Below are 57671 nucleotides of genomic sequence, written 5' to 3' on the forward strand. Positions count from 1 at the left end.
GGCTCTGAGCGGCCGCAAACAAGCTATTAACCCCGGGGGCGAAACCTGGTTCAACGTCTTGGAGACTACCGGTCAACCGGTGCATATAGGGACCTAAAGATTTCCGCTTGGCTGCCGATACTTCCACCAAGGGTAAAAAGTACCCCCAAGGCGAAAGGAATCGCAGTGAGTGCAGGCACCACAACAGATTTAGAGAGAGCCCGCCGCAGTCTCAGATCGACTGTCATCGAGCCCTTTAAACAGATCAAATTTGGCCTTTATGTCATCGGCGTATCGGTGGCTTTCGTCGGCATCTGCGCCCTGATGTTTGTGATCGCATTCGAGGATCAGTACAACCACGTGATGGGTATATTTCACGTCGTCGATCCCAACATTCAGTGGGAACTGGTGACAAACGATGTGTTCTACACCAATGCTATCCGCATTGGGGCCATGCTAGCCTTATTCATTGCTGTCATGCTGACCATGGTGTTCAAGCTAACACACAGATATTACGGCCCTTTAGTCAGCATCGAACGTTTCGTCGCGCAAGTCACTGAGGGCGATTACACCGTTCGTTGCAAAATTCGCGAAAAAGATGAGTTGCATGATCTGGTAGTCAAACTCAACCAAATGGCTGACGTGCTGGAGAAGCGCCACGGATCACACCAGAAGACACACCAGAGCTGAAAATGTACTTGCACTTTTGCAATGTCCTGGTTAACTTCGGCAGCCCTATATCACTAGCAGTTGGAGTTCTGACTTGCACGGTTCTAGACACAGAAGAAAACATCCCAAAGGTCGCCGCAAAGTTGGTCGTAAAAAGCGTAGGATGATGCGTAAGCGTCGCCAGCTGCGGACAGTCTAAGCGTCGGTGACATCAGGACTAGACCAGGTAGGTACCCGCAATGTTGGTAATTTACCAACGTTAACTTGGTGCTCTGGTCTATCTTGAGAAAAAATATCTTGGCTATCAGGCTTAAGCCTGATTATGGCCGAGGTAGTTTTTTTTGTTAGTTTTTCGATACTTCCTGCCGAGTCCCCATGTTATCCTAACAAGACGCCGCAAAGGATAGTGGACGTCTCAACCATGGAATGGGGAAGGCCTCGATGATGCTCGACTTTATCTGTGAACTCGAGAGGGTTATTGGGAAGTGGCCCGAGGCCACAAGTTGGACTCTGGCCCAGATCGCTGACAAGACCAAGACTGGTGTACCGCAGGTGGTGGATATCTTGTCCGACACGCTGGACCGCGAACTGGAGGTCCACGAGACCCTGACCCAGATTGAGGCTGCACAGGTGTTGAGCAGTCTAAAAGAGCGCATGTCTGGGGAGCTTGCTGCCCGGCAAAAACGTCTCGATGAGCGTCGGGAAAAAGCCATCCGCGCCTACGACAACACGATGGAGAAGGTTCGCGTGCTGCTTGCCGCCAAGAACTGGCGCAACGCCTATAAGACGCTCGGCTACTACGTCGGCTGTAACGAAAAAGACCTGCCTGAGGATTTACTGCTTACATTATGCGGTGAGTGTCTTAGGCTTGGAGCGAAGAGTGAAGCTAACATGCAGGAGCTCAGCCAATGGTTGCGCAAGGGTATCAATGCCTGCATGACCACGCCGTCGGCCGCATGGATTGAGGAAGCAATAGACTTTATCGATGCTTATGGCCAAGTTTTTATGGACGACAGCACTCAACGTGGCAGAAAGTTAATCGAGAACGTACTGGAAACCATCAAAGATCAGGCAGCACATCACAATCTCATGTCACGCTACGACGAGGTCGTGCGCGAGCTGCGGGTTCTGTAACGTAAAAAGGATTACCTGTGTCTAAAAAGCAGTTGCGGCCGACCGAGCGTAAGAAGCCAGCGGCAGCAAAGGCGACGCGCTGGACACTCCCCAAACCAGTGCCAGCGCGTCTGACTTACCTCAAATGTCCAACGAGTCTCTTTAAATTCCGGGACACTTCGGACCTTGGCAAATCACACGATATCATCGCCCAGGATCGTGCCGTTGGTGCAATCAATATGGGGCTGGGGATTCGTAAACCCGGCTACAACATTTACGTCGCTGGAATTCAGGGTACTGGTAAAACCAGCGTCATCCGCTCCTTCCTGGAGCAATGGTCAAGTGACTCACCGCGCCCCTCTGATTACATCTACGTGTACGACTTTGAGGATACCGAATCGCCCAAGGCCATCAAGATGCCGGCCGGCGAAGGGCGGAAATTCAAGAAGCAGATGGATGCGCTGATCAAGCAGCTGCGCGAGCTTGTGCCGTCGGCCCTTCAGAGCGAAGATTACGAAAACGCCGTTAACGCCTACGTATCTGCGTCGAACGAGCGGAAGGCCAAGCTTTACGCCGAGCTCGAAAAATTGGCCAAGTCCATGGATTTCGTCATCAAGTCTACACGCATGGGCATCGAGACGATCCCGGTAGTCGATGGACGCGCGCTTACAGAAAAAGAATATAGCAAACTCGGCGATGTCGATCGTGAATCGATTGAAGACCGACGATCGCAGCTTGAGCCTGAGGTGCTCGACTTTGCGCGCAAGGTCCGCGCAATCGAGCAAGAGACGAGCGGCTTTGTCGAGTCCCTACGCAACGATCTTGGCCTCAATCTCGTCGGTCGCGAAATTGATCCCCTACTCGAAGAATACAAGGACCACAGCGAAATTGCGGCTCACCTGACCGCAGTCAAAAATCATATTCTTGAGAATCTGCTCGATTTCGTCGACGAAAGCCATGACCAGGAGCAAGAGCCTGCGCATTTGATGAACGAGGAGCGCGATCGCTTCGTCAAATACAAAGTCAATGTCTTCGTCGACAACACCAATGTTCAAGGCGCCCCCGTCATCATCGAGTCAAATCCGACCTACTATAATTTGTTCGGTCGTATTGAAAAAAACGTCGAACACGGTATGTACCTGACCGACTTCACCATGATCAAGGCCGGCGCTATCCACCGCGCTAGCGGTGGTTATCTGGTGCTGAACGCCATGGACATCTTCAAGACCACAAGCATCTGGGATACGCTCAAGCGGGCATTGAAAAATCGGCTGGGGTTCATCGAGGATATGGGCGAGCAGTATTCACTACTGCCCACGTCAGGCCTAAGACCGGTACCGATTCCACTCGATGTCAAAGTTATCCTGATCGGTAACAACGACATCTATCATCTCCTCCATTCGGGCGACGAGGACTTCCACAAAATATTCAAGATCAAAGCTGACTTCGATCATCGCATGACGCGCAATGCCGAGACTGTGAATGCTTACGCTAGTTTTATAGCAACGCGCACGCATGTCGAAAAACTTTTGCCCTTTAATGCCGATGGCATTGCGGCAGTCGTCGAATACGGCTCACGAATGGTCGAGGATCAGCGCTACCTCTCCACGCAATTTGCTGAGATTAAAGATCTCACCATCGAAAGTGATTATCTTGCTCGCGGTGAGAAGGCGAAGGAAGTGACACGCTCTCACGTCGAGCAAGCGCTAGACCTGAAGCACCACCGCTTGAGCTTGGTGGAAGAGCAAATGCTCGACATGGTACGCCATGAAGACATCATGCTCACAGTAGACGGCAGCCGCATAGGCCAGGTCAACGGACTTGCCGTTTATGACCTAGGCGATTTCTCATTCGGCAAGCTGGGACGCATCACCTGCAACGTCTCGATGACGCGTGAAGGCATTTTCAACATTGAGCGTGCTAGCCGCCTTTCGGGTAAGATTCATGACAAGGGTATCTTCATTCTGAGCAGTTTTCTCAATGCTATTTTGGCGAAAGAAGAAGCCTTGGGAGTCGCTGCCAGCATATGCTTCGAGCAATCCTACGGTGTCATCGATGGTGACAGCGCCACGGTGGCCGAAACAGTGGCCGTGCTTAGTTCGCTCGCCGAAATCCCCGTCCATCAGCACGTCGCGATGACGGGAAGTCTCAATCAGTTCGGTGATGTACAGCCAGTTGGGGGCATTAACGAAAAAGTTGAGGGCTTTTTTAAGACCTCGCGACTCATCGGCAAAGGCAAGAGTTACGACGTCTTGATTCCGGCACAAAATGTGCCAAATCTGATGCTTCATGCAAAGGTTCGCGCAGCGATAGACGCTCGAAAATTCAGGATATTCCCGATTCGCAGTATCAACGACGCCTTTGAACTAGCCACCGGTGTGCCTCTAGGATACACGCAGGTGCAGCACGATAAATTTCCTGATGGTACAGCACTGGCGACAATAGTTGCGAAGCTTGTCAAACTCCGGAAAGCGCGCAAAGCCAAAAAACACGAGTAAAGCTAAGCCGGCATATGAAGAACGACATCGTCTTGGGGCTCAAAGCTAGAGCCCGACTAAAGGCAGCAATTCGCGATTTTTTCGCTGAGCGCGACTACCTCGAAGCCGACACTCCGATCGCGGTAACAACGCCCGGCATCGAGGTACATCTCCGCTATTTTAAAACGGCATGGGTCGATCACAGCGGCCAAGCGCACCCGCTCTACCTGAGATCTAGCCCCGAGATTCATATGAAAAAGCTGTTGGCCGCGGGAGCTGACCGCATTTTTCAGTTGGCGCCATGTTTTCGTAATTGGGGTGAAACTTCAGATTGGCATCATCCAGAGTTCACGATGCTCGAGTGGTACGAGGTGGGTCTTTCCTTTCACGGTTTGATCGACCAGACCGAAGCTCTGATAAGAAGTTGCCGGAACGCTCTCGGGTCCCATTTAAAATTGCCTGCCAAAATCGAACGAATCAGTGTCTTTGAAGCTTTCGAGCGCTGGGTAGGCGTCTCACTCATTGATGAAGATCAAGCGTTGGCAGCTAAAGGGATTCGTGCGGGTGCCGTTTCCCTGCGGGATGACGATGACTTTGAGACTGCCTTTTTCAAATTACTCCTCGAGCGCGTCGAACCTGGTATCGAAGCTCTTGGTGCCGCGGTGCTCTACGACTACCCTGAGTCACAAGCGGCGTTAGCAACGGTGCGTGACGGTACCGCTAAACGCTTTGAGATTTACATTGGGCGCGTCGAGCTATGCAACGGGTTCGAAGAATTGCTCGATGCCGACGCCAACGCAGCGCGCATTCGCAGTAGTCTCCAACGGCGCGCTCAACTGGGCTACGAGGTCCCAGAGGAGGACCAGGCATTCTACGCGGCTCTGCGCCGTGGCATCCCTGCGTGCTCGGGAAACGCCCTTGGCTTTGACCGCCTATTAGCGCTGCTTTTGGGACAAAATAAACTCGTGTCTCTCATCCGATAGGCCGCAACAACACATTGAATTTACATATTTTTTTAGGATTCTCTAAAGTAATTTAAAGTGGCACCGACAAGAGGTGTGGGAGTACTTGAGGCAACTGATAACTCCTACTTAGGTGCGTACTATGAGCCTCGAAAAAATCAAGCTGCGATCGATAGGACTCAAACCCGATCCGGAGCGCGTTTGGATGGTGGCAGCACATGCCTCGCAAGTCTGCGGCCCGCTCTTAGCGGAAGAGGTCATAAGCCTCGGGCGCCACGGAGGTATCCGTGCCATGCGCATATGGCATGTGATGCGCCCGGAGGACGTACGTGACTTCGCTGGAATTGAGGCTGACCTTAAAGAGAGTCTTCAGGGGGACAAGCGCCAAGGTTGCCCGCGCATCCCTTGCGATGCCTCAGTACTTCTGCAACTTAGAAACCAAGTGACCGTGCACGGGCAAAGCATAGACCTAGCTTTCAATGGCATGCTGCTGCGGACTGACCGTGGGATCCTAAGGGTCGGCACGGGCCTGAATCTAACAGCAAGTAGCGATCGCTTCATTGGCCCATTCACGACTCGTGGGCGCGTTGCCCGCAAGGCAAGCGATGGTATCTACGGCATCGAATTCCTCGAGCCGGATGATGAAGCACGCGAGGTGATCGATAAATTCTTGAGTGATGCAACTAAGCGCGCAGCGGCCTAGCGGACATCTAAGGATGTCTTGGCTCATGTCACTTCCCCGTTGAGCAGGTCTGTGATTTAACGTCATCGGTGATAGGACATAACAATTCTTCCAGAGTGTCGAGATGCAGGTGATGGCAACAACCTTGCTGCTGGCGATGGCGTTTTACTTGGTTCGCGTCCAACTACTGACGTTTACTAAACTCAATCAATTGAGTAGTGAGACGGCGTCACACTGGCAAGACGAGCGAAACTTAAAACTTTGTGGTCACTTAGCTGCTGCGGCTGCCAACCTTAAGGTTTCCTCTCTCTTTCTCACTCACATCATGGGGAGCGGTCATGATGATGTACCATCTCTTGCTCTGGAGATGCGCGATCAACTTTTTAGGCATTACCCTTTGAACTCGACGCCGCGTCAGGGTGGAGGTTGTGATCATGCAAGAGCGATCGGGTTGACAACCACCTTGCACCTAGAGAGCTCCTCCACATCACCTGTCAAGGCTAACTGGGTGAGCTTACTAACACGCATGGACGCTCTAGTTGAGGAATGAATCATGCCCGCTCTTTTAATCTGCCTTACGATTAACGCTTTTAATCTAGGATTGGTTCAAGCTCTGATCACGCTGGCGCGGGCTACAAACAGAGCTTTATTTCTTCTAGACAATGAGCACGACTCACCACTTTACTGCAGGGATTCGCTTGCCTTACTTGCAACAAGCGGTCCGCAGGTTAGATTGCAGATACCTAGCACCCATCCACCCGAAACAGCACTGTGCATACCGATGCGTAGTGATATTTATGCACCTTATCGCGTCGAATCAGGCGCACAACCTGCCCTTTGCGCTCTACTGCAAAACATCGATCATGGCTCGTCAGCCCAAATCTCTGAAATAAAGGCCGAACTGTGCGCATCTCTCTAGTACTGAACGGCTGGCCCCCACTTGCCTCGCATACGGCTGCGCTGCTTCTTGGTGTGGCTATGGCAAATTTATCTTGGGGCAGTGGTGAGGCGCCCCTACCTCTTAAACCCAAAACCGTGACGCTAACTTTCGGTGCTGCGCAGCTTATGTGGTTAGATAAAGGAAGCGGACGCCAGGGGCAACTAGTGCACTTCATGCGGCGTCACGCCGGCGCCGCACCTTGTCGCCTTAACAAGGACCCTTGGACGGTTATAAATAGCGGCAAGACTTGGGTCCTCACTAAACAGCTGAGTGAGGCTGAGTCCCTTGGCCCCATGGTGAGAGCTGAGGCCCATAAAGAGCTTGGGCTGATGAACGCTAAGGATGGCAGTCTTTCAGCGCCGTGTGAACATGCCCCGCGCGTTATTTTTGGTCAGAGCGACTGAAACGCAAAACAACCATTTTGACTGGGGAATCTTCAATTATTTACACTTTGACGCACTCCCAAGGGTTCCCACGAGACTAAAGAATAGCCACGCAACGTCCGAATCCCCAGAAGAGAATTAACACGTCCCCTCCCCACTACCTAAGGTTGGGTACACATGAAACGACGGATCCTTAAAATTGTAACAGCAGCCGTCTGGGCTCTGAGCGCACAGAATGCCGTTGCGGACGAGAGTTCTCCCTTCGCCCCAACCGCGTTTGCGGACGTTATTGGGGGCTACTCAACCTATAAAAGCGCCTTACTATCGAGCAATGATACGTCGACGACATTATCCTATGGTGTCGGCATGTACGCAGGGATGGACCGTTCTCTGGGGATGAAACTCGATCGATCTTCGGCATCTTTCTCGTTCGCACTAAATAAAAGTAAGATCGTCCAATCATGGCAAGATCTGCATTTACTCTATCGTTTTGGTGTGACACGCCTGGGTGTCGTCATCACGAGTAGCGCTTATACAATTACCGCTCCGCCTGACGGCGACGCTGATGGTAAACCAGATGATACGGCTGATCCTGTAGATTACATCGACGTCGTAACTAACGGCTACGGCGTCAGTGGTGGATTCAGTTTCCCTCTAGCACGGCGTGCCTTGGTTGAAAGCGACTTCATCTATGCTCTGGCAGCTCCAGGACGCCAAAAAGCGGCTGCGGCTGGCGCTGATACGGACACGGTCACGGCATCACAGCGCGAATCGAGTATCGGACCGCGTCTAGAGGCTGGTTTCGGTGGACGCTTTTACATCACGCGTAAAGCTCTTACCGCTGTGGTTGGCTTTAAATATAGTAGCTACACCATCAAAGTGGACACCACGTCGAAAGCCGACATCATGACGTCGACCTACGCCGGACTAGCTACGGCATGGGACTTCTAAAGCTTGGCGTCAGAGATCTACCTGAAGTTCGTAGCAAACGAATTTACGCTTAAATTTGTTGTCGCTACGCGTCGAACTCTGGGTCTCATAGGACGCCTCTAGTGATTGCTTCACATCCGGCGTGAAATAAAAGTCCCAACGCATTCCGATGATGAGATCGTTATCGCTGCGACCATCAAGCGACTTGGCGAACCTACGACTATTCTGACTGAGTTGCCACTGTAATGTGGTCCGTGTGTGCGGGGCGCGAACTAAAGAGAGCACAGCACCGTTATCGCTAAAGCCTTCCGCGCGCATAGTGTCAGCCCGGTATGCCGTGACCCGATTGAGCAGCTTCATGGCGAAGCGCCAATCCCCGCGCGCCCATAGATTGCCGCTCAACGCGATCGATGATTGCACGGCAGCAAAATCGCCTGGCTGCCCGAGTTCCCACCTGATCGGCTCGATACTGCGTGGGCGCCCTGGGGACGGATCGACCAAAAAACTGCGATCCATCTCGATCCGCATACTTTGGAGCCAGGGGGAGCCCAGTTGCACACCCGCCGTCACCCGTGACAGCTGGTGTACAGCACCGATGATGTCTTGACCAAGGGCAGCAGTGATACCGGCGGTAAAAAAACGCTCCAGACGTGTGCCACCCAGGCCCATCTCTGTCGTAAATCGCAGACGCTGACTAGCGGTGGCGAGTTCGCGACTGGTTGGTTTAATGAAATCACGCCAAGTTGCTTCAAGCGCTATCTCAGTCCACCCCTCAGCACTACGGTAAGGCCAAAGACTTAAACCGGCATCCACCTTATAGCCTGAGCCATAATTACTCCTGGTGACACCGTCGCCTAGTTCTAATTTGGTATCAGCGACCCGTAGGATCGCTGAATCATAAAAAAGGCCGACACGCGCATAAGCTGCCTTAATGTTTTGATCGTTAATTTCCTCGATTTGGTTCATGGATTTGACACTACTGTCGTCGCTTGGAGGGTACCAAAGGACGCGTTTAAAGGCACGCAACGCCGCATCAGGATCACCACTATTCGCCAGAGCCTCGCCGCGTCTAAACTGCAGTTCCTTCTGATTAGGGTAATCTCGCTGATCGGCACCTTCATAGGCCCTAGCAGCTATTTTCCATTTCGCGACGCTAGCAAAGAGGCGGCCGATTTCATAATGCGGCATTGGTGAATCAGGCATCAATTTGATGGCCTCACGCATCTGCGCTAAAGCCTCCTCGTATAAATAAAGTCCAGCATATGCTCGCGCCATGAGTAGCGCACCGTCGCCGTCCTTGGCCAATTTGGTCCAAAACGGTGCCAGAGTTTCCAACGCACTCAAGTATTCCTGTTTACTGATGTACTGGCCGGCGGCAGCTTTGGCGGCGGTTGCGTCTTTACTGCGGGGTAGCAACAGACGATACGGACCGTCAATCTCCCATGCACTCAAAGCCTCAGGCAAAACGTCACGACTAGTCGCCGTCACCAGCGGCTGGATTTTAAAGGTTTCGATCGGTTGCAAGTCACCGGCGAGGTCGCCCTTTTCGGCAATCATCATCTTTTGTCCGTAACCAACGGTATAACCTGGCTCCGGTAATACCTCTCCGCTACCCGGTGGAGATATACGCCTAACTTTGATGGATCCCCGGAGGACACTCATCTGCGCCGGTGCATCCTTCGAGCATGTCACAATCACATCGGCATGAGCTTCTAGTTTGGCTGTGGCCAAGCCACAGGCGTCGACCGTAGTGGCACTGGCGGCGTCGTCAAGACGGCGCACGCGCAGGGTGCCAGTGTGCACTTTGATGTCACGACCCTCAGTGGTTTCGGCTAAAGTGAGTTCAGTATCCGCGAGCGCCTGCAGCTCCATGAAACCACTCTGTCCGCACTGGATTTGTGACTGAGCCCCCGTTGTAATCTTCGGGTGAGCCGCCCATGGGAGACGGGTCGCCAAGGACCCGATGGCGCGACTTTTTCTGTAGGTTGTAGCGTCCACCTCGAGCGTCGCCCTTCCACCAAGCAACCGCACAGCCCAATCATCTGGTCCACTGCCCTGTAGGTCCTCGCCGTTTATCATACGCGGACTAACCACCGCAGGTCGGTGATCCACCGGAGCCGTGACGATCCGCAGACTGTACTCGAGGTAAACAGTTCCAGCTGAATTGCTCGCAATCACCGTGAGCCGATGAGAACCAAAACCCAAGTTGCCAGTGTCGATGGTGCAGCCTGGCGTCCGACAGAAAATGTGCCCCTCTTTCTCCCAGCGTACTTGGACGTCTTTGCCCCCTGGCACCACCGTCAGAGTGACCTCGTCCCCCTGGAATACAGTGACCTCAGTCAGGGAGTGCCTGACGATCATTGGTGGCTGATTAGTCTCCAAGCTAGCGGCGGTAGCGGGCGCAGCTACCTCCGCGCGACCGAGAGGAGCTGCGGACAAAAGCCCTATTAAGGCTGAGATCAGGCGTATCTTCACGGCGCGAACTTGCGTTTCAGCGCCTTTGCCACTGGTGCTGGAACCAAAAGCTCGGCAGCGCCGCCGTGCCGTGCAATTTCTTTGGCCAGGGTCGAAGACACATGACTAAACTCCGACCGTGTCGGTAGAAACAGCGTCTGCAAATCCGGCTTCAACGTTTGATTCATCATCGCCATACGCATCTCGTAGTCATAGTCGATGGCCGATCTTACGCCACGGATGCTTATTGTAGCTCCGACACTTGTAGCGAAGTCCACCGTCAGGCCGCTATAGGTCTCAACGCGAATATTTTTGAGCTTGGAGCACAGCGATTTGATCAGCGCTACGCGCTCGTCGGTCGAAAATAGTGGTAATTTTCCCTCTGAGGCGCCGATACCGATCACAAGGAGATCAACTAGCTCGGTGGCCCGCGCGATCAAATCGATGTGGCCATGCGTCGGTGGGTCAAAACTACCTGCAAATATGCCCACACGGTCTGCTGCTTTACGAGATTTTCCAGACCGTTGCGCTGTCTTGAGCGTGCGTGCCAAGGTTGCCTCCTGTCAGGGACCTGTAGATATACTTGTGACTGCGCCAATCATCTTAGCAGCATGACCAGTGCAGTTTCACCATAAGCTCGCTGCTGATGGACCTGCCAGCCAGATGCGGCCGCCGCCACAATGGCCTCAGCGTCAGCAGCGGCGCTTTCGCAAAGGACGATACCCCCTTCAGCTACGAGCCCTGCGATGCCGGCGAGAAGTGGCACGGCCAGCTTGGACACAAGATTGTAAGGGGGGTCAATAAACACGACATCAAAAGGCCCTCTGAGTGCTGTCAACGATTCCGGCAGGGAGCGCGCCAGCACCGAGAGCGGCGGCTGATCGAGGCCCTGCACCCTAGCGCGACGCTCGACCTCGGCAATGTTCGCCTTAAGTGCTTTTAGGGCCGGTGCCGCATGCTCGACAAACACAGCCCGGGCCGCACCGCGGCTGACGGCCTCGAGTCCCATGGCCCCGCTACCAGCAAAAAGATCAAGGACTTGGGCTCCCGGTAGGTCGTGCGCCAGCATATTGAGCGCCGCCGCCCGCACCTTGACGGCAGTTGGCCGCGTCGCGTCTCCGGGAGGTACCTGCAGCCGCGCACCCTTGGCCCAGCCGGACGAAATCAGCATAAGACTTCCATTTTTAAAGTTAAGCCCCTAGAATCGCAGCCTCTAATATAAATCTTAGTGGCTGATGGTGGCCAGCGTACAATTCACATAATTTTCTACTTGTAAATTACATTCATTGCCGCCATTTTACGCCGTCTCGGTCACCTTTTTATTCGAGTCCATAGCCTATGAACATCCGCCAAATCCAAGAGGCACGCGAACTTTACGGTATCGACGAGTGGGGTGCTGGCTACTTCGGCATCAATGATGAGGGCCATGTCGTCAGCCACCCAACTGGTGAAGAGCACCTGAGCGTGTCTCTGCCCGAGGTGATCGCCAAGCTTAAGAGTCAGGGCATCCATACGCCGCTGATTTTGCGCTTTCCGCAGATTGTCGAGTGTCAGCTCGAGCGTATGCACTCGGCGTTCCGCCAGGCGATTGGCGAGTTCAACTTTAAGGGTAAACACATCGGGGTATTCCCGTTCAAAGTGAATCAGCGTCGGGAATTTATCGACGCCGTCGTGTCCTGCGGTCAGCGACTCGATTACGGCCTCGAGGTTGGGAGTAAGACAGAGTTTGTCGCCGCCTTGAGCTACCCTCTCTCCCCCAACTCGCTCCTCATCTGCAACGGATTCAAGGACCGCGAGTTTATCGACATGGCTTTCCTGGGCGCTGCCATGGGTAAGCGCGTCATCGTGGTGGTGGAAGGTCCCGACGAGCTAGGTACCTTTATCGATTTGGCCAAAAACCACGCGGTGGTGCCAGAAGTCGGCCTGCGTGTGCGTCTTTACAGCAAGGGTTCCGGCAAATGGGAGAAGAGCTCCGGCGACTCCTCCAAGTTTGGTCTGACGACGACGGAAGTTCTCAACTGTCTAGCCATGCTTGAGGAAGCCCAGCTTAAAGATCGGCTGGCGATGCTGCACTTCCACATCGGCTCGCAGATTACCGAGATCAAGCGCTTCAAGAACGCTATTAAAGAAGCATCGCGCGTCTACGCAAAAGTGGTGAAGATGGGCTACAGCCCCACCTTCCTCAATATCGGTGGTGGTGTCGGTGTAGACTACGACGGCAGCAAGACGTCGTTCCTATCGAGCGCCAACTATACAATGCAAGAATTCGCCAACGATGCGGTTTACGTGCTCGGTGACGTCTGTGCCAATGAGGGTGTTAAGTACCCAACAATCGTTACCGAGAGCGGTCGTGTGATTGCTGCCTACCACTCAGTGGTCGTGACCGACATCCGCGAAGTCCAGGGCGAAGAGGCGTTGCCTATCGAGGCGGACTTGCCCGAATACACTGAGGGCGAAGTTCACAAGAGCATCAAAGAACTCAAGTACATCCTCGACAACATTAACAGGAAGAATTACGTCGAGTTCTACCACGATGCCATCGAGTATCAGGAAGAGCTGTTTACGCTGTTTAATCTCGGCTACTTGAATTTGGCTGATCGCGCCTATGCGGAGGATTTGTTCCGCCGGGTCTGTCGACGCGCACTGTACTTCTCAAGCTTCCAGCGTCACCAGCTCGAGGAATTCGACGACCTGCAAAAAGTGATGGTCAGCAAGTACTTGGCCAACTTCTCCATGTTCCAGTCGATTCCTGACTCTTGGGCCATTGATCAGCTGTTCCCCGTCATGCCGCTTAGCCGCCACGACGAAAAGCCATCGCACAAGGCTACCATCGTCGATATCACGTGTGACTCCGACGGTTGTCTCGACACCTTCGTCGACCGCGCTGATGTCAAAACCGCCCTAGATTTACACGTGCCAAACAATCAGCCGTATTATATCGGCTTTTTCCTCGTCGGCGCTTACCAGGAGAGCCTGGCAAATGAGCACAACCTCTTCGGCGCTATTCACGAGGCTGAGATTTACATCAATGCCGACGGAGATTGGGAAATTACGAAGGTCACCAAAGGCGACCCCATCGACGAGCTCCTCCAGTCGCGTAACTACGATCTCAAGGAAATGTTTGGTTGCTACGAACTGCAGTTCACCAAGTCGGTGGCCGAGGGGCGACTGAGTGAGGAACAGGCCCAATCCGGACTGGAACGACTGGGCAAATTCATGCGCTCTTACCCGTACCTAATCGACTTGTAGCCTTCAATTTCAGGTAGTTACATTATTTTTTCGGACAGGACTCAAGTCCCGGGCTGAACCGCCGATGAGCACCATGGGGATACCCCAAACTCATACGAGGTCAGCCTATGGGAATCACACTTAACGTCGAGAAAAAAGGTGAATGGGACCAGCTTGTCTACGCTGGCCCGATCAACGAAGACGCTGAGGTCCATCTGAAGCCCATGCTTGCGGCTCTCGGCGCCAACGTCATCATCAATTTCCGCAAAGTTGAGTCCGTCAACAGCTGCGGCGTACGCGCTTGGATTAACTTCATGCGCGAGGTTGCCAAAGGGCGCAACCTCATTTTCGAAGAGTGCACGCCTGAGATCGTCTGCCAGATCAACATGATCCCTAACTTCCGCGGCAGTGCCAAAGTAAAATCTGTGTACGCGTCTTATTCGTGTGCCCAGTGCGACAATCAGACCTGGGTCCTCTTTGAGGAAGGGCGGAACCTACCGAGTTCCGGGACTGACGGTGTGTCCGAGCAGAAGTGCGAAAAATGCGGCTCGGCCATGGAGATGGAAGAGCTAGAAGACGAATTCTTTGCCTGGTTAGATGCTGCCTAGGTCCTGATGAGGGCTCGGTTTCAACAAACCTAAACAATCAATAGCAGACAATTAAACGTAAACAATGTTGAGAGTAAAGCTATGGGTGAAGCAGCACTAAACCTCACAGACAACGCCGGCCAGGATGTGTTGGAAGCTTTCAAACCCCATGAGCATTTTTCCAAGTGTTTGCTGGATGCATTCGCCGTGATGGACATGAGTGGCCGCGTGCTTAAGTGCAACGCACTCCTAAGTCTCGTCACCGGTCAAAAGACCAAGCAGATCATGAAGGCCGGTTCTCTCACAGAACTCCTGAACTTTGACATCAAGGGGATGCCCTTAACTGTGGCCGAAATCCTGAGTAATCCAGCACCGTACCGTTACGATGATGTCACGGGTACTGCCACCGTGAACAACCAGTCCCTCAATCTGACGATCGGTGTCTTCCCGTTTGTCGTCAACGGCGTCAACATCGGCGCCTTTGTGCTCCTGCGTGACGTCACTGCCGAAACGAACCTACAGGACCGCTATAAAGATAAGGCTACGCAGTCGATCACCGACAACCTAACCGGCCTTTTCAACCGCGCCTACTTTTCGGAGTACCTGACCAGCCAAGTTAAGGTCATGGAGGGTCTGCCAGCTGATTCCGACCAAAGAACCATGTCGGTCGTCATGTTTGACATCGACCACTTCAAAAAAATTAACGATGTCTACGGTCACCAGGCCGGTGACTTTGTGCTCAAACACGTCGGCGGTATTTTGAAAAACGGCTTCCGCAAAACGGATGTCGTCGCCCGGTACGGTGGCGAGGAGTTCTTGGCGATCCTGCCTGCCACAGGACTTTCTGGTGCGGCCAATGCCGCAGAAAAAATCCGCGAAGCAATAGCAGCGTTCAAATTCGACATGAGTGGTACCGTCATTCCCGTTACGATATCAATCGGTGTGGCACAGATGGCCTTTTCCAAGGAGACTGCTGCCGAGGCGATCGCTCGTGCCGATGCGGCGCTCTACTTCGCCAAGAAATCAGGACGGAATCGGGTCAGTATCCACAATGGAACCGACCCGGCTCCGGTAACACCAGAGATCTTGAAACCGAGCTAGCGGCCGCGCTTACGTCGATTTGTTAGTTGAGGAGCTCTGACCCGCCACCGTATCCGGCGAGTAGTTCATCGGCCATTTTCTCAAGCTCTAGGTTGAGAATTTGCCCTTTGACTTGGAACGCTACGCCATCCCATTGGTACTCGGTCCAATCGATCGGCAGGTAGCAATCCCCGTCCTCGCGGAAGTACTCAGCAAAGTACTCGGTCATGTAATCAAGCAGGAACATAGCCGCAGCGCGATCACTAAGATCTGTATCGGCGAAGGCGATGCGTGACTCTACCGGATAAAAATAGGACCCTGACTCGTTACGCAGCGTAACCTTAGCGTAGACGCCCTGTGCGTCTTTACTAAACTCAACGGCAAAATAACGCGGTCCACGGAGTCCGGCAAACTTACGATCGAGCAAGCGCGCAAGATCCTCACACTCAGCTTGGTCGAACCAAGTAGTCACGTCGGTCATAGCGATCCTCCTTTAGTGTCTTCAGCGAGCAGCAGTGCGCCGAGCTGCGATGCTACATCTTGCGCATGGGTTTCCTGATCTTTGGCATGTCTAAGAGCTGTGACAAGCTGTAGCAGGAGATCAGCCAACCCAGCCATGACACCCTGAACCGGGTCGGCTGCAGTGATTCCTGTGATTTGACTCACGGCCCACGATTTGCTGGCATCGCCGCTTAGTTCCAGACGCAGGCTGCCCTCGATGCTACGCATCACATCGGCAGCGAGGTCTTGCAGGGAGGCAACATCGCCAATCTGCAGCTTATCCAATTCAGCTTGAGAGAGTGGATCGCCCGTGAATTGGCCACCAGCGAGGACGCGCGCTAGAGCTGTTACGAGCCGCATGTCAACACTCACTGTGGCAGCTCGCAAATCATCATCTGCAAGCTTGGCAACGGCTAACAAACCACACAAAGCATCGAGTTTAGATGCCAGAGTAGCCAATTGTGCCATGCTGCCAAGCGGAGCGAAGACGATGCGGGCCCCGCGCGCGCCTTCCGCCTGCAATCGCAGCGGGACGACGGGCAATCTGTTGCATGCGCCCTTCAGTAACTCAGCCTGCTCGTAACCAACGACCGTCAATAGGTCCCGGTCGATCGCCTCGACGACCAGTCCTGGTTTGCCCATTTGAAGATTCTTAGCCATCTCGACGGCGCCTGGGAGTTTATGCTGCGCGAGCTTCGTCAAGGTCGCCTTGGCAACGTTGCTTACCAGCGTCAGACCGGCTCTAAAGAGCACTTGCGGATGCTCCGTCGCCAAGATGACCCTACCAACGTCGATGTCGCCGGCAGCAGCATATTCAAGCCCCAGACTCACAAGCCCTTGGGCATGGGTGAGTATGCGCCTTAAACCAGCAATGTCGTCGGCTTCAACTTGAAGAGCCGCGCACAGAGAGTTGGCCAGATGCAGAAGCTGCTGCTGGACGACCGCTCCTTGATCTCCTTGCTGCGTCGCGCTATTGGCCACGACATCCAAAAGAAAAAGCTTAGCCTTACCGGAGGTGGTTACCGGCAACGCACGCGCTGCGACTTTGTCCAAGTCCAAGTTCTGGGGATAACGTCGCCGCAAGGCGGCGAGATCGAGGGGCCTGAAAGCCGCAAGACTCTCGTCGTACGTCACAAAGCCATCTTCCGAAAGGCGTGCGGCACGGAACTGCGCCAACTGAGCTTCCGCCTCGTTAGGTGGATTGTAGGCCGCATGCGCCAGTAAAGCGTACGCGTAAGATACGTCGCTAGACAGCGTCGCCTCGACCAATTGGTTGACGAACTCAACGACAACGGGATCTTCGCTCTTGATGCGGTAATGCAAGGTGCCGCAGGGCAAGCGATGCAGAGCATCTTGCTCAGTGGTGCCCAGCTTCTCGTACTGATCCTCGTCAATAAGGTCGATGTAAGGACCCAGCAGCCCCAGCTGGTACTCTTCGTCGAGATCGCGAAACCGCCGATACAGCTCCTCGTCACTCACTTCTTTAAAGAGCGTCAGCCACCTCATGGCACGGCGCAGCTCCAATTGATCGTGACGCCAAACGTCGTAGTCGAGGATGCGTGTGACTTGATCCTCGGACAGTAGAGGCAGCAATTCCAGACAGTCCTCGGGGCCTCTGACCAGCATGGCATGGTAAAGCTGCTGGGGTAGCACGGCTTGCACCGCTTCGCTCGGGTCTTCACTGAGTAACAAGGCATCGATATCAACCGGCTGCGGCAGTAACGATGACGTGGTCCATGGTGTCTCGATCGGCACGGCCTGATGACCAGCGTCCAATACACCTGCCATGCCCTCGGTAAGAACTCCTTCCGACAATCGGCTTGCCATGCAGCACTCCTCTATGTATTCCTAGTAAGCACACTGTCTGCGTGAGCCTTGTCGCTCAAGACTGCCGGCACCATATAGCCGACGCCGTCAAGCGGCGCCGGAACATATCACTAATCATTGCAGGTCGCAATGAATGCCTGGTTACCATGGATTTGATTTGTCAAATTAGGGCGTTGTCTTTAGGTTGGAGGATTCCCCCCTGCACGAGGTAGATCCATCACTGGCTCTAGATGCACTGGCTAAGTCCTTGATCGAAAAGGCTTTGGCGCCGGTCCAGAAGGACTTGGCCGAGCTCAACCAGCGCCTTGTTGGGTTCATTCCGACCGAGACTGCCACGGCGCAGGCCGTGGCGGAGCACGTATTGGGCGCTGGTGGCAAACGCATCCGGCCAGCTCTATTTTTCATGGCGAGCGACATGCTCGGCTACCGCGGCGACCACCTGTACCCTATTGCCGCAGTAACCGAATTCGTCCATGCCGCTAGCCTGCTGCACGACGATGTGATCGATAACAGCACGCTGCGGCGCAACCGTCCTACAGCCAACAGCATCTACGGTGGTGCCGCCAGCGTACTGGTCGGAGATCTCATCTACTCGACCGCCAGCGAAATGATGGCTGCTACTGGTAATATGGACGTCGTTAAGACGTTTGCCCGCGCTATTCGCCTGATGAGCGATGGCGAGCTGCTGCAGTTAGAAAACCTCTACAACGCAGATGTGAGCGAACTCACATACATGAATATCCTCGAGTACAAGACAGCCGTACTCATTGCAGCATCTTGCCAAGCGGCAGGCCTGCTGGCCGGCGTGTCTCCGACTCAATGTGATGCGCTTGCATCATTCGGACATCATGTGGGATTGGCCTTTCAGCTGATTGATGATGCCCTTGATTATACCGGTTCTGCCGAGATCGTTGGCAAAGCGACACACTCAGATTTGCTCGAGGGCAAAGTAACCCTGCCCGTGATTCTATTGAAAACGGCTGCCCGTAGCGACGAGTGGGAGCGCGTTCAGCGACTGATTCATCAAGATGTCACGACGTCCGCAGTGGCAGAAATAGCCACCCTCGTTGACAAGTACGACACGGCCAACCTAACGGTGGAGAGAGCGCACGGCTTCACGATGAAGGCCATGGCGGCCCTGCATAGCTTTCCTGCGGGAGTGGCGCGGGATCATCTTGAGAATTTGGCCAACAAACTTCTCTTCCGCTTCAACTAAGCCACTAGGACGTGAGCCCCTCCCAAAGACGGTGACCAGAGGTGACCAAAGGTGACCAGACAGGCAGCTATGATTCGTAAAGAGCCGCGCGACATGCACACCAGTCGACTCGAGCAGTTTGATGCCAGTTGGCGTCGTGAGGTCTTGTCAAGTGGGCTAACCCTGATCAGCATACCGCGACCTTATGATGATCATTTCTTTCTCGGTGTGACTTTAAAGGTTGGCACCCGCCTCGAGCAGGGCAAACATAAGCCAGGTGTCTCTCACTTTCTCGAACACATGATGTTTCGCGGTTCCGGGCGCTATCCAGACTATGCTCAGCTTGCCGAGGCGTTCGAGTGGCTGGGCGGAGACTGGAATGCTGCCACCGGCCATGAGCATACGGAATATTGGTACTCCGGCATTAAACATACGGCGCGCGAGGTGATCGATTTATTCGCGAATTTTATCGCAACGCCACAGTTTACGGATATTGAGGTTGAGCGCAGTATTATCACGCGTGAGCTTGACGGCGAGACCAACGATCACGGATACAGCACAGACCTTGATTATCACGTCTCCACATTACTCTGGCCGGGTACGACCGTGGCGCAGCCTATTCTTGGCAGCCGTGAGTCTATAGCCAGTATGACGGTCGAGGATTTACGTCGTTACCGTGATGCTTTCTACGTGCCTCACAATATGGCCATTGCCGTGGTTGGCGGAGATGAGCATCTATTGCCTCTGCTACGCACGGCGTTTGGAGATTTACGGTCTGATTTTAATCACGTCGCCAAGGTAAGCTTTCCAGCCTTAAAAAGGCAGGCAGGCCCTTTAGTAAAATGGGTCGAGCATAGTGACAACGAATACGAGATTAAACTCAGTTTTGTTTGCGGTTCAGAATGGTCGAGTGAGGCCCAGACCGTAGAACTTGTGAGCCGCATATTGGCCGACGGTTTTTGCTCGCGCCTCGGGCGTAGGCTCCGCGAGCAACTAGGTCTCGTTTATGACATTCACGCGCACCCGACTCTGGGTCTGGACGTCGGGACCCTCGACATTGGTGCATCCTGCGCGCAGGATCAACTAGACGAGTTCATGGCGGAGCTTATGGCTGAACTCCGACGACTTGCCGCCACTGGCCCCACCGCTGATGAATTGGAGCGCGCCCGCGTCCGCGCGATCGTCGATCTAGAGCTCGCTCCAACGATACCAGAAGTCATCGGCACCCGTTTGCCGTGGGCCTACCTCGCGGGACGCGATTTATCTTTGGTCGCTGAGCGGGAACGCATCAAAGCAGTGACCACAGAGGGGGCAGCCGCATGGTGCCAAGGCACTCTCAAGGCCAATAACGCTGCTCTAGCGGTATTAGGCCCTGCGGCTAAAGATATCGAAAAACGCCTGAAAAAGGCCCTGACTACAGGGCTCGGCTGATACCGCTACTAAGACTATGCGGAGCTCGATCAGGGATTCGCCTGATTGGCTTCCGACACCTGCCCATTGAGGGTCCAGAAGTCATAGACGACGCCGACGAGACCGAGACCACCGGTCAGAAGATAAAGCAGTCCGGTCCATATCTTTCCCATGTAAAAGCGATGGATTCCGAGAAATCCGACATAAGTCAGCAAGATCCAGGCAAGCGAGTAATTCACACGCCCCGGAACGTAACGACGCTCGGCGCTACGCTCCATACTTGGGATCAAAAAAGCGTCTAAAATCCAGCCAACCCCAAAGAGGCCCAGGGTGCAGAACCATATGGTCCCCGTCACAGGACGACCGTAGTAGAACCTATGAGCGCCCGTAAATCCGAACAGCCAGATTATATAACCTAGTAATAAATTATGTGTATCCTCTCGCTCAAGGAACGCGGCTTGCATAGACTCTCCTAATCTTGAACCGATTTAGTGGCATTCCCACAGAAACTTGGGATACACCTATTTTGGCTAAGGTTTCAACATGATTGCTTGCACAGGGTTTTGACAGATAACTCGGGCCTTCTCTTTAAGAGGCTAATTTCATTGCCATCAAAGTTGTGCACGCTTATTGCACCTACCCATAGCGATACAACAAGCTTTAGGGGAGTGGACAAGCGATGCTCACAAGGCTGACAACAAGGCTGATGCGAACGATAGCGATTGCTAATCTTGCCGCCCTGGCTTCTGGTGGACTGCCTGCCTGTAGCCAAGCTGAATTCGGGGGTAAAGATAAAACGGCCGCCTCCGGCAAGGCAGCCAAGGGCAAGAGCAAAGGAGACGAAGGTAACCTAGGCGGTCTCGGTGGCCCTGGCGTTGACGCTAGTGCCTACGGCACGCCGGTGACGGACGATCTGGGTCGTCCGGGTTGGGTCGACGATAAGATCAAATCACTAGTAGATACTTTGTTTAGAACCGGTGCGATACCGAGTCTTGGCGACAATCCCGGCAACGGTGGCGGCAGCGGCACTAGTTCGAGTTCAGGTATTCCCAAATTAGGGGAACAGGGTAATCCGGGATCGGGTGGCAGCAGCGGATCCGGCGATGGCACAGGATCCGGCGGCTCCGAAGATGGACAAGGTAAAGGACCAAGCAGCCTCTTCAGCGACGCCAGTGGTGTCCTCTGGATGCCTTGTCGCGATAGCGCTGCAGGTAACGGTAACTTCAGCTCCGATTTCTTCGCTAAAGTTGGTGCCAAGGTGCGCGTGGCCGGTGAGTTTTGCCCGCAGGCTAAAATCGGTGGCGATGTGACCGTCCTCTACGTCATCGACCACTCAGGGTCGATGGAGGGTGCGGGTGAAGAGGGTCCCAATGACCCCACCTCCAACGGTCTCTGCGGCCGCTTCAAGGCAGCCGAGGTGATCGCGAAAAAATTTGCCTCCATGCCTGACACTAAGGTGCAGACCGGCGTGATCGGATTCTCAGGTGCGGCGCGTGTTGACTTACAACTAGGATCTTTAGACGCACTAAATGCAGTCGTGGATAAGTCAAAGCTTTTCTGTGGATCAGATCCAAGCAATGCATCGACTAACTACCACGCTGCGTTCACCGAGGCCAAAAAGCTCATCGAAAAGGTCCCAGGCAAAAAAATCGTGTACTTCATTTCTGATGGTTCCCCGACCACTGGTCCCAATAATCCCAGTACCTCTGGCTTAGCAGCAGCGCAGGCTCTGCGCCAGATTCCTGACCTGACCCTCTTCGCTCTGTTCGTGGGTTACACCAAAGGCAAAGCCAATAACCCGCAAGGATATCTCGAACAGATCACCGGCAACCCGAAGGCCGTTCGCGTTACCGCCAACGCCACCGAACTGGTGCAAGCAGCAGCGGCACTCGCCCAACCCCTCGTCACGATCGCACCGAGTGATGTGGTAGCTCAGGTGACCAGTGGTCAGAGCACGGTACCAGTTAAAATCGAGAAAATCGAAGCGCGCAAAGATGCGATCAACAGGTTTATCTGGGTTACCGAGCCATTCGAACTAAAAGGCGTCGCTGGTAAATCATCCATCAACGAACTGCAGGTAACGGCCAAAACCTCGACCGGAGACTCTGTAAAATCCGGAGCTGAAATAAACTTTAACGCCAACTAAACGGGTATCTTTTTAGGAGCGGTTTGTGCTAGCAGTTTACGGAAATCGCTCATGATCTGCACCGTAGCACTCGAGCCGATCCGATCGACTCCAGCAGCCGCAAACTCAACGGCTGCGGCCAAAGTCCTAATGCCCCCTGATGCCTTAACACCGACATCAGGATGCCTTGCGAGGCCCGCACGAATGGCTTGCACATCGCCGAGCGCAGCTCCACGCGCACCAAAACCGGTACTTGTTTTCACCATGCTCGCGCCAGCTTCAGCGCACCAAAGACTGATCTCTCTGATCTGCACTGGATTTAAAAGCGCTGTCTCAATGATGACCTTAACCGGCACTTTACCTGCAATCCGCACCACGGACGCGATGTCATGGCGGCAAGCTGCGGTCTCACCACCCAGGTAATAACCAGAGTTGATGACCATGTCTAGCTCGCGGGCACCATCCGCTATAGCCCTGAGGGCCTCATCGATCTTGACATCGGTACGATTGCAGCCGAGCGGAAATCCAACTACCGCTATAGGCATGGAAGCGCTGTCGCGGAGCTCCCGTGCAGCCAACGGTATGTAGCAGGGATTGACACAGGCGGCCTTAAAGCCGTGCTCTCGAGCCTCCTGACAGAGTTGCCGCACCTGGGCCGGAGTGGCGTCAGGTCTGAGCAGCGTATGATCAAACAAAGCAGCGAATGCAGCCAAGTTACGCATAGATTCAGGCAGTGTATTGAGCATTTGCATCCCTCTCCTTCGCTCTGGGGGGCAAGGCACCTTAGCGGGCACCATGTTCGGCTAAGACTACTCCCAGTCCAGCCAATCACCAAGCGTCTAAGCACTTTCGTTCTTTGTTCCCGCGACCGGAGGACCAAGCCACCTGATGTAGACAAAGGTGCAGTCGTCTTTGGGCTTGTGTTGCCCCCAAAGCACTTTGGTCGCGGTCTGCAACTGGTTAAGGACCTGATCCGCCGACTTGGACTGCGTTAAAATTTGGCGCAAATCCCTCAACTTAAATCTTTGTCCCCCCGGACCGATGTTGTCCAGTAACCCATCCGTGTGGAGGAACAACCCGTCACCCTCCTTAAGCTGCAACTCACAGCTACCGTAACTGGCGTCAGCCCTTAGTCCAAAGGGATTGGCTGGCGGTATCACGGCTCCAAGATGTCCCCCCGACACTTGCAGCATAGGAGTATGCCCGGCATTCAAATAGGCAACCTTGCCTGTATCAATTTCGATACCAAGGATAGCGGCGGTCATTAACCTATGGTCCGATTCACCGCTATCCCGCACGGCACTGTTGAGGACGGCAGCGAGAATTTCCAGGGCGGTTTTCATATCCGCCGTTTTATTGTGGGCTTTAATGGCTGCGATAGCGCCTTTAAAGCCACCAGCGGTTGCGATCGACACGAGAGCTGATAACAGATCATGGCCAGTCACATCTGCAAGCACAACATAAAGCCGACCTTGTTCTTCATCAAAGTTGGTACCGATCCAGTCACCTCCGGATATCTCTGCTGGCTGATATTCGCTCACAATTTCAAGACCGGGGATACCTCTAACCTCCTGACCTAGGGAGCGATATACGCTCTGCGCCTCAGCAAGGCTAACTTGCAGTGCGCGACGCTCTGCAGATATTTTGGTCAATGCCACGCGTGTGGCTTCCTGCTCCCTGAGCTCGTGATTTAGTTTGATGATGTCACGCTCACGCGACTCGACCGCTAAAAATGCCGCATTGAAACGACGGGCTAGCTGTATCGATTGAAAACCCACGAAAACATACATCCCTATGGGTGACATACGCGGGATGTCCCAGCCGATATTTAGCGCCACGATTTCGAAAACAGAGAGACCAGCGATAATGGCAAATCCGGCTAAAAATAGTCCAGCGCCATCACGTTTCTTTCTAATGCTCGTCATAAGCGCATGGCTATAAGCGAACACAAGCACGATATTCATAAGCTGGGTGATCATCCGCGCATAGGCAAAAACTGGCGGCGTTGTCAGCAGAGTCAGGATCGTAGCCGGCGTAATCACAGCGGCAGATAAGGTCACCGGCCAAGGGCGGCAGTCGAGCGGAAACATGCAGTTGATAAATTTTGCCAAAACCGGGATAGCGACAAAATAAGTCACTAACTCAAGGCGCCACGACCAAAGACCGGAAATATCGAGAAATGTGCCTCCGAGCTGGCCCTCCCCGACAAATATCACCCGCATGGCGATAATCAGGCTAAAGAGTGCAAACCAAATATTTGACGATTCAGAGCGGCGAAAGACAAACATCCAAAGATGATAGAAGGCCGTGAAAATGAGCGTACTAATCAGAAACATATCAAAGCCAATGCGGAATGCCTGCATCCTTGCCATTTGATCCGGATCACCGATCATCATGTCACCCACAATACCACCGTGGGTGACGGTAAAGTTTGCCGTCTGAATGATAATCTCCAAAGCCCCCTGTGATACCTGATGCGTCAGAATTAATTTGTTTCCACTGCTGTTCGTGGCGGGAATTTCGGGCGTGTAGTGACCCAGTTCCTTCACTTTTTCGCCATTCAGGTAGATCTGTGCCCAGCCGTAGAAATATGGCATCTGCAGTCCGACCTGTTTGACGGTAGGAGGTAACGTGACGCGCGCCCTATAGGTAGCAACCCCGAGGTCACTCAGTGACTCATCGCCGACTTTACCGCCGCGCCAAACTTGAGGAACCTGATAGTAGGTTGGCTGATCGGTAACTTCTCTCAGTACGGCTGGTGTTAAGAGCTCCTGCCAGTAAAACTCCCAATCACCGCGCAACGGTATAGCACCGCCGCGTACAAAATCCATGGTGCTAAGATCCACCACGCCCCGTGCGACAAAGGGATGGTTGGCCGCAGTCGAGATCACTGAGATTGAGATAACAAAAGTACTGAAGATTGCCGCAAAGATTGCATGCCATCTGCCGCCGTTAGTCTGGTTGCGTAACTGCCCCATAGGTGCCTTACCAAAGTAGGTTATCCCCTATAGTTATCGGCGCGTTGCAACCTATCCTTAGTGGGTGACCAAATTCCCCAGAATTATCAACGTGTCAGAGAGTCTACTACCTTTTGGCGCACGCCAGCATCGGTGGCAATCGCCATGTGAGCAGTGAAGGCCGCTGCCGTGAGACTGATGTCGGCATTCTCAGCCCCCACAATGGATCCGGAATGCAGCGGTGATGGTTCGTCTTGGTAGTAATTACTCCAAAGAGTGGCTTTGGCTTTTATCGCCCCTAAACCATCGGCACCAAAATCCGCCGGCGCCTCGCTGCATCCAGGTGCTGGCTGCCCGCCAGCGGAGCCAAGTAGGTCGTTCGGAGTACATTTCGTCACACTGATCGGGTCAATTGTGACGAGTGTTTTGAGACTGGTGCCAGCGGCTAGCTCGATTTCTTTGGCAACTTTCATCGCTGTCCAGCCACCGTAGGAGTAGCCGACGATGTGAACCGAGGCATTTGCCTCCTTTCCGACCATCTGCCCAACTTTAGCTGTGAAGTCGTTAATCGCAACGTACTGGGTGAATTTTGGGAACTCGTTAGTTGTGAAGTAAATCGACCCGGCGGCTGGGGTGAAGCAAGCCAGTAAGTAGGTCGGCTCAGGTTTAGCTTTTGCTTTCAAGGCGGCCACGAGGTCGTCAAGGATGCGTGTCATGTTGGTGCCCGCGATGGCCCCCTCGGTGTCCGAAAAGTTTGGACAGGTGCCGTAACCATCGAGCAGGAAGTAAAGGTCTTTACCTGCCTTCGGTTGGGCTGATGTTGAGGGCGGCTGACTCGTTTTTCCACCCGACCTTACTCCCACTTTTTTAGCCGTAGGCTCCAAATTCCCACAGCCGACTGCGGTGGCGGTCACCAGTATCCCAACGACAAGATCACGAATCGCATGATGCGCCAACGACCACATGGACTTGTACACCTCCTAAACACTCTCTGCTCATACTTTGTCTTCGGAAGATTCAGGGAAAACTTAAGCATAAATAAATACATTAATGTTTACATGTGGTTACTTTTATACCTTGAGACTCTCAGCATTGGCAAACATTGTGCAACACCATCCGCGAGTAGCCCTAGAGCTGACCCACGTTGCATAGAGTTGTGTTGAGATGAGGTTGACGATGTTTCGGAACTTATTAATCGCAAGTACCATACTTTCCGGCTGCGGCAGAGGAGCCCAAGTCGCCGACAACCAGCAGCAACCTAGCGCAGCAAATCTTCCAACCACAATTGCCTCTGGCGAAACTCAAGAACTGGCCGCTACCTCTGGTGCCGTAGGCAACTCGTCCTTGAACACTGCCATAGGACGCATGGCCACGCCGAAACGGATGATTCCAAACCTGCAGCCATTTCCTAACGCGCGTGGCTACGCAGCCACCTATAGCACAGCCGGTGGCGTTGACTTAGACAATCTTTTCTTCAAAAGCTTGGGCTCTAATGGTCGTACCTGTGCTTCCTGTCACAGTCCGTCGACAGGATGGACCGTAAACCCGACTGATATTCGCTCAAGATTTAATGCAACTAATGGCCTGGATCCCATTTTCCGCCCGATTGATGGCGCAGTTTGCGCCAATGCTAATGTTTCGACCGTCCAGTCACGAAGTGTGGCTTACGGCCTACTCCTAAGAAAAGGTTTATTCCGCATCGATCTGCCGATGCCTACGGACCGCGACTTTGATTTAGTCAACGCGATTGGCGTTTACTGCAATACACCCATGCAGTCGCAGTTTCTGCCGCTATTTCGCCGTCCCCTACCATCGACGAACCTCAAATTTTTAGCTGCCGTGATGTGGGATGGTCGTGAAAGCAAGACCGGTCTCTCCGTGAGAGAGGCATTGTTGAACCAAACCAATAATGCGTCCGTAGGCCACGCTCAGGCCACCGCACAAGTCTCTCCGGCCGATCGCGAAAAAATTGTCGACTTTGAACTTGGACTTTTTACCGCTCAGATTTCTAGTTTAGCGCCGCTAACGACAAATGGCGCTAACGGTGGTCCTAGGTTTTTGGCGGACGTCCCTTTCACCATTGGTAGCAACTTTCCACCAAACTTTAACCCGGCTATTTTCAACCTGTTCACATCATGGCGCGCACGCCCAGCCTCCGCCGGCCATGCTGCTATTGCTCGTGGCGAGCAGATTTTTAATACGAAAAAGTTTCGGATCCGCAATGTTGCCGGACTACCGTCTGCTGATTTCGAGGGATCTTGTGGCACCTGCCACAACACGCCAAATGTCGGTGGTTTCTCGTCGCCAGGATTCGTGAACATAGGGGTCGGTGCTGCCAATCGCCGCAGCCCCGATATGCCGTTATTCACATTCCGTAACAAAACGACCGGAACTACCGTCGCCGTCAGTGACCCTGGACGAGCACTGATTACGGGTAAATGGGATGATATCGGCAAGTTCAAAACTCCTAGCCTACGCGCCCTAGCGACTAGAGCTCCCTACTTCCATGATGGTTCTGCTGCTACTATCGAAGATGTCATCACCTTTTATGTCAATAGATTCAGCATCACCATGACCCCGCAGGAGCGGACTGATCTCAGCGCCTTCCTGCGCTCCCTATAAATCTTTCGGAGACTGACTCACGCCAGCGGCACAGTGCGCTGCCGGCGCGGATCCTTGGTAACCGATGACGGCAGCGAGCTGCTGATGACCGCCAACAATTTAGTCAGCAGCTTTTGACGCGCAAAAGACCGGTGAACCACCAGGCTCACCTCGCGCGTAGGGACAGGCTCTTTAAACGGGACCACAACACCCTGGCGCCGCGCCTGACCGCTCACTGCAAGCTCGGGAATCACTGTGTATCCTTGCCCCCGCTCGACAAGTCGGCAGAGCGTCTCTAGACTACCACTGCTAAAGCTCAGTCCACCTGTGTTGGTGGCGCGACTGCGCCTCCCGCGACAGACCCGCAAGGTTTGTTCGCGCAGGCAATGTCCCTCGGTTAGTAGGAGTAAATGCTCATCCTTGAGAGACGTGTCATCCACCTCGGCGCTTACCGCTATATCGCTGCCTTTGGCTGCATAGACATAAAATGCCTCGTTAAAGATAAAGTGTTCCACCAATGACGACTCACCAAGCGGTGTCGCGAGCAGTCCGACGTCATATTTATTGCGATTGAGTCCCTCGATGATCTCGGTCGTACGAGCCTCCTCGACTGATAGCTGAAGCTGCGGACATTGATTTTGCAGTTCATTAAGGAATAAGGGGACTAAATAGGGCGACATCGTCGGTATAACGGCAAGGCGCAGCTCACCACTGAGCTCGTCTTTAGTGAGGTTGACGATTTCTTCGATCTTAGCCGCCTGACTGAGGACGAGCCGACTTTGATCGAGAATTAAGCGTCCAATGGGCGTCGGACTAACAGGCTGCGTGCTACGGTCAAAGATTACAATGCCGAGATCATCCTCTAATTTTTTGATTTGCATGGACAAAGTCGGCTGGGTCACGAAGCAGGATTTGGCCGCTTGGTGAAAGTTGCCAAAGCGCTCAACGGCAGTCAAATAACCGAGCTGCGTGAGGGTGATCATAGCTCAGAGGCTCCTCTATTGCTTCCCGCACCTTTTGTTTCTTCAAATAATACCGATCTTTACGCAATTGATCAATAATATCTATTGAAAGATAGAAATTATAGATTTTATTGATTAACGGATCCGTCCGATAACTGGATTGTAACAAGCCCGGGGCGTTTAACCTGGGCGCTAATCACGGTGACGGTTTCACCAAGGAGGCTTCCATGTCCAGTATCATCAATTCCAAGATTCCAGAGTTCAAAGTCCAGGCCTATCACAACAACAGCTTTAAAAGCGTCACGCATGCTGATCTAAGCGGTAAGTGGTCAGTATTTTTCTTCTACCCCGCGGACTTCACTTTTGTTTGCCCCACAGAGTTAGGCGATATGGCCGACAAGTACGACGAGCTTCAGAAACTCGGCGTCGAAGTCTACTCTGTCAGCACAGACACGCACTTCACTCATAAGGCTTGGCATGATGCATCCGATACAATCAAGAAAATCAAGTTCCCGATGCTCGCTGATCCTACTGGCCACCTAGCCCGCTCCTTTGGCGTCTACATTGATGAAGAGGGCCTTGCCTACCGCGGGACCTTTTTGGTCGACCCAGAAGGGCGCATCAAGATTGCCGAGCTTCATGACAACGGTATCGGCCGCAATGCGGACGAATTAGTCCGTAAGATTCAGGCTGCTCAGTTTGTTGCTACACACAAAGGCGAAGTATGCCCAGCCAAGTGGCGACCTGGCAAAGAGACCTTGAAACCGGGTTTGGATTTAGTAGGCAAAATCTAAAGCCACAGCCCCCACTACGTCCGCCTAAAACACGACCGACCGGAGGATTTATGTTGGATAGCGCCATCCGTGATCAGCTTACACCCCTCATGGCTCAACTGCAGGTTCCCGTAATCATCGACGTGATGACGAGTGACCACGAGCAGCAAGGGGAGCTGCGCGCTCTACTGGGCGAAATCGCTTCGCTGTCGGGCCAGATACAGGTCACAGTGTTATCAGAGACCGCCGCCGTCCCAACCTTTACCGTAAGGCGCCAAGACCAAGCGGCGCGTCTCGCTTTCCGCGGCATTCCGAACGGCCATGAATTCACCTCGCTCGTTTTAGCCGTATTGAACGCCGGAGGAGTTGGCAAAATGCCCGACGACGGACTCGCTGCGAGAATAAGGAGGCTTAGGTCTGATCTTGCCATCAAGACATACGTCTCTCTCAGTTGCGAAAACTGCCCCGAAGTGGTGCAGGCACTAAATCGTATCGCTTTGGTACACGGTGCACTGAGCCACACGATGATTGACGGGGGAGTCGTACCGGAGGAGATTAGCGCCCGTGGGATACAAGGTGTCCCAGCGGTCTATGTTGGTGACGAGCTGCTACACTCCGGACGGGCCTCCCTGGCCGAGCTCCTTAGTAAACTCGAAGCGCAGTTTCCGAGCGCTATGCCCATCACTGCCCAGTCGCTGGGGCACTATGACGTTGCCGTCATTGGGGGCGGCCCCGCTGGGGCATCGGCTGCCATCTATAGCGCCCGCAAAGGGCTGAAAACCATCTTGGTAGCCGAACGACTGGGTGGACAGGTGCAAGATACCAAAGGTATCGAGAACATGATCTCGGTCCTGTACACCGAGGGCCCCCAACTCTCTGCCCAGGTTGAACAGCATCTCCGTTCCTATCCTGTGCAGATCCTGGAACATCGGCGCGTCAGTCGCATCACGGCCGCTACCACGCGAGAGCTTACACTCGACAGCGGTGAATCACTCACATGCGACGCGCTGATTGTTGCTACGGGGGCCAAATGGCGCGAGCTTAATGTCCCGGGCGAAAAAGAGTATCTGGGACGAGGCGTCGCCTTCTGCCCGCACTGCGATGGCCCGTTTTACAGAGGTAAAAAAGTCGCCGTCATCGGTGGCGGTAACTCAGGGGTTGAGGCCGCCATAGACCTGGCTGGCATTGCCAACGAAGTAGTGCTACTCGAGTATGCTGCCTCGCTCAAAGCCGACCAGATCCTAATCGATAAACTTAAGTCCCTTCCTAATGCCCAGGTAATTACGAGCGCAAAAACCACTGGCATCATCGGTGACGGACAGAGAGTGACGGAACTGGCTTACACGGACCTCAGGACGCAACAACATCACGACCTGAGACTGGACGGCGTCTTTGTGCAAATCGGCCTGCTACCTAACAGCGCTCCCGTTAAGGACGTGGTCGCTACCAACAAGTACGGCGAAATCATTGTCGACGAGAAGGGACGTACATCGGCCAGGGGTGTCTATGCTGCCGGTGATGTGACGACCATCCCGTTCAAACAAATCGTCATCGCCATGGGCGATGGTGCCAAGGTAGCGCTCGCAGCTTTTGAAGATCGCCTACGTCAGCAGGTCGGGCCGTAAGACGGACAACTGCGCCATCAAGTTACTTGCTGAGATTAGCGCACTCTAAACTGGTCTCGACAAAGGGCACCACGCCAGCGATGCGTTGGATTGTATAGTAGCTCACGGCTTCGGGTGTCAGACTGTCACCCTTGATGGTGACCTTATGATGAGTATCCGGGGTGTCCCAAAATAGCGGTTTGCCATGGCCCTCTAGCACCACATCGCTGCCAAACCAAGCATGACTGATTTTTAAATCACCGGACTTAATGGATGTAGCCGCATCAAAAGCGCCCGGATAAAAATACTTGCCGTACAGTCCCGATAGCGGTGCTGGAATCTTATAATCAACGGTATAGGTCCCGTTCAGGACTATACCCTTGACTTCACCCTGAGTGTCGTAGCTGATCGCTACGCTGCAGCCACCACCTTGCTCGTTGGTGCCTGAGAATTTTTCGACGTGCAAAGAAGCCTCAGCACCTGCGACCGCTTTCACTGTCGCGCCCTGAGGCGCTCGACCACAGCTTACCAACGCTAACACAGCTACCGTAACTAATAGTCCCGTTTTCATCACAGTGTCTCCCCAATGGACCACATCAATCCCACTCAATGGATTTAACCATGCAATTTCTCGGCCACACGTGCACAAGCACCAACCGCACCACGGTGGCACCAGAAGCCTTGGACGAAAGTACGCGAATCGTCAAGGACTATTGAACGCAGGGCTGAAGATCGGATCGCCCGACTCTTACACACACCGTCAAGATTTTTGACACTCAGCTGAGCACCAAGCCTACAGGTAGCGCCTCGCCAAAAAGCTGACTGCGTGCCCCATGGTCGACAGGGACAAATGCCGCGACTACAGCCACCTGCTCTGGCGCAGCCCTACATTCTTTCAGTTTGCTTAGGAAGGCCTGTCGCACAATGGCTGGTAAATCGTACTCACGATCACCGATCATACGCCCAGCCTGACTCAAAAAAAGCGGCAGTTTTGCATAGGCGGGGTCATGAGACCGCAGTGCCTGCAGCTCTTCAAACCAGGCAACGACCGGCTCTGGGCGTACAATTTGGTGGGACCCACCATAAAGAGGCACCCGACTGGCAAGCCTGGCTAGCGCCCACATCTTTTGATTCACATGCTGTCGGCGCCCAGCTGCAAGCTGCTGCACCAACTGACTACCGAGACGGATCTTCTCCTGCATGTCGATGCGCTCTAGAGAACCGGCGAGAAGATAAAGTTCAGGTGCCGCATCACCGCGACGCACCGCAGGATAGATGCGATCCCAGAGCTTCGATTGCTGTACCTTATTGAGCCCACCAGCAACGCGGCGCCACATAATCCACCACTGATCTTCGACCTGCTTATCCTTCGGAAAGAAAAGTCCTTGCTCATAGGACCGCCACAAATCCTGCATACGCCATTCATCATGCACATGACCAAAACCAGGTCGTAAGGCATAACCAGCCAAGCTTAGCCACTGAGATTCATGCTCCGGCGAACGACTCCGTCTTGTCATCCCGTCGGCGAGTTGCGGCCAGAGGGCACGCAATTGCTCGGTCGACCACTGCTCACGCGGCAAATCTAAGGTGGACTCGAGGTCACGAATTAAAGTTCTTGGGGTGCTGGATCGGTCTAATATTTTTTTCTTACCGAATAGAACGTCTATGAGTTGGTTCGCATGTTTCAGTTTAGTTTCGTCTAGACCAACGGCAGTCGTGTCCTCTGCAAGGTCAACGGGATCGTCGATCGCTACCATGGGTGCACGCAGGTTAAAGTCGAGTTGCCAAGATCCGGGGCGCATTGGATCAGAGCTTACGAGTTTGAGGGCCAAAAGTCCCGTTTCAGCCACACGGACGTCGAGCGAAACATCGATCAGAAGATCGTGGCGCTGCGCTGAGATATTTATCTTGGTGGTCAGTGGCGGCAGAGGTCTAAATTCCTCATGGTCAAGCGTCAGCACCTCGCCTACACGGTCCTCCGCACGACGCGTACGCGTCGATGTATAAAGCTGAAACCGCACGGGCTGATCGGCTCTTACCTTGAGTCCCATCGCCGTCAACGTTAGATCATGTGTACCGTCATAGCCCTGAGGCACGATACACATGACTCGACGCGCGCTCATTCGTGGCTCTGGGCCATGCGTTCCCTGCGTCCCAGTATCTACTTCAACATAAACTGACCGCGCATACCCCCCCTTGATCAAGGCGCTGCGCTGCACTTGCATGACGCTGTAACGCGCAGCTCCTAAAGCTACGGATAGATGCATCTCTTTGTTATTTAGTTGGCGCGGTGGGACCCCGCCCTGCCACGCGGCAATTTGCGTTATGATCTCTCGCTGCAATGCTAACGGCGCCAACGTGCCGCCATTGAAAAGCACGGCATCGACACGGCGCCCCTCAAGAAAAGCTGCAAGGTGCTTCGTGACAGCGGTATCTACAGCGTAACGCAAACCAAGAGAGGTAAATCCGAGACGCTGGGTTTGCGGCTTTGCTGTAGCAGCTACCCGAGGAAAAAATCCGCTGCGCACAATCGCCAGTACTTCGTCCCGACTTATCGTGGCGGTCCTAGCACTAGCCATGAGGCTGGCGCCATCACCAGCGATGGAGACGGACAGTAGGTCGCTACGCGATGGTGCATCGCCGTCAGCTCCGTCGGTGACGTGCGCTATATCTTCTTTTAGAGCCTCTTCTTTCAAAAGGCGGGCGGCAAAAACAAGCTCAGTCCAAGCACGCGAGGATAACCTGTCCCCATCAGGCACAATTTTTTGCTCAAGACTCCGAGCGATGGCAAGGTCGATATTATCACCACCTAAAAGGAGATGGTCGCCGACAGCAACGCGGGTGATTTGCCGATCTCTATCGACCGTAAAAAGACTAAAATCAGTCGTGCCCCCGCCGACGTCGCAGATCAGGACCTGTCCCTCAAGAGCAGTGCCCTCGTCGGTAGCTAGCCAATCATAAAAGGCCGCTTGAGGCTCTTCTAGAAGTCTCACGCGGTCCATCGGATAACCGGCTAAATCTGCAGCCCGGAGCGTTAATCGCTGCGCCACTTCATCGAACGATGCAGGCACAGTGATTACAATATTTTGTTTACAAAAGGCCTGACGTGCGTCAGCTGCAGCCAAGGTGTAATCCCAGGCTTCCCGAAGATGTGTCAGAAAAGCCGCCGCAACTTCCACCGGCGATCGTCTTTCGTCACCGATAAGCTCTCCCACCTGCCACGGCAGGATGCGCTCCTCCCGGTCCACCCCGTCGTGGCAGAGCCAGGATTTAGCTTGGTGAATCACGCGACCTGGCGTGCGACTGCTTTGCCAACGTGCCAGCCTACCGATGGCAAACTCGGTAACTTTTTCTTCAGGATGGTGCGGCAGGTTTAATTGCCCGCGCTTCCATTCGCTTTTGAGCGGCACATAGTAAAACGACGGCAGACTCGCATCAGCGACGGACGTGCCCACCTGCTCCCACTGCGGGATGGCAAATACCCGCGGTTGGGCACTTGCGTCGTCGAGATCAACATAAGCCAAGGAGCAATTGGTGGTCCCTAGGTCAATACCGATAGCGTAGCGGCAACTAGACATTTTAGGCTCAATACTCATGCGCTCGCAGATTAAATTCCAGATGCCACTTCCGGTCGCTAGCGACATCCTTCATGTAAATCTGCAATAGTCCGGTCTCGGTGATATGTGAGTCGACGTTTACCGGTACGATCTTACCGGCTTCGCCTGCGCTAGCGGGCAACTCCAGACTGAGGAGCCCTCCCTCGTCAAGCTGACGCGCGGCGTCCGCAATGATACCACCAGGCCGGTCTCCAGACCGTACCGTCGATGAATACAGCCTAAAATCCACAGGCTCCCCAACCACAAGGCCAAACTGCTGATCGCCGATAGCCACTTGGCTACCTTCGTCGGTGCCTTGGGCGACGATGCAGAGTCCTCTAATCTCCGGTGCAAGTCCGGGGACTGCAGGTGCGGCATCCTCGAGCCCTAGATAATAGGACCTAGCCGTCCCACTTTGAACGCGTATCCCCTTGCCAGTGGCCCGTAGTCGCCCATAGTAAGTTGCACCGAGCGCAACGGCCAACTCAAGGTCGCTGGCGTCAAGCTCACGCACAGTCAGGTCGCACCAACTCTGCAACACATCCACTAGCCGCTGACGCAAGGCTTGTGATTTAAAGACACCGCCGTTAAAAAGCACCAGTCGCGGCGCTAGGAAATCACCGCGGATCTTGTCAGCAAATTTGGTAAGCTGCGGATTAGCCGCGACGTTCTGCGCTGCTTTCTGCAAAAATCTCGCCATATGCCGGGTAATCGCTGGGTCAGACTCGTACGGCAAACCGGCCGTCTGAATACCGCTCCCCCGCCGTTTCGGCGGCATGCTCGCCAGATCAACTTGCGGTAAGAAACCCTCGACGATCAGCGACTCCACCTCAGAGCGACTGAGCTCCGTCGTCAAACTCGTCGCAAACAAACTCGATCCACGCCCTGCAACCGCTATAGGCACTACCGCCAAGAGCTCGTCCGCCAAGAGGCGCTCTTTAGCAGTCCGCGCTGCTGCTACTAATGACAGAAACTGCCAATGATCGAGCTCGTGACCGTCATTTTTGAATTTAGTCTTCACGAGATGCGCCAGAGCCAAATCCATGTTGTCACCACCGAGTAACAGGTGGTCACCAACGCTGATGCGGCTTAACTCTAGATCACCACCACTCTCGTCAACAGCTATTAAGCTGAAGTCACAAGTGCCACCACCGACATCACAAACGAGGATCATGTCTCCTGGCGCGATATACTCGCGCCAAGTTTTTTCGTGCGCACCAAGCCAGGCATAAAGTGCTGCCAGAGGTTCTTCCAGCAGAATGGGTTCACCAAATCCCGCCTGAGCGGCCGCTTTGTGAGTGAGCGCACGAGCCGTATCATCAAACGAAGCTGGCACCGTGAGCACCACCGTGCCGCTTGCTAAGTCAACTGATTCGCCGACCATACGACGATCATGAGTGAAGGCGGCGCCGAGATGCTTGAGATAAGCTACCGATGCATCTAGAGGCGAGACCTTGCCCGCAGTAATTTCTGATCGCCACGGTAGGATCGCATCCTGCCGGCCTACGTGACTCGCACAAAGCCATGATTTAGCCGAGACGACAACGCGGTCGGGTGCTTCAGCGGCACGATGGCGCGCATAGTCACCGACAATCGCCGACTTATCACTGGCCCCACTGGCTCCGATGTCCCAAGGCAACGGTGGCCGCGCTTCAGCGCTGTGGGGAATATAATAGAACGAGGGGAGAGTCTGACGCTTCGATACTTGATCGGGCGCCGTCTGCTGGGCCACTTGCAGAACATGCAAGGCCATCAACTGCGTCAAATCGGTTGACTGAGCCGATTGACCATCGACGCCCGCGACACGCATAAAACTGAGCGCGGAATTTGTCGTACCTAGATCGATACCAATAACGTAGGGGGTTGTCTGCTCAGACACGCTCAAGTTCTCCACGACTAATTGAGTTCGACCTCGGCCGGTGCAATGATGTGACCACCATGCAGCGCTTGCGAGCTGGCAACCGTACTGACTTGCTCCGGCAACTTGACGTCAGTCGTTAGCCAGCCTTTGTGCAACAATTTGCCACTAAATGGCGGCTCGCCGACTACGCGTCCCAGCAAGCGGTAGCTGTGAGCATCGAAGTCTCTGTCTAACGTTAGGGCGCTGCCCTCGCGGCTAGAAGTGACGGGCTTTATGTCAAAATAATCGCGCAACACGCCGCTACACCCCTGGTGGACTACACGCGCCGCCGCAGCGACCTGCGTGTCGCTGTACTTACTGACGTCATCCATGAGGAAATCAAGTAACCGGCCCTTTTGCTGCAGCATACTCATGAAATTAATGACAGCCTGCTTCTCGCTGCCATCCTTCGGAGTGGCCTCTGCAGCGCCGCGGGGCGTCGACTGAATGTCAGGTTTCGCAGGTGCGGAGTCGGGGATTGCTCCTTCGACCTTGGTGCGCAGGTTTGCAATGAATAGAGCAAGGCTGCAGACCAGTACGCCGGTATTGCGCAAGGTTGCCGCCTCGGCCGTCTGATCGACACCGAAAAAGAATGCCGCCGCCAAGAAGAACAAAACAAATGAAAACGAGAGCTTAAACATACTTCACTCCGAACGACACCAGTGGCCACATAAACCACGTAACAGTTGAGCTGCCGAGGTTCTAAACGAGTCGGAGGTCGCATACAAGACCTTAAATTTGGTGGCTTTCTGGGGATTTAACGAAAAGTGCTCAAGTAAACGGGCGATTTTACCGATAACCATGCAAATGCTTCAGAGCTGGACTAGAGGAATCACAATGACTTTATGGCGATCGATTGCCAATTGGGTAGTCCCCATCGGGATTGCAGTTTTGAGTGTCTCCTGCTCCGGCGGTAGCTCTGGCGGCAGCGGCCTCACGGGCAAGGCGACGACATTTGCGGGCGACGTACAGGTACCGAAATCTGCAGTATCTAAAGGCAGCTTTACGGTCTGGGCCGAACCCGAAAACCCAGAGCCGCGTCAGGAATATGTGATTTACACCAAGATTAAGTTACCCGCAGGGACCACCGCCTACGACATGGACGACCTGAACGGTAACCTCACTGGCACTGATGGCTTTGCCATCCCTCTAGGCGGCCAGCGCAATGCATTTTGCACGTTCACCTTTTCGCCGAAACGCAACACGGCAACGATGACTACACAAGTGCCAGGGGCCAAGTCATCTGGCATCCGCGATACCATCACCATTGAGTCGCGGTTACTAGCCGAAGAGCAGCAGATCGAACTCGTCTTTGGCCAAATCGGTGTGAGGCTCGTCCAGAGTCACGGTGATTAGGAGTTTACTTACTTTTACCTAGGCTCGTCTTATAGTCGGCGAGTAGGCGCTTAAAGTTATCAGACCGCGCCCTGATTTCGGCAGCTGTCATCGATTTGAAATAAAGATTTTTGTCGCTATCGGGCGCCTTAGTCTTGGCCAGAGCCACTTGATCAAGGGCCTTGATCGCCAGGGTCAGAGCCTCAACCCGCAAGTCCCCGTATTCGCCGAATTCATCTGCCAGCTGCACACTGACAAAGGCGCAGGCGTGATAAATCTCCTGTTTGCAGTAAAATCGCGCGACAAACAGAATACTCTCAGCGATACGCCTTTTACCTTTAGCCACAAGGTCACGTGCCTTCTTGGCGTAATTGCTGTCGGGCATCCGTGCGATCAGCTCTTCCCACTCGGAGATCGCCTTTTGCGTAAACTCCTGTTCACGGTCGATCTCACTAGGCGCGTCTTCCCAGTAACTCTCGCCGATCCGGAAGTAGGCAAAATCTACCTGCGGATGATGAGGGTGCAACTTAACGAACTGCTCATAATCGAGAGCCGCCTCGGTGTAGTGACCGAGTTCAAATTGAGCGTTAGCGATCAGGAGCTCCGCCTCAGTGGCAAATTTACTGTAGGGAAATCGCGCCTTGAATTCTCCGAGGCGCTGGACCGCTATCTCGAAGTTCTCGTCATCGTAAGGCTCCTTGGCAATGCCGAACGATTTTTGCGGATCGTTAGGATCGAATTCCTTTTCGGAGCAAGCACTCGTGATTACTGCTAAAATACACATTAACATGGTTAGCAGCTGGGTTCTGCGCGGCATGACCACGACTCCTATGAGACGACTGGACTTCAAAAGGCCAACTGCCTTCCGATAACATCGACTGAATAGTGCTCACTGATCCTAGCACTCGGGGACACCTGACGGTAACCTACGTAAAGGCGTAACAGGTAATCAGGATCTGATCCACTCAATAACCAGATCGGTACATGAAGAGTCCCCTGACATTGCAACGAGAAAACGGTAAGGGCCTAGCCGCCGGCCACGGCCGCCGTAACTATTGGCTGGTGCTACTTGCGATCCTGCTGATCTCGCTGCTGATCCACCTGCTGTCCGTCATCAAGCTTGGAGGACATGGTCGTTCGCGCCCACGCGTGGCATCCGCCCCGTCCAGCTCCGTCAAGATCCGGGTGGTTGAGAAACCGCGGCGCCGCACCAAAACGGCACCTGACACCGAGCCGACGAAGCCGATTTTGGAGACACCGCAAACCCCAACGGCGCCCCCCACACAGTCCTCCTACCTAGGGTCGACGAATCATCAGACGCTAAAGGAGACCCGCGTCAACACGAAGCTCAAGCGTGAGCGAGCGGCCGATGCCGGCAATAAAGGCAGGCCCGATGCGGGCTCCCCTAAATCCAAAGAGACACCGCACGAGCCCACGCCGAACGAGAAACCGCAGACAGCCCAAGACCCAAGTACGAGTCAGATCCAACCTCAACTCGGCTCACTGGCAGTGGGGAGCTATCGTCGCAAGCCTCGTAACGCCTATGAGGCCTTACTACCCAGCGGACCAGCCGATCTTGCCGGCCAGATGAATGCCGGCTTTCAAGACTATGTCGATGAGCGCATTGCTGAGGGTGAGCGTATCGATATCAACACCTCTGAATATCGTTACATTGGCTATTTTACGAGTATGCGCAAAGCGATTGAGCTGGTCTGGAACTACCCCATGGATGCCGCCCGTAAGGGCGAACAGGGGGAAGTCGGTCTAGAGTTCGTCATCGCCAAAGACGGTCACGTGAGCCACGTGAAGTTGCTCCGATCTTCCGGGTTCGCTCTTCTGGACCAAGCCATCATCCAGGCCATCAAGCTAGCCTCCCCCTTTTCCCCTCTGCCAAACGGTATAGGTAAGAACCGACTCGTGGTCACAGGGTCGTTCCGCTACGTCTTGAACGGACTTTAAAAAACAACCTCCAATATATTGATATTACAGTTATAAGTATTAAATTGGGGGGAAAAACCTGTACTTTTTGCCACCCCTGGCTATACTCGGGGCCTTGTCGCGAGGGTCAAAGACACGGTACGCTTAGATTCTAAGCACCGCAATTCTTCCCCTTTTACCCTCCATCCGATGAAGGATCACCAAAGCTTGATGGCTTGGCGCAACATCGTTTATCCCTACGGCCTATTTGCTCTGATGGAGTTGAGTGGATGTGCCTCCCTTGCGACCGATCCCGACTTTGTCGGTCCGCCAGCATCTTATGCTCTCATTGAGCACGCCGCTTTTGCTGCAGAGAGCGACGATGCCAGTGACGAAGCCGCCGCGGGTAGTGCGACGGAGTCTGCCGTGGACACGTTCGCGCAGTCATTGGCGACACCCACGGATGACCAAGATCACGAAGACTTTGCCGACCTAGAAGCCCCGGATGACGAGGAGGCTGAAGAAGAGTCCATGGGCGCGGCCGAACCGGCAGACGCCGACCTCGAAGTGGCTGAGGAAGTGGCTGAGGTCGATGAACTTGAGGACGGCTTCTGCTCGGATGATATCTATGCCCAGTACCTCATGGATCGCTACCGCTCAGATAACGACGGCAAGCCCACACTTACGGCCGCCCCTAAAAGTTCGTCGCCGCGCCGATCAGCGCGCAGTCGTCGCAGACGGCACGATGATCTGCGCTACTACCGCAACCACTCTCGCTTTGCGGCACTTGCCTATGCTCATTCGGTCATGGTGGGTCCTACCTCACCGTATATGGGTGCCATACCCATAGTCGTGAACGACAAGGTAGATTTTTGGATCCACTACTTCAAGACCTCTGGCCGCGGTATGTTTATGCGCTGGCTGGTCCGTGGGGAATCCATAAAGCCACTTGTGCAGCCGATTCTGCAAGATAGCGGCGTACCGATGGAATTCTTTTACCTGGCTATGATCGAGTCTGGACTTAGCAATAGCGCCAACAGTAGGGCGCGCGCTATGGGCACTTGGCAATTCATGCGTGGGACGGCCAAGCTCTACGGTCTCAAGATCAACCACTGGGTGGACGAGCGCCGTGACCCGTTGAAATCCACTGTCGCTGCAGCTCGCTACCTCAAAGAGCTCTATAGCGACCTTGGTGACTGGTATTTGGCTATGGCCGCTTATAACGCCGGCCCTGGACGTGTCCGGCGGGCCATGCGGCTGAGTGGTAGCAGCGACTTCTGGAAACTGTGTGAAACAAGAGACCTCGCCAAGGAAACTAAAGAGTATGTCCCCAAGGTATTGGCCGCGGTGCTCCTCGCAGCTGATCCGGAAGCGCACGGGTTTAATGTGCAGGCGACCGAAGCTCCCGAAGTCGCAGACGCTACCGTAATCATCAAGAAACCGGTACGGCTAGACGAGCTCGCAGGGCGACTCGGAGTGTCGCTCAAAACGTTACGCAGCTGGAACCCCGAGCTCCTACGCAACATGACTCCACCCGCCCACGGCGGTTATGTGTTACGGCTCAGCTCAAATTATCTGGACCGTTATCAGCAGCTCGCTCCCCGCCTGGCCGAGGCGAGCGTCCAAGGACTCGGTGTACACACGGTACGTAGCGGCGATACATTCAGTCAAATTGCTCACAAGTACGGCATCGAAGTCCGCCAACTCATGGAACTTAACCCCGAGGTCGCGGCCAACAGACTGAAGCCAGGTAGTAGTATTGTCGTGCCTGCAGCCGCTACAGCTTCGACCTCAATCCGTGCTAGTCGAAGTGGCGTCCTTTGAGTCGCGTGAGATTCCAGTGGCACAGCGAGACTCGTATGCTATCGTCGAGGTGATCTTGAGGATGGGTGCACGTTATGTTCCAACGCGACTTATTCACGCTTGACCGGCTCTTTTGCCCTGGTCCTACGCCAGTGCCAAAATCAGTCGCGCAAGCAATGTCTGAGACCTCCATCTACCATCGCAGCGATGAGTTCTATAAGGTGTTCCGGCGGTGCACTGATAGGCTAGCGCCCATATTTGGTACGACGACCTTGCCGCTGATTCTCACAGCGTCTGGCTCAGGAGCCATGGAGTCGGTGCTCGTCAGTTTGACCGATGTTGGTGACGAGGTGGTCGTCATTAACGGCGGTAAATTTGGCGAGCGGTGGGAAAAATTGGCCAAGGCCTTTAAGTGTTCCACCGAAGTGGTGGCAGTACCGTGGGGTCAGGCACCAACGGCGCAGGCTATACTGGCGGCGGTGTCACGGCAGACCAACACCAAGGCTATCTTCCTGCAGGCTAATGAGACCTCAACAGGCGCTTACTATAAAATTGACTCTTTAGTGAAGGAGCTACGTCAGTCGTTCAAGGGTCTGATTTGCGTCGATGCGATCTCATCGCTTATTGCGCACCCGATGAAGATGGACGAATGGGCTATCGACGCTGTTGTGTCGGGCAGCCAAAAAGGCTTTGGACTCCCTCCTGGATTGGCCTTCGCCGCTCTATCCGAACGCGCCTGGGGTCAACTTTCGCAGCGTCCGCGTTTTTATTTTGACTTAGAGAAGGAGCGCAAGGGCCAGGCCGAGGGGCGTTCAGCCTGGACACCGGCCGCAAGTCTGGTATTTGCTCTGGACGCGGCCCTCCAAGAGATCCACGAGGTTGGGATAGACCGCGTCCTTGCTCACCATGCCACGTTAGCTAGGGCAGCTCGCGCAGCCACTACGGCGATGGGACTCGAGTTGTTTGCGGTGAGCGCACCGTCCAACACTCTGACCTCCATCACGGTGCCGGACGGCGTCGATGGCCAGCGCTTACTCAAGCGTCTTCGGCAGCGCTTTGGCATGTTCTTCGCCGGGGGGCAGGACGAACTCAAGGGTAAGATTGTGCGCTTTTCGCACTTAGGCTTTGTCAGTCGCTTCGATTTAATCGATGGCGTCGCTGCTCTGGAATTTGCCCTGCGCGAGGAGGGTTTCCACCTCGATTTGGGCGACGGGGTTAAAGCTGCCATGCAGATTTTGGCCTCGAGCCACTGAAACCATAACGACCAATTTCTGACGATATACCGCCGTGACGAAAGTCGTCGCGGGTGGTAAGGTTTCCGACGCAATTAGACGGAGGTAGAGCTCTTGAAGATCCTCGTATTACTGAAGCAGACTCCAGACACCGAGTCCAAGATCCAGATCAGCGCCGATGGCAGCAAGATTGAGACAGCTGCCCTCAAGTACATCATCAATCCTTACGATGAGTTTGCGATTGAAGAGGCGCTCAAAATTAAAGAGAAGGCGGGCAGCGGCGAAGTCGTGATCGCTAGCTTTGCCGGTGATTCAGCTAAGGAGCTGATCGTCAAGGGGTTGGCCATGGGTGGTGACCGCGGCCTTTTGGTCAGCGCCGACGGCCTAGACGGCTTAGATTCCTTGAGCGTGGCCAAGATCCTGGCGGCCGCTGTCAAAGCGGAAAATCCAGATTTAGTCCTGGTCGGCAAACAGGCTATCGACGACGACAACATGCATGTCGGCGTGATGTTGGCAGAGTTGCTTAAATGGCCTCATGTCAATGTGGTGACCAAACTCACACTAAACGGCAAGACAGCGGTGGCTGAACGCGAGGTGGAAGGCGGTCAGGTTGAGGTATACGAATTAGAGTTACCGGCAGTGATCGGCGCGCAGAAAGCGCTCAATACGCCTCGCTACGCTTCTCTTCCAGGGATCATGAAAGCGAAAAAGAAGCCCCTCGACACTAAGAAACCGAGCGACTACGGCGTTGATGCTGCCGCGCTGAAGGCCGCTCCCAAAGCTGTCGTCCGTGGTTTCACGCCGCCACCCGAGAAGCCGGCGGGCAAGGTCTTCAAAGGCGAAGACGTTGCCGTCATGGTGGACAAGGTTGTGAAGCTGCTGCGTGAAGAAGCCAAAGTGATCTAAGGGGGACACACATGAAAGTTTTAGTATTCGTAGAACAACGTGGCGGTAAGAGTAAATCTTCGGCGTTGGAAGCTCTCAGTGTCGGTGCCCGTCTGGCTGGCAGCACTGCAGATCTAGCCGCTGTGGTCGTTGGTAAGGGAGTTGAAGGCATCGCCGGTTCGCTCAAGGGCTACGGTGCAGACACGGTCTACGTCGTAGATCAGGCGGCTTTTGATCTCTACAATCCTGTCGCTTACGCGGCAGCAGTTGAGGCTGCCATCAAGGCTCACGGTGCCAAGGTCGTCGTCGGACTGGCTGCACCAATGACACGGGATTTATTCCCAAGGTTGGCAGCGCGCTTCGACGGCGGCATTCTGACGGATGTCACCGCAGTTGAGTTAGCTGGGAGCAATCTACAGGGTGTCAAACCGATGTACGCCGGTAAAGTGCTGGCTAAAGTCGAGACCCAAAACGCGCCTGTCCAATTCGTATCGGTACGTCCCAACACCTTCAAAGCCGAAAATAAAGGCACCGGTAACGCGGCGCTATCCAAACTCGACGTTGCAGCTCCCGCTGATAGCCGCATCAAAACGTTGGAAGTCCGCAAGGGTGCTAGCGAGCGACCCGACTTGACCGAGGCACCACTGATCGTATCGGGTGGTCGCGCTATGGGCAGCTCCGACAACTTCAAGATTTTGAACGAACTTGCTGACGTCATCCATGCAACCGTCGGTGCTTCACGAGCGGCAGTGGACTCTGGTTATGCAAGCCACGATATGCAGGTCGGTCAGACCGGTAAGACGGTTAACCCGAATGTTTACATCGCGTGCGGCATCAGCGGGTCCATTCAGCACATGGCTGGCATGCGCACCTCTAAAGTCATCGTCGCAGTCAATACCGATCCTGAAGCGCCAATCTTTAAGGTTGCCAACTACGGGATCGTCGCCGACCTCTTCCAAGCGGTGCCAGTGTTTACCCAGAAGTTCAAGGCCTTGCTCGAAAAGTGAGCCTGAGTTAGTGAGCTCAAGCTAGCTCTTGGGTTTACGCCGTTTTTTCTTCACGCCCTGCTCGACCCGGTGATCCATCCAGTGGCGCGCTTTATCCAGAAGCGTGGCGCTGGATGGATCCGGGTAGGCAGCAGGATCTGATTTGACGACGAAAGCGATCGCCGCCAAATAAAAATACGTCGCAGGTGTGATCCACCACAAATTACAGATGTCGCTGGTGAGCCCCAGACTGGTCAGGATCAGTACCGGCTTACCTTGAGGTAGGGTCAAAAAAGTCTTGCGCCTGAGCAAGACCGCGATAAACAGGCCCGGCGCAACACTGTAAACAACGATCTTGTAGACCCATTCCCAGATCTTCAGCGTCAACACTTTTGGCCGTGGCTTGAAGATGCCGTGCTTAAGTTTATATCTGATAATGGCGCGGTCGCGGGCGGGCCTAGCCATCTCTGAGGCGATTTGAAACTGGCGTGATAACCTCAGGCGACGCACCGGCATGATGGCATAAGTCCATCCGACGTAGTTCACAACAAACGACAATATCAAGCCAACCAGCACATTCTGTTTATTCATAGAGTGCCACCTTCAACCGGGAGAACGATGGGCACCGCAGAAGCTCCTCGATGCCGCTGGACACGCCACTTGGAAACGGCGCGGATCAGCTTGTCGGCCCTAGCCGTCATCAGTTCAGTTTGAAAGAGTATGGTCAGGCACAAAAACTCGAGTAGCGGCAACTCCCAAACGGCCAGACTACCTGGATCAACCATTTCCCAATAGTTTAGCGCATAAGCTATAGCTGTACCGCTGACATACTGGAGTAGGTAGGCCAGCCAAAACTTGCGCGAGATTGCCAGGTCACTCACACGCCGCACCCAACCTTGAAGCGATAGCCGCGCCTGCACGCGTGGATCAAAAGAACAGCGGATCAAGAAGAGGGGCCAAACGAAATGGCTCCAAAAAATGACCGGTGCCTGCCGATAGGCGTCGCAGCTGAAGTAGGGGCCACCTCTGATGTGAAAATAGGCCCCTAATTGAGGCACCGTAGCTACCAGGATCACAGTCCAGGCGACAGCCTCCTGACGGTTTACGCATAACGACGCCATTTGCCCAGCGTCACGAAGCCTCCGGATCTCAGCCCCCATCCAATAGCCAAACCAGACGAGACCAGTCCACGGAAGGAGCGGCCATTCGGATACCTCACGCATGTCGCAGCTAGCAACACCGACGATGTTTTTCAAAGCCTCCTGGACGGGGCTTGCGTAGTCAGCATGCAGATACGGAGCCAGTTGCCAAAATGGCAACCACAGCATGAGATATCCCAGGACGCCCAAGATGCGCACCGCTCCAGTACCTAAAGCAGCTTCAGCAGCCATCACCGTACTAATGCCCGCAAAAATAAGTCCAAAAACATCCCAGGAAATGCCCCAGGGACTGTGCATTTGCAGGCTCAGCACTAACCATCCCAGGGCCAAAACGCCAAAAAGCTTCCACCGCCCAGATCCCGCTTTTTTGTTTAATGACAGGAGCAATGTGGAGAGGAAAGCGATGATGAAACCGCTCTGAGCACCAACACGCAGTAACCAAATCACAACCCAAATAATCCGGCTCTCATCAACATAATGCGGGGGCTCAGGATCGCCAAAATAAAAAAGCCCGAAATGAAACAACATGATGCAGAGAAAGCAAACAAGACGAATCAGATCTAGACCGTACCACCGCACTGGAGTTGAGCTGGAGTTCAAGCTGAGGCTCCTTAATCCGATTTTACGCTACATGATAGCATGAGACGCCAAGGCTTGCTGCCCAAACACAGACTAAAAACCCTATGTTTAGGGCACAATGCCTTCTTGAAGGATCATCATCATTGGACTCGCTGCTAGCGACGCAGGTGAGTTACCAGGCTCACCCTGTGGGACATGCCCGTCAAAATAGTCGGACCAAAAATCCCACATCTTACGGTAGTCCATGCTCACTGGTGGTATAGGCTCGCGCAAAATATGATTCAGCGTCTTCTGAATCATCTCCGAACAATACAGTAGCTCAAGTCCGTCCGTAGCTACATTGTCCCACAGATAAGCGTCATCAAACGCACGGCCACGCATCTTTTTATCGAAGTAGCTCTGCATCTTTTGCATCAAATCTTGATAGCGCAGCGGATCGGCAGCACTCAGGAGATGCAATTCTCTAGGCCGCAGTATGGCATAGCGTTGCCCACTCCTCCCCTGTCCCAGGAATTCCTGGAGAGACAGAGTGTCTGTGGTGCCAAGGGCCTGAGCAACCATCACATAAGCGTCGCGATAGTTAGCGCCCTCAGCAGAACGTACGACATCGAGGACTAAACCCGAGTGATTGAAAGGGCTATCGGTCGTCCGGCTAATAGCCTTGCAGACGTAGCAATCTAGAGATAGCAAGATGACGTCGCCAGATTGAAGTGGGAAATCTGGAAGCGCATAAACTTTGCCACCGACCACTGCACTCACAAATAACGACCATAAAAACGCGACCAACCTCAATCGTTCCCTCATCCTGGATCCTTAAATCTCACGTGCGTCTCGCCCACGAAAAGATCGGCGTCGAGGTACACACGGCAGGTGAGGGCGCGCACAGCCATGGGATTGAGCATGTGTTTTTTACATGAATAGGTACGAAAGCCGCGTTCATTGTGCTGTCTCACACCCTGTGCATTCGGCTCTGGGCTGCGTATAGCTGATAACGCAATACGGTCTACCACTTGGTCATTGATGAGCCACTCGTGCGTCACCACAGCCGCCACACCACTAGGCGAAACTATGGGCGTATAGCAGCAAATCGACTGACCTGCGTCCCACGCCGTCATCAGCTTGGCATGATCTTCGTCCCTATTCCAAGCTTCACGCAATTTGTACGCACTTATCTCCACGCCGATAGCTTGATCTCTCAGCCAAATAGAAAGCAGAGGCAACCGCAATCGACTGTGCATCATGGTTTCTGCCACAATTAAACTTACCGCTAAGAGAGGCGGCCCGGCATGGTACCAGCGTCGTCTGTGCCACCCCATAACGAGATCCCACGGCAAAGTTGCCACGACGGCGGTCGCTGCCAGCACAGGATAAAAATACTGGAGATTCTCTGGCATCAATACGGGAAAGGCAAAGGCAACGGCAATCACAGCGCTAAAGGCACGAATGATGGCCATACACCAGGAGAGCTTCGCAACTTTATTCCACCATGGATCGACTAAACTAATTGCCGCCAACACCACTGTGAGCCCGAGGGAAAACCAAGCCCTAGCTAGAAATAGGAGGGGGATACAAAACATCGTGATGTATTGAGCAGCATACTGGGTGCCGAAGTTTGCCACACCGCTGACCAAGGCTGGTTTTTTAACGAGGAGCCCCCGTAGACCCTTGGGCGGCGCCTCAGCCCGCGCGGCAAGCCGTGCCTCATAAGCGACAAACACCCTAAAAATCACCGAAATCAGCACAAACAGCCCAAGGTAAGACAGCAACGCGCGCGAATGCTCATAGTCCCGCTTAAGCAAAATCCCCGAGACCAGCCCCCACAAAAATGAGAGCCCCGTCAGCACCCAAGAAATACGAGTGCCGTGATGATCCTGGAGCTTGCGGATGCGTTCGATTGTCTTTTGCGTAATGGTCGCCGTCACCTTTACCACTTCCAACCGGCGCCCCGAGTCACGCCGCAATCACTGCAGATCGCCCACCACTTCACCGACGAGGTCGTAGGCGTGAGTTTCCGTTATCTTGACCATCTGAATCTGGCCCGCTTTGACGGGACCGTCTCCGATGTAGACCAGACCATCTACTTCAGGCGCCTGAATAGCCAATCTACCTTGCCATACTAACTCGTGATCTGCGCTTGGTCCCTCAACCAAAACTGGCAATACTTGACCAGCGTAGCTGCGAAGCAGGTCTTCGGAAATATCTTTTTGCGCCGCCATGACGGCAGCAAGTCTAGCCTGCTTGACGTCGTCTGGTACCTGGTCGCTCATGCGACCAGCGACTGTGCCCTCTTCTTGGGAGTAAGCAAAACATCCCAAGTGGCGAAACTTCTGCTCAGACACAAATGCGAGCAGCTCATCAAAGTCGGCTTCGGTTTCACCCGGAAATCCGACCATGACGGAAGTGCGGATCGCCACACCGGGAACACGCTCGCGCACGCGCGCCAGGATCTCGCGCAGCTGCTGCCGATTAACGTCGCGGTTCATCCGTTTCAAAACGTTGTCGCTAGCATGCTGAACGGGGATGTCCAGATACTTGACGATCTTTGGCTCACTAGCGAAGAAGTCGAGGAATTCGTCACTAATGTACTCAGGGTACACATAAAGGCACCGGATCCACCGGAGACCGGGAATAGCAACTAAAGCGCGCAACAGCGGCAACAACTCGTCCGTACCACGATCACGCCCAAATGCGGCGAGATCCTGGGCAATCAAATTGACCTCGATGACGCCGTCTTCGACCAGCTTTTCCACCTCTTTGACAACCGAGCTGATCGGACGAGAGCGCAGGCGACCACGGATAGCCGGAATAATGCAGAACGAGCAGTTATGCTGACAACCCTCAGCCACCTTCACGTAGGCTGAATGCTTAGCCAGAGTGTTCACACGTGGCATATCCTCGTTATACAGATAGTGCGTGCGCTTCGCGTGAACCGTACCCTGCGACGAGGGATCGTCCAGCAGTTTACCAATCTTCGTAAACTCGTCGGTGCCGATGAAAAGGTCTACCTCGGGCAGACCTTTGGCGAGTTGTGTTTTATAGCGCTGCGTCAAGCACCCAGTCACGACCACTTTGAGATCGGGCTTGTCACTCTTGAGCTCCGCAGCTTTCAAGATGGTGTCGATGCTCTCTTCTTTAGCGGCAGCAATAAACCCGCAGGTGTTGATGATGATAGCATCGGCGGCCTTAGGCTCCTCAGTCGACTGCCATCCGGTTCCGAGCATCGTGCCCAACATCACCTCGGAGTCGACGCGATTACGGGCGCAGCCTAGCGAGATCAGGTGGACCTTACGGACGGGTTGGGTTACAGCTTCCATGAGGTGATAGACTCCATCGTTTTACTTTAATAAAGCGACGTGCCTATTATCATAAAATAGCTTAAAATTCAAAAAAGCCCGTTTTCATCAACCTAATCAGGTATTTGTGAGGTTTTATGACTGGCTTAGTGGCAATCAACGGAACCGTCAGCACTCCCGAAGCTGCAGTCGTCCCTGCCCTCGACCGAGGCCTCCTTTATGGCGACGGCGTCTTCGAGGTGCTCGTGGCCTTTGGTGAGACGATCCTTGACCTCGAACCTCACCTCGCCCGGTTGCGCTCATCGGCCGCGGCTTTGGAGTTTGAAATCCCCTGGAGCGATGCTGAGCTATCGTTTGAGCTGGCAGAGCTCGTGAGGCAAGTACCAGCCGCTAAGAAGTACATCCGCCTCGCGGTGACCCGAGGCACGGGACTCAGCCTCAAGCTGCCCGCGGGTGGACGCCCCAACAAGTTTGTCTATTGCCTACCGGCCAATCAGGAGGCTCCAAAGGTCTACCAGGAGGGCCTGAGCCTGAAGCGCATGATCAAGGCAGGTGCCACGAGGGGGGCTGCGCCTAAAACCGGTAACTACCTGACCAGCGTCCTCGGGGTGGCGAAGGCTCAGAAAGAGGGATTTGACGAGATCCTGTGGACCAATGCTGAGGGCGAGGTGACTGAGGCCGCCACCGCTAATATCTTTTTCCTCTCGCGCCAAGGCGATCAGGTGCATTTTGTCACCCCGCCAGCCCAAAGTGGGATCTTGCTGGGCATCACCCGGGCGACCTTGATCGACCTCATGCGCCAGGCCGGCATCCCGGTGCACGAGCAAATGGTCTTCGCTGATGAGTTGCCGCGGTTTGACGAAGCCTTCCTGTGCTCGACTGTGCGCGGCCTAGTGCCCGTCGCAGCGATTGATAAGCACAAGATGCACTCGGCCCGCGAGAGCTCGGTATTTAGGCACATCGAACGCCTGTACCTGACCTGGGTATCGACCCAGGTAGGTCACCGCGTAGACTGGGCCAGTGGCACGCGTCTCTGATCCTAGACGTTTACTTACCGCCGACCTTAGCCGCCTCTGCAACTTCGCTGGTCTGGGTAGCCTTCGCTTTTTCGATCGCTTCCTGGACAGCGGAGGCGCCCGTGGCTGCCGACTGCTTCTTGATTTCTTCCATGATGTTGTGACGGGTGGTGTAAGCCGAGTGACTCAGCACCAACTGCTTGCCGCGACGATTCTGGAGGTTGAATACCAAAGGGGCCTTGAGGTTGGCGGTCATGTTCTGAGGATTGGTAGGGATCGTGATGATCACCGAAATGACGGCGTCTTCTTCAGCCTTGAGATCCAAGTCGAGGACCTCGGCTTCCGTCACCTCGACGACATAGTCCGGCTTGAAAAGTAGGGGATTGATCAGGACGAATGCAATAGCGCCGTCATCTAGTGACTGCAGCCATTTGAACGGAGAATCTTTATCGTGATCAAGCAACACGTAGCGCTTGAGCTCCGGAAAGCCGATCAGGCCAGCTGGAAGTTCGATAAGATCCTCGCTTTTGACTTCGATCTCACCGAATCTTGTTGTTTTAACCTTGATCAAGACCGCCTCCCATGGATCGCGGATACGCTGCTTGAGCTGCTCGCCCGCTCACGGCAACTAATTGAATCTGGCAGGGTGTACTACCTTTCATGATAAACCATTTTGTTTACAGCAAGCAATAGCTACTCCGATCCCGGCCCTTTTGGGGGCTTAAGGTACTTCCTGAGCGGTGCCTGACCAGCAGGACGCGTGTCGGATCCGAGAATACCCTGGGCCTGACCGACATTGACCGGATCGGGGCGCGAGGCTGCACGATTCTCATCCAGGATCTTTTGGTAGATCTCTTCCCGATGGACCGTCGTGGTCGGAGCAGCCTTGATCCCGAGACGGACCTGCTTACCCTTAATCTGCATAACGACGATCTTCACATCGTCACCGATGGCGATCCCTTCGCCAACTTTTCGTGTGAGTACAAGCACGGTAGAACCCTCCCTGGTTCCAGCAAGGCCGAAAGCGCCGAGCGCTCGTCTGATTGTCTTGGGATACCCTATTATCTCCGATTATTTGCTGCATTACTAGCATGCAGCGGTAACAGGCCATGTGGCACTAAAGCTTTCTTGTTTATTGTAGGAAGTTCAAAAGCGATGGCTGCAAGAGCTTGGTCGATGCCATGAGCGTGCCCTGAAGTACGGCCTCAGTCCGTTTGAATTCCGAGGTTGAGTGATAGATATCGGCATCTTGCGCCTTCGATAACTGCTCACGGAGGACGATCTCATCGCCACTGAGCCGGTTGCCAGTCTCTCGCAGTGCATTAGACATAGCACCCAAGGTCGCCAGGCCCGAGCTAGTTTTGTCGAGTTGAAATTCGACCTCGTACATGGCCTTGTGCATCTGATCTTTGTCGTTATTCATCATGCCGTCGTGAAGCAGATTGAGCGCCGTGATCATGTTGAAGTGGCCACGGGCCACTTCATCAGGATTGGCTTCGAAGACATCCCGACCGTTGAGGCTGACCGGGCGAAAATTGCCGGGCGACACCTCAAGGTGCACAATGCCATCGTCACCCATGAAATCGCCCTCTAGGCTCAGGGTCGGGGTTTGATTGCGAAACCCGCCGAAGACGAAGCGTCCGTTGAATGTGGTGTTACCGAGCTGAATCACCTCGTCGAGAATTTCTCGGATTTCGCGTGCCGTCGCGCTGCGACTGTTTTGGTCGTAAGTGTCGTTGGACATGGCTACAGCCAGCTCTTTGGCGCGGATGAGGTTATTGTTGATGGCCTGCAGGGCCTCCTCACTGCGTTCCAAAAAGCCTTTGGAATACTCGATATTGGTCTGGAGTTGGCGCAGGGTATCGATATTGTCGCGGTAGCGAATAATCTGGCTAGCACCGATGGGATCATCTGACAGTTTCTCGACGCGACGTTGCGACGCAAGCTCTTCCATGGCCTGCGAATTTTGATCTCTCGCATTATTAATGCGATTGGAGACCGTTTCGTAACGAAGTCGCTCGGAAATTCTCATAAACTATTCACTCACCGCTTCATACTTAGAACTGTATCCAACATCTCATCTATCGTCGTGATGACCTTAGACGACGCGGTAAAGTTCGCTTGCCACTTCATCATATTCGTGGCTTCTTCGTCGAGCGACACCCCCGAAATTGATTCGCGTCGTTTAACTAAGTCCTCAACCAAAATGTCGGCGGACTGTTTGGCATGATCGGCGCGCTGGGTCTCCATACCTAAGTTGGCAGTATATTGAGCGTAGAATTCAACGAGGTTAACGCCGTCTTTCGTAAATATCCGCGCATCTTTGAGCTTAATAATCGCATTTAGATTGACGTTATCGCCAGGAGCCAGCGCGGTCGATGCCGCCGCGATGGAATGCGTCGATGCGGCAATGATATCTTCAATATCAATCGATGCTGCGGCGTTATCGATGGAATCAGTAATTTTGAAAAAATCGCGACCTGTGCTCTCCGAAAATTCCCCAATACCGAAACCACTGCGATGCACGCCGTTAACCTCATGAGCAAAACGGTAAGCCATCTCATTATTTTTCTCGAGCAGCGTCGGAATATCATCGTCGCGAATCCGAATGAACGCCTCAAGTGCACCACCATCCATGCGGCGCGTCACATTCCGAGTAGTATGGTCGTCCCAGTCGGTGATGGTGACGTCAAACAAGCTATCGTTATCAAAATTTCTCTGGACGCCAAACTTAGCTGCGTTATTGCGCTCGACTAAGGTCACTTGATCTGGCCCGCGTACACAGAGCATACCGTATTGGTCTTCGTAATATTTAATCTCGACCTGCTTGGAAACTTCACGCAATAGCCTTTCGCGCTGATCACGCAAATCGTTGGCAAAGGTACCCATGCCCGTCTCTGATGTCTGGATCTTCACGTTGAGCTTGGCAATTTCCTGTAGCTGATCGTTCACATTAGTGACGAGATCGAAAATCCTGTCGTTGATAATAGTGCGATTGTCGCGCAGATCCGTGTCAACGCGACGAAAGGCCGTAGACACGTCGCGTCCGGCTTCGACTACGGTGGTCCTGATCGTTTCGTCGGTGGGGAAGTTCGAGAGATTTTGGATGGTATTAAAAAACTTGGTTACTTCGTCCGATACACTCGCATTTAAGAGTGGGCTAAACACGCGCTCTATGGTCTTTAGGGCGTCAGCTCGTGCGGCAGCTCGACCGGAGTCCTGATGGGTAGCATTGAGCTGATTCTCGACAAACTGATCGTGGGACCTGGTTACACTGGCAATCGAGGCGCCGTTGCCGATGAGCACACCGTGAGTCTCAAGAGGATCGTTCTGACGGATGTTGACCGTCTGCCGCGAGTAACCTTCGACTTGGGCGTTAGCGATGTTATGGCCAGCCGTATCAACACCCTGACGGGTCGTCAGCAGGGCTTCCGATCCAACCGTGAGTGTGTGAAATAGTCCTGCCATCTCAGTTGCCTCAAGAAAAAAGCACCTTCATTAGGCCTTAACGCGAAACCCGCTGTTGCGACCGGCAGCTTTCTGCACGCCATGAGCATTATAGGAAACGGCCACTTGCTCGCTAACCTCTTGCCAAAATCGGTAGCTCTCCTGATAATTCCACATTAGCTTGGTGACAAGATAACGATTGGCCTCGATCTGTGGTTTCACGTCCATGTATACGGCGAAGAAATCCTGCACCGCCTTGGTAAAAACCTTGGCTACGTGCTGTAGAACTTGAACAGCAAACTGCTCGGATGAAAGAGAATTAGCTAACTCCGTCAACGCATCGTTAAACTGAGAGAGTGTGACGGGACGGGGCTTTTCGGGCCAATGTGCGCTTAAGATTTTGGCGAGTTTTTCGCCGGTAAGGGTGAAGTTAGTGTAAGCACCCTCGATTCGGTCACCCAGCTCCTCTTTAACGCGACAGGCATCCGTCACAAGGCCGTATTCTCGAGCCTCGATTGCCTCATGCTCAGATGCAATCACCTTAGGCATCTCTGCGTAGGCATCGCGCATCTTGTTGACGCAGTCAGTGAGACGAGATGCTACCTCGATGACTTGTTCCACAAATGTGGTCTGAGTCATTGCGCCTCTCCTGTTTAGAGGGAATTAATTGTCAGATTCGGCTAGGTGTTCTTTGATGGCTTCGTGCAACATGCCGTCAGCTATACGGCCAGCGTCTGGTTTGTAGGTACCGTCGGCTATTTGCTTCTTAATATCCGAGACACGGTCTTCACGAACGTCGGGAGTGGAGCGAGCGATATCGAGAGCTTTTTGGTAGGCTTCTGCTTTGGTTTTAGCGGCATCCGAGATGTTAACGCCATAGTCCTTGTTGGCCCGGGCGTTGTTGGCGGTTTGGCCGGCACCTTGAGGGGCGGCGGCTGGAGCCACCGCCTTGGCATTCTGTACCTTACCATCCTCAGCCTTGGACTGCGGGGTCGCTGCCGGATTCAGCCCGTCCGTTGCTTTGGGAGTGTAGCTGCCAATGCGGCTGGTACTCATGAAACACCTCTATCTTTCATGGTAGGGCTTCTAACATAGAACGGCTGGTGGAGAGAAAGAGAAAATCTGGTGGGCTTCTGCTACCTATTGTCGCCTGTTTTGATCGCAGCTGCAATCCCTGGGCTACGCGCACCCTCTTTGTAAGCCGCTAGTCCCTGCGACTTAGCCACCGCAGGAGGTGATGAGGGACGGACTTGAGATTGGGAATTAAGCAAAAATTCCTCAATATTATTGGCAAGTCCCGTATGCCTCTGCGCGGCCATCATCTTGGCATACTCATCGTCGAGTAACGACTTGTAAATATCTTCGGCATTACCTCCGTCAATCAGACCTGACTTCTGGACGGTGTCACGCATCGACTTAAGGACAATATTAAGAAACAGGGATTCAAAATCCTCGGCCGCTTGTTTAATCGTCGCGCGATCGCGGTCGTTAACCTTGGATCTAAGATCACCAAGGATCTTATCGTGGTTAGCCGCGACGGGCGTATTCACATTGACGCTTAGCGGACTATTCATATTACATAAACCTCAGCTCGGCATTGATGGCCCCGGATGCATGAACGGACTGCAAGATACCAACCAGATCCGCAGGTTTGACGCCTAGATTATTGAGCGTTTGCAGGAGTTCGCCGACCGTAGTACCACCAACGGAAACCACTGACTTAGGCGCCGATTTGTCGTTTTTGCCCCCAACCTTAATGGTCAAATCCCCGTGAGCAATCGCTATCGGCGCCACTACGACGCCAGCACCCATGACCACTGTCCCAGTCCTCTCATTAATGACCACAACGGAGCGCGCATCGTCCTCGACACGCATGGATTCAAGCTCGGAGAGAAACTCTACCGTGCGGCCTTGGTATTCAGCCGGCATCGTCACATCGATGCTACTGACATCACGTGGTGAGGCGAAAAAACCCTTTAGTTTAGTGTTGATAGCCTCGGCAATGCGCGTGGCTGTCGTAAAGTCTGGTCGGATGAGTGTTAACGTCAACTCACCCTGATTGCCAATGGTGGGCTGGAACTCCCGCTCGACCGTAGCCCCTTGGGGCACCCTAGCCACAGTAAGTACCTGCGCACCGTTGCCACTAGCCTGCCCCACTACGACGGACCCCTGAGCAACCGCATAAACCTCGCTATTACCAGCGTGTAGTGTGGTTAAAATTAACGTCCCCCCGGCCAAACTCCGGGCGTCACCGATGGCCGATACTTTGATGTCAAAAAGATCGCCATTTTTGCCATAAGGAGGGAGCTCGCCCGTGACCAACACGGCAGCCATATTGCCGGCAACGACCTCGTTATCTTTAGTCTTCATACCCATGCGTGTGAGCATGTTGGCGATCATCTTGTTCGTAGTGAGTGACTTTTTGCTGTCGCCTGTAGCCTTGAGGCCGACGACGAGCCCAAATCCATTGACGAAGTTGCCGCGCACACCACGCACGCGGATAAGGTCTTTGAGGCGGGTGGGCATCGCCTGGGCCACCTGCGCGCCGTCAAAACACAGGGCCATGATGAAAGTAATTAACAAAAACCTACGCATTATTACCCCCACCCGCTGGTTTAGCAGCATCTGCCGTCCCAGCCTTACCCGCATCTTTAGCCGGCGCAGCTGCACCTGCTTTGCCTTTGTCGGCTTTGGGATCAGCCGCCGCTGCGGCTTCAGCAGCCGCCTTGGCTGCCTCTTGCTCCTTCAGCGTATCCTCGATCAGTTTCATTTTGGCATCGGTCTCGGCGCGTTTTTTGGCTAATTCCTCACGCTGTTTAGCCACGAGTCGACGCTCATCGCCGAAAGACTTGATGCGGCTTTCTAGTTTTTCCTGCGCTTCCTGTAAGCGATCTTTTTGATCGGCGAGGTCTTGCGCTTGTTTAGACTTGGCCTCCTCGAAGCCGCTGAGACGTAGTGAATACTCGTCCTCCCAACCAGACGAATTGCGCTCTGTCAGCTCACCGGACTTACTCTCCGCGAAGCGGACATCGAGGAGATCATCCGTCGTTAAATCCTCCCCAGAGCTCAGCCGGTCGTATGGA

Annotated in this window: 54 protein-coding genes (2 of these 54 cut by a window edge); 25 read left to right on the top strand and 29 right to left on the bottom strand. The window is 54.0% G+C overall.

The genetic code is table 11. The features are described from left to right. From FJ146_05690 to FJ146_05730, 9 genes are all read left to right on the top strand, one after another. Positions 1-97, top strand: the 3' end of a protein-coding gene (locus tag FJ146_05690) for an ATP-dependent 6-phosphofructokinase (protein MBM4251442.1). Its footprint begins 1202 nt before the window's first position; the window shows 97 of its 1299 coding nt (coding positions 1203-1299); its start codon lies beyond the left edge, outside the window; it ends in the stop codon at positions 95-97. 68 nt (positions 98-165) lie between these two features. Further along, complete coding sequence (locus tag FJ146_05695; GenBank protein MBM4251443.1) at positions 166-669, top strand: HAMP domain-containing protein; 504 nt, start codon at positions 166-168, stop codon at positions 667-669. 420 nt (positions 670-1089) lie between these two features. Continuing rightward, the gene (locus tag FJ146_05700; protein MBM4251444.1) at positions 1090-1782 is read left to right on the top strand and encodes a hypothetical protein; all 693 of its coding nucleotides are present in this window, start codon (positions 1090-1092) and stop codon (positions 1780-1782) included. Positions 1783-1799: 17 nt separating this feature from the next. Next, positions 1800-4259 (top strand): ATP-dependent protease, encoded by a 2460-nt coding sequence (locus FJ146_05705; protein ID MBM4251445.1) that lies wholly within the window; start codon positions 1800-1802, stop codon positions 4257-4259. 14 nt (positions 4260-4273) lie between these two features. After that, complete coding sequence (gene genX / locus FJ146_05710; protein ID MBM4251446.1) at positions 4274-5221, top strand: EF-P lysine aminoacylase GenX; 948 nt, start codon at positions 4274-4276, stop codon at positions 5219-5221. A 121-nt stretch (positions 5222-5342) separates the two neighbouring features. Continuing rightward, entirely contained in the window at positions 5343-5903 is a 561-nt protein-coding gene (locus FJ146_05715; protein ID MBM4251447.1) for a PilZ domain-containing protein, read from the top strand. A 112-nt stretch (positions 5904-6015) separates the two neighbouring features. Continuing rightward, positions 6016-6432: a hypothetical protein gene (locus tag FJ146_05720; protein ID MBM4251448.1), complete on the top strand. Its 417-nt coding sequence runs from the start codon at positions 6016-6018 to the stop codon at positions 6430-6432. A gap of 353 nt (positions 6433-6785) precedes the next feature. After that, complete coding sequence (locus FJ146_05725; protein ID MBM4251449.1) at positions 6786-7226, top strand: hypothetical protein; 441 nt, start codon at positions 6786-6788, stop codon at positions 7224-7226. 156 nt (positions 7227-7382) lie between these two features. Next, entirely contained in the window at positions 7383-8156 is a 774-nt protein-coding gene (locus tag FJ146_05730; protein ID MBM4251450.1) for a hypothetical protein, read from the top strand. A 9-nt stretch (positions 8157-8165) separates the two neighbouring features. On the opposite strand, the gene FJ146_05735 is transcribed toward FJ146_05730, so the two are convergent. Genes FJ146_05735 through rsmD form a run of 3 tightly spaced genes read right to left on the bottom strand, consistent with a single transcriptional unit; the run spans position 8166 to position 11760 of the window. After that, complete coding sequence (locus FJ146_05735) at positions 8166-10610, bottom strand: tetratricopeptide repeat protein (protein ID MBM4251451.1); 2445 nt, start codon at positions 10608-10610, stop codon at positions 8166-8168. Next, complete coding sequence (coaD, locus tag FJ146_05740; protein ID MBM4251452.1) at positions 10607-11140, bottom strand: pantetheine-phosphate adenylyltransferase; 534 nt, start codon at positions 11138-11140, stop codon at positions 10607-10609. The genes FJ146_05735 and coaD overlap by 4 nt, the downstream gene beginning before the upstream one ends. Positions 11141-11187: 47 nt before the next feature. Further along, entirely contained in the window at positions 11188-11760 is a 573-nt protein-coding gene (rsmD, locus tag FJ146_05745) for a 16S rRNA (guanine(966)-N(2))-methyltransferase RsmD (protein MBM4251453.1), read from the bottom strand. 167 nt (positions 11761-11927) lie between these two features. Between rsmD and speA the strand changes: the two genes are divergently transcribed. The 3 genes from speA (at position 11928) to FJ146_05760 (ending at position 15505) form a co-directional block, all read left to right on the top strand. Then, a complete protein-coding gene (speA, locus tag FJ146_05750; GenBank protein MBM4251454.1) occupies positions 11928-13838 on the top strand; it encodes a biosynthetic arginine decarboxylase in 1911 nt (636 codons plus the stop codon). 107 nt (positions 13839-13945) lie between these two features. Next, on the top strand, positions 13946-14425 hold the full coding sequence (locus tag FJ146_05755; protein ID MBM4251455.1) for a hypothetical protein: 480 nt from the start codon (positions 13946-13948) through the stop codon (positions 14423-14425). Positions 14426-14506: 81 nt separating this feature from the next. Further along, on the top strand, positions 14507-15505 hold the full coding sequence (locus tag FJ146_05760) for a GGDEF domain-containing protein (protein MBM4251456.1): 999 nt from the start codon (positions 14507-14509) through the stop codon (positions 15503-15505). A gap of 22 nt (positions 15506-15527) precedes the next feature. Here the strand turns inward: FJ146_05760 and FJ146_05765 are convergent, their stop codons facing one another. Both FJ146_05765 and FJ146_05770 read right to left on the bottom strand, forming a co-directional pair. After that, positions 15528-15965, bottom strand: coding sequence for a hypothetical protein (locus tag FJ146_05765; protein MBM4251457.1), 438 nt, complete (start codon positions 15963-15965; stop codon positions 15528-15530). Then, the gene (locus tag FJ146_05770) at positions 15962-17812 is read right to left on the bottom strand and encodes a hypothetical protein (protein MBM4251458.1); all 1851 of its coding nucleotides are present in this window, start codon (positions 17810-17812) and stop codon (positions 15962-15964) included. Before FJ146_05770 ends, FJ146_05765 begins: the two co-directional genes overlap by 4 nt. A gap of 184 nt (positions 17813-17996) precedes the next feature. Here FJ146_05770 and FJ146_05775 point away from each other — a divergent pair, with 184 nt between their 5' ends. Both FJ146_05775 and FJ146_05780 read left to right on the top strand, forming a co-directional pair. Then, the gene (locus FJ146_05775; protein ID MBM4251459.1) at positions 17997-19028 is read left to right on the top strand and encodes a polyprenyl synthetase family protein; all 1032 of its coding nucleotides are present in this window, start codon (positions 17997-17999) and stop codon (positions 19026-19028) included. A 51-nt stretch (positions 19029-19079) separates the two neighbouring features. Further along, on the top strand, positions 19080-20438 hold the full coding sequence (locus FJ146_05780) for an insulinase family protein (protein MBM4251460.1): 1359 nt from the start codon (positions 19080-19082) through the stop codon (positions 20436-20438). Between the two features lie 29 nt (positions 20439-20467). On the opposite strand, the gene FJ146_05785 is transcribed toward FJ146_05780, so the two are convergent. Beyond that, positions 20468-20881 (bottom strand): TM2 domain-containing protein, encoded by a 414-nt coding sequence (locus FJ146_05785; protein MBM4251461.1) that lies wholly within the window; start codon positions 20879-20881, stop codon positions 20468-20470. 215 nt (positions 20882-21096) lie between these two features. Between FJ146_05785 and FJ146_05790 the strand changes: the two genes are divergently transcribed. Then, a complete protein-coding gene (locus FJ146_05790; protein ID MBM4251462.1) occupies positions 21097-22563 on the top strand; it encodes a VWA domain-containing protein in 1467 nt (488 codons plus the stop codon). On the opposite strand, the gene deoC is transcribed toward FJ146_05790, so the two are convergent. From deoC to FJ146_05805, 3 genes are all read right to left on the bottom strand, one after another. Further along, entirely contained in the window at positions 22560-23264 is a 705-nt protein-coding gene (gene deoC / locus FJ146_05795; protein ID MBM4251463.1) for a deoxyribose-phosphate aldolase, read from the bottom strand. The genes FJ146_05790 and deoC overlap by 4 nt on opposite strands. Positions 23265-23381: 117 nt before the next feature. Continuing rightward, positions 23382-25520, bottom strand: a complete 2139-nt coding sequence (locus FJ146_05800; protein ID MBM4251464.1) for a hypothetical protein — start codon at positions 25518-25520, stop codon at positions 23382-23384. An 86-nt stretch (positions 25521-25606) separates the two neighbouring features. After that, positions 25607-26464, bottom strand: coding sequence for a hypothetical protein (locus FJ146_05805; protein MBM4251465.1), 858 nt, complete (start codon positions 26462-26464; stop codon positions 25607-25609). Between the two features lie 199 nt (positions 26465-26663). Between FJ146_05805 and FJ146_05810 the strand changes: the two genes are divergently transcribed. Further along, entirely contained in the window at positions 26664-28121 is a 1458-nt protein-coding gene (locus FJ146_05810) for a hypothetical protein (GenBank protein ID MBM4251466.1), read from the top strand. 17 nt (positions 28122-28138) lie between these two features. On the opposite strand, the gene FJ146_05815 is transcribed toward FJ146_05810, so the two are convergent. Then, positions 28139-29083, bottom strand: a complete 945-nt coding sequence (locus tag FJ146_05815; protein MBM4251467.1) for a LysR family transcriptional regulator — start codon at positions 29081-29083, stop codon at positions 28139-28141. A gap of 206 nt (positions 29084-29289) precedes the next feature. Between FJ146_05815 and ahpC the strand changes: the two genes are divergently transcribed. Continuing rightward, the gene (gene ahpC / locus FJ146_05820; GenBank protein MBM4251468.1) at positions 29290-29856 is read left to right on the top strand and encodes a peroxiredoxin; all 567 of its coding nucleotides are present in this window, start codon (positions 29290-29292) and stop codon (positions 29854-29856) included. A gap of 50 nt (positions 29857-29906) precedes the next feature. Beyond that, positions 29907-31460 (top strand): alkyl hydroperoxide reductase subunit F, encoded by a 1554-nt coding sequence (gene ahpF, locus FJ146_05825; GenBank protein MBM4251469.1) that lies wholly within the window; start codon positions 29907-29909, stop codon positions 31458-31460. A 22-nt stretch (positions 31461-31482) separates the two neighbouring features. Here the strand turns inward: ahpF and FJ146_05830 are convergent, their stop codons facing one another. The 4 genes from FJ146_05830 to FJ146_05845 all read right to left on the bottom strand — a co-directional run bounded on the left by FJ146_05830 (position 31483) and on the right by FJ146_05845 (position 37576). Next, the gene (locus FJ146_05830) at positions 31483-32010 is read right to left on the bottom strand and encodes a hypothetical protein (protein MBM4251470.1); all 528 of its coding nucleotides are present in this window, start codon (positions 32008-32010) and stop codon (positions 31483-31485) included. A gap of 205 nt (positions 32011-32215) precedes the next feature. Continuing rightward, the gene (locus FJ146_05835) at positions 32216-35083 is read right to left on the bottom strand and encodes a hypothetical protein (protein ID MBM4251471.1); all 2868 of its coding nucleotides are present in this window, start codon (positions 35081-35083) and stop codon (positions 32216-32218) included. Beyond that, a complete protein-coding gene (locus tag FJ146_05840; protein ID MBM4251472.1) occupies positions 35025-36914 on the bottom strand; it encodes an Hsp70 family protein in 1890 nt (629 codons plus the stop codon). Before FJ146_05840 ends, FJ146_05835 begins: the two co-directional genes overlap by 59 nt. Before the next feature lie 17 nt (positions 36915-36931). Next, positions 36932-37576 carry a DUF2760 domain-containing protein gene (locus FJ146_05845; protein ID MBM4251473.1) on the bottom strand — a complete coding sequence of 215 codons (645 nt, stop codon included), beginning with the start codon at positions 37574-37576 and terminating at the stop codon, positions 36932-36934. Positions 37577-37772: 196 nt separating this feature from the next. Between FJ146_05845 and FJ146_05850 the strand changes: the two genes are divergently transcribed. Then, complete coding sequence (locus FJ146_05850; protein ID MBM4251474.1) at positions 37773-38291, top strand: hypothetical protein; 519 nt, start codon at positions 37773-37775, stop codon at positions 38289-38291. Positions 38292-38295: 4 nt separating this feature from the next. On the opposite strand, the gene bamD is transcribed toward FJ146_05850, so the two are convergent. Then, positions 38296-39087, bottom strand: a complete 792-nt coding sequence (gene bamD / locus FJ146_05855; protein ID MBM4251475.1) for an outer membrane protein assembly factor BamD — start codon at positions 39085-39087, stop codon at positions 38296-38298. 167 nt (positions 39088-39254) lie between these two features. Here bamD and FJ146_05860 point away from each other — a divergent pair, with 167 nt between their 5' ends. The 5 genes from FJ146_05860 (at position 39255) to FJ146_05880 (ending at position 45114) form a co-directional block, all read left to right on the top strand. Beyond that, complete coding sequence (locus FJ146_05860) at positions 39255-40229, top strand: energy transducer TonB (GenBank protein MBM4251476.1); 975 nt, start codon at positions 39255-39257, stop codon at positions 40227-40229. 168 nt (positions 40230-40397) lie between these two features. Then, positions 40398-42011 (top strand): LysM peptidoglycan-binding domain-containing protein, encoded by a 1614-nt coding sequence (locus FJ146_05865; GenBank protein ID MBM4251477.1) that lies wholly within the window; start codon positions 40398-40400, stop codon positions 42009-42011. Between the two features lie 74 nt (positions 42012-42085). After that, complete coding sequence (locus tag FJ146_05870) at positions 42086-43243, top strand: alanine--glyoxylate aminotransferase family protein (protein MBM4251478.1); 1158 nt, start codon at positions 42086-42088, stop codon at positions 43241-43243. A gap of 93 nt (positions 43244-43336) precedes the next feature. Beyond that, positions 43337-44128: an electron transfer flavoprotein subunit beta/FixA family protein gene (locus tag FJ146_05875; protein MBM4251479.1), complete on the top strand. Its 792-nt coding sequence runs from the start codon at positions 43337-43339 to the stop codon at positions 44126-44128. An 11-nt stretch (positions 44129-44139) separates the two neighbouring features. Beyond that, complete coding sequence (locus tag FJ146_05880) at positions 44140-45114, top strand: electron transfer flavoprotein subunit alpha/FixB family protein (protein ID MBM4251480.1); 975 nt, start codon at positions 44140-44142, stop codon at positions 45112-45114. 21 nt (positions 45115-45135) lie between these two features. On the opposite strand, the gene FJ146_05885 is transcribed toward FJ146_05880, so the two are convergent. From FJ146_05885 to rimO, 5 genes are all read right to left on the bottom strand, one after another. Next, positions 45136-45684, bottom strand: a complete 549-nt coding sequence (locus FJ146_05885) for a hypothetical protein (protein MBM4251481.1) — start codon at positions 45682-45684, stop codon at positions 45136-45138. Further along, positions 45681-46853, bottom strand: a complete 1173-nt coding sequence (locus FJ146_05890) for a hypothetical protein (protein ID MBM4251482.1) — start codon at positions 46851-46853, stop codon at positions 45681-45683. The genes FJ146_05885 and FJ146_05890 overlap by 4 nt, the downstream gene beginning before the upstream one ends. A gap of 87 nt (positions 46854-46940) precedes the next feature. Further along, complete coding sequence (locus FJ146_05895; protein MBM4251483.1) at positions 46941-47636, bottom strand: hypothetical protein; 696 nt, start codon at positions 47634-47636, stop codon at positions 46941-46943. Further along, positions 47633-48754, bottom strand: a complete 1122-nt coding sequence (locus FJ146_05900) for a hypothetical protein (protein ID MBM4251484.1) — start codon at positions 48752-48754, stop codon at positions 47633-47635. The genes FJ146_05895 and FJ146_05900 overlap by 4 nt, the downstream gene beginning before the upstream one ends. Positions 48755-48793: 39 nt before the next feature. After that, the gene (gene rimO / locus FJ146_05905; protein MBM4251485.1) at positions 48794-50146 is read right to left on the bottom strand and encodes a 30S ribosomal protein S12 methylthiotransferase RimO; all 1353 of its coding nucleotides are present in this window, start codon (positions 50144-50146) and stop codon (positions 48794-48796) included. Positions 50147-50262: 116 nt separating this feature from the next. Between rimO and FJ146_05910 the strand changes: the two genes are divergently transcribed. Beyond that, the gene (locus FJ146_05910; GenBank protein ID MBM4251486.1) at positions 50263-51162 is read left to right on the top strand and encodes a hypothetical protein; all 900 of its coding nucleotides are present in this window, start codon (positions 50263-50265) and stop codon (positions 51160-51162) included. Positions 51163-51172: 10 nt separating this feature from the next. Here the strand turns inward: FJ146_05910 and FJ146_05915 are convergent, their stop codons facing one another. The 9 genes from FJ146_05915 to FJ146_05955 form a co-directional block, all read right to left on the bottom strand. Then, positions 51173-51709: a flagellar assembly protein FliW gene (locus FJ146_05915; GenBank protein MBM4251487.1), complete on the bottom strand. Its 537-nt coding sequence runs from the start codon at positions 51707-51709 to the stop codon at positions 51173-51175. 125 nt (positions 51710-51834) lie between these two features. Next, positions 51835-52131 carry a carbon storage regulator CsrA gene (gene csrA, locus FJ146_05920; protein MBM4251488.1) on the bottom strand — a complete coding sequence of 99 codons (297 nt, stop codon included), beginning with the start codon at positions 52129-52131 and terminating at the stop codon, positions 51835-51837. Between the two features lie 142 nt (positions 52132-52273). Further along, positions 52274-53173, bottom strand: a complete 900-nt coding sequence (gene flgL, locus FJ146_05925) for a flagellar hook-associated protein 3 (GenBank protein ID MBM4251489.1) — start codon at positions 53171-53173, stop codon at positions 52274-52276. A gap of 11 nt (positions 53174-53184) precedes the next feature. Continuing rightward, on the bottom strand, positions 53185-54609 hold the full coding sequence (gene flgK / locus FJ146_05930; protein MBM4251490.1) for a flagellar hook-associated protein FlgK: 1425 nt from the start codon (positions 54607-54609) through the stop codon (positions 53185-53187). Positions 54610-54639: 30 nt separating this feature from the next. After that, the gene (locus FJ146_05935; GenBank protein ID MBM4251491.1) at positions 54640-55227 is read right to left on the bottom strand and encodes a hypothetical protein; all 588 of its coding nucleotides are present in this window, start codon (positions 55225-55227) and stop codon (positions 54640-54642) included. A gap of 24 nt (positions 55228-55251) precedes the next feature. Next, a complete protein-coding gene (gene flgM, locus FJ146_05940; GenBank protein MBM4251492.1) occupies positions 55252-55644 on the bottom strand; it encodes a flagellar biosynthesis anti-sigma factor FlgM in 393 nt (130 codons plus the stop codon). Between the two features lie 80 nt (positions 55645-55724). After that, on the bottom strand, positions 55725-56162 hold the full coding sequence (locus tag FJ146_05945; GenBank protein ID MBM4251493.1) for a hypothetical protein: 438 nt from the start codon (positions 56160-56162) through the stop codon (positions 55725-55727). A 1-nt stretch (position 56163) separates the two neighbouring features. After that, positions 56164-57237 (bottom strand): flagellar basal body P-ring protein FlgI, encoded by a 1074-nt coding sequence (locus FJ146_05950; GenBank protein MBM4251494.1) that lies wholly within the window; start codon positions 57235-57237, stop codon positions 56164-56166. Then, positions 57176-57671 carry the 3' end of a hypothetical protein gene (locus tag FJ146_05955; GenBank protein MBM4251495.1) on the bottom strand. It continues 590 nt past the right edge of the window, so the window shows 496 of its 1086 coding nt (coding positions 591-1086); its start codon lies off the right edge, out of view; its stop codon occupies positions 57176-57178. Before FJ146_05955 ends, FJ146_05950 begins: the two co-directional genes overlap by 62 nt.

It is taken from the genome of Deltaproteobacteria bacterium, assembly GCA_016874735.1.
GTDB lineage: Bacteria > Bdellovibrionota_B > Oligoflexia > Oligoflexales > CAIYRB01 > CAIYRB01.

Coding starts and splice junctions, on each gene's coding strand:
- FJ146_05810 (MBM4251466.1), top strand. CDS start 26,664: ATGAGGTTGACGATGTTTCGGAACTTATTAATCGCAAGTACCATACTT.
- ahpF (MBM4251469.1), top strand. CDS start 29,907: ATGTTGGATAGCGCCATCCGTGATCAGCTTACACCCCTCATGGCTCAA.
- rimO (MBM4251485.1), bottom strand. CDS start 50,146: ATGGAAGCTGTAACCCAACCCGTCCGTAAGGTCCACCTGATCTCGCTA.
- ahpC (MBM4251468.1), top strand. CDS start 29,290: ATGTCCAGTATCATCAATTCCAAGATTCCAGAGTTCAAAGTCCAGGCC.
- FJ146_05885 (MBM4251481.1), bottom strand. CDS start 45,684: ATGAATAAACAGAATGTGCTGGTTGGCTTGATATTGTCGTTTGTTGTG.
- FJ146_05830 (MBM4251470.1), bottom strand. CDS start 32,010: ATGAAAACGGGACTATTAGTTACGGTAGCTGTGTTAGCGTTGGTAAGC.
- FJ146_05805 (MBM4251465.1), bottom strand. CDS start 26,464: ATGTGGTCGTTGGCGCATCATGCGATTCGTGATCTTGTCGTTGGGATA.
- flgM (MBM4251492.1), bottom strand. CDS start 55,644: ATGAGTACCAGCCGCATTGGCAGCTACACTCCCAAAGCAACGGACGGG.
- rsmD (MBM4251453.1), bottom strand. CDS start 11,760: ATGCTGATTTCGTCCGGCTGGGCCAAGGGTGCGCGGCTGCAGGTACCT.
- FJ146_05910 (MBM4251486.1), top strand. CDS start 50,263: ATGACTGGCTTAGTGGCAATCAACGGAACCGTCAGCACTCCCGAAGCT.
- genX (MBM4251446.1), top strand. CDS start 4,274: ATGAAGAACGACATCGTCTTGGGGCTCAAAGCTAGAGCCCGACTAAAG.
- FJ146_05865 (MBM4251477.1), top strand. CDS start 40,398: ATGAAGGATCACCAAAGCTTGATGGCTTGGCGCAACATCGTTTATCCC.
- FJ146_05815 (MBM4251467.1), bottom strand. CDS start 29,083: ATGATCACCCTCACGCAGCTCGGTTATTTGACTGCCGTTGAGCGCTTT.
- FJ146_05935 (MBM4251491.1), bottom strand. CDS start 55,227: ATGACTCAGACCACATTTGTGGAACAAGTCATCGAGGTAGCATCTCGT.
- FJ146_05835 (MBM4251471.1), bottom strand. CDS start 35,083: ATGTCGCTAGCGACCGGAAGTGGCATCTGGAATTTAATCTGCGAGCGC.
- FJ146_05945 (MBM4251493.1), bottom strand. CDS start 56,162: ATGAATAGTCCGCTAAGCGTCAATGTGAATACGCCCGTCGCGGCTAAC.
- flgL (MBM4251489.1), bottom strand. CDS start 53,173: ATGAGAATTTCCGAGCGACTTCGTTACGAAACGGTCTCCAATCGCATT.
- FJ146_05770 (MBM4251458.1), bottom strand. CDS start 17,812: ATGGCAAGCCGATTGTCGGAAGGAGTTCTTACCGAGGGCATGGCAGGT.
- FJ146_05845 (MBM4251473.1), bottom strand. CDS start 37,576: ATGTTTAAGCTCTCGTTTTCATTTGTTTTGTTCTTCTTGGCGGCGGCA.
- FJ146_05880 (MBM4251480.1), top strand. CDS start 44,140: ATGAAAGTTTTAGTATTCGTAGAACAACGTGGCGGTAAGAGTAAATCT.
- FJ146_05850 (MBM4251474.1), top strand. CDS start 37,773: ATGACTTTATGGCGATCGATTGCCAATTGGGTAGTCCCCATCGGGATT.
- FJ146_05765 (MBM4251457.1), bottom strand. CDS start 15,965: ATGACCGACGTGACTACTTGGTTCGACCAAGCTGAGTGTGAGGATCTT.
- FJ146_05700 (MBM4251444.1), top strand. CDS start 1,090: ATGATGCTCGACTTTATCTGTGAACTCGAGAGGGTTATTGGGAAGTGG.
- FJ146_05870 (MBM4251478.1), top strand. CDS start 42,086: ATGTTCCAACGCGACTTATTCACGCTTGACCGGCTCTTTTGCCCTGGT.
- FJ146_05860 (MBM4251476.1), top strand. CDS start 39,255: ATGAAGAGTCCCCTGACATTGCAACGAGAAAACGGTAAGGGCCTAGCC.
- FJ146_05730 (MBM4251450.1), top strand. CDS start 7,383: ATGAAACGACGGATCCTTAAAATTGTAACAGCAGCCGTCTGGGCTCTG.
- FJ146_05720 (MBM4251448.1), top strand. CDS start 6,016: ATGGCAACAACCTTGCTGCTGGCGATGGCGTTTTACTTGGTTCGCGTC.
- FJ146_05785 (MBM4251461.1), bottom strand. CDS start 20,881: ATGCAAGCCGCGTTCCTTGAGCGAGAGGATACACATAATTTATTACTA.
- FJ146_05755 (MBM4251455.1), top strand. CDS start 13,946: ATGGGAATCACACTTAACGTCGAGAAAAAAGGTGAATGGGACCAGCTT.
- FJ146_05790 (MBM4251462.1), top strand. CDS start 21,097: ATGCTCACAAGGCTGACAACAAGGCTGATGCGAACGATAGCGATTGCT.
- bamD (MBM4251475.1), bottom strand. CDS start 39,087: ATGCCGCGCAGAACCCAGCTGCTAACCATGTTAATGTGTATTTTAGCA.
- FJ146_05800 (MBM4251464.1), bottom strand. CDS start 25,520: ATGGGGCAGTTACGCAACCAGACTAACGGCGGCAGATGGCATGCAATC.
- flgK (MBM4251490.1), bottom strand. CDS start 54,609: ATGGCAGGACTATTTCACACACTCACGGTTGGATCGGAAGCCCTGCTG.
- FJ146_05760 (MBM4251456.1), top strand. CDS start 14,507: ATGGGTGAAGCAGCACTAAACCTCACAGACAACGCCGGCCAGGATGTG.
- FJ146_05950 (MBM4251494.1), bottom strand. CDS start 57,237: ATGCGGGTAAGGCTGGGACGGCAGATGCTGCTAAACCAGCGGGTGGGG.
- speA (MBM4251454.1), top strand. CDS start 11,928: ATGAACATCCGCCAAATCCAAGAGGCACGCGAACTTTACGGTATCGAC.
- FJ146_05715 (MBM4251447.1), top strand. CDS start 5,343: ATGAGCCTCGAAAAAATCAAGCTGCGATCGATAGGACTCAAACCCGAT.
- deoC (MBM4251463.1), bottom strand. CDS start 23,264: ATGCGTAACTTGGCTGCATTCGCTGCTTTGTTTGATCATACGCTGCTC.
- FJ146_05895 (MBM4251483.1), bottom strand. CDS start 47,636: ATGAGGGAACGATTGAGGTTGGTCGCGTTTTTATGGTCGTTATTTGTG.